Here is a 56,904-nt window from a genome sequence, read left to right on the forward strand (position 1 = left end):
CCGGTCCGACACGACCGTGATGCGTCGAGCCTTGCCAAGCGTATCGCTGGCACATCTTACGCCATTCAGCCATTTCCGGGATTCCTTTTGCTCCAGCGGCCGCCTGGCGTGGTGCAATTCATTTTGCTTGTCGCGGTTCCACAGGGCAAAATCAGCAAGCCCCCACAAGTTCACCGCTCATGGCATCAACCACCAGCACGGGATGGAGCAGGACCCCACCCAGAAAGCCGCCACGGCCAACTGGGCCAAAGCCCGCCTGACGGACCTTCGGCCCGCCCAGCACAATCTCGCTGGTGTCTTGGATGGCCAAAATATCGCGCCCCGCGACACGCCCTGCGGTTCTCTCCGCCGCAGCCGCACTCAAGGCGGCCACAGTCAATGCCGGATTACGCAAAAACCGACCAAAGCCTACCTCGCCTCGTCGCTGGCCGCATGGCAATTCCAGGATACAGGAACCCGGATGGGCAACCAGCGCCGCATGACACCAGGCCCCCTTTTTTCCAGCCGAAAATCGCCGAACCCGCCAACTGAAAACCGCCTCACTTCAATGTCCCTGATGCCCATACAAACATCCCGAGCAAATCAGCGGTCAGTGAATCAGCTCTTCAACGCTAACTCAATACGCTCAGAGATGTGTGCATTGGATCGCGGCCACGCTGGGGATTCTGCTGGCCATTGAGGTGACGCGCGCCCTGGGGCTGGACAGTTATGTGGTTCTGCAGAAATCGCCGAAATTGTATCTGTGCGATGCGCTGGCGCAGGAGATCAGTTCCATTACCCCAGCCGAAGCGCAAAAACTGTTGCTGGACCGGCGGGCATTGCCGCTGCTCGCGGGTAATCGCATTTTGCTGGTGGATGATGTGGTGGTCAGCGGTGGCAGCCTCAACGGGGCTTTGGCGCTGCTGCGTAAGGCGGAGGCGGAGATTGTGGGTGTCAGCACGGTACTGACCGGGGCGCATGAATGGAAAACAAAGCTGGGGCGTGATGTGGCTTTGGTGCTTGGGTTGGCTCATATTCCACAATTCCGTCCGGTGGATGGCGTTTGACGGCCGATTCCCGACACCTAATGATCAGCTTTTGGCCGTGCTGCCGCGCAGTCTGATCTCCGGTGAAAGGGCCATGATTAAAAGCCCGGCTAGTGTTAGAAGCAGGCAGAACCCAAAGCCGAAGCGGTAACCTGAGATGACCGTATGCCCACTGCCATTCAGGGCGGCGCCCGCCAGCGTCGCGCCAAAGGCACCGCCCATGGCGCGCAACAGCAGCAACATGCCGGTGGCGATTCCCAGTTCCTGGGGTTGCGCCAGGCTTTGCGCGGCAATCAGCGTGGTTGGGTTGAGGATACCAAGCCCGAATCCGAGCAAAGCGGAGACCGGCACCGGGCTCCAGAGCGGTAAGACGGCCATGACAAGAAAGCTGGAGCTGGAAAGAATTAGCCCACCGATGAGAACGGGCCGTACCCAGCCGGTCCGCCTGGTGGTTTGCCCAGCCGCATACGCGCCCAATGCCCCGCTAAGCAAATAAGGCACTAGATGCACACCGGCGCTGGCAGGCGATTCGTGGAAAAATCGCTGCAGTAGCAAAGGCAGCATGAAGATGGAGGCGAACATGGCCGCGGTATTCAGCCACGCCACGGCGATGATGGTACGCAGTCGCTTGAGCAACCCGCCCGGCAGCAAGGGGGCGGCGGTCAGGCGTTGTTGTGTGCGGAACAGCCAGAATCCGCCCAAGGCCAGAAGCACCAAGGAGGCTTCTGGCCAGGAGAGCCAGGGCACATTCACTCCGCCCAGGCTTAGCGCGACCAGCATCATCAGGCTGCTGCCCATCAGTAGCAGGGCGCCGGTGAGGTCCAGCTTGCCGCGTTGCCCGGCAATGGGCAGGCCGCGCAGGCCGCGCAGGCATAGAACCAAAGCCGCCGCGCCCAGCGGCAGATTCGCCCAGAAAATAACGCGCCAGGAGTAATGCTGCGCCAGATAGCCGCCCACTACCGGCCCGGCGCCGGAGGCCAGGGCCCACATCGAGGCGAACCAAGCTTGGTAACGCCCGCGCTCGCGCGGCGGCACCACATCCGCCACGGCAGATTGCGAAACAGCCAAGAGCGCGCCGCCGCCCAGCCCTTGCAGGGCCCGCCCCAGCAGCAGCACCCCCACGCTCTGTGCCATGGCGCAGACAATGCTGGCCAGCAAAAACCCCAGCAGGCAAGGCACCAGCACCTTGACCCGCCCAAACTGGTCCGAAAGTTTGCCATAAATTGGCGTTGTGGCCGTTGAGGCGAGGAGATAGGCGGAAACCACCCAGGAAAGATGGGCCGCCCCATGTAGCGTTTCCGCCATTTGCGGAATCGCGGGTAGAACCACGGTCTGGTCTATGGCAGCCAGTAGAACGCATAACAGCACGCCATGCACCACCCTCAACCGCTCGGCATGGCTATAGCCGGATGCGGCGGCTTCCCCTTCCATGGATGCTCGTCCCTTTCAGCAATTGTGCTGATCCTTTTGACTATGGCAGTTACAGCCTGCAAGAGGCACCACATATGCCCTGCATTGCAGGTTAGAAGATAAGGACGAACAGATGCCGCTTTCCGCCGCCGGGTCTCGCCGGCTTGTTCATATGCGTGACGTTCAACTGCGCGGTTATGTGCGTGACGACGGGCAAATCGAAATCGAAGCGCGGATGACCGACGTAAAGAGCTATAGTATGGGCAATTTGGACCGTACCATGATCGCGGCCGGAGAGCCGCTGCACGATATGTGGATTCGGATGACCCTGACTCCCGCCGACTTGGAGATTACCGCCTGCGAGGCGCGTATGGATGCCACACCCTATAATATGTGCCCGCAGACGGCTCCCAAAATGGAACGTCTTGTGGGATTAAAAGTCGGCAAAGGATTTCTTCGCGCTGCCGGGCAGCGTGTTGGTGGGACGGAAGGCTGCACCCATTTGCGGGAATTGCTGCAACCCATGGCCACAACGGCCTATCAGACGCAATATAGCCTTAAAAATCATGCGCTTGATGGCCAACCCCGCAAGGACAATCATGGCTTGGCACCAGGGCTTCTGAATAGCTGCCACTCTTACGCCGAGACCAGCCCTGTTGTGGCCCGGTTGACGGCGGAGGAAGAAAACTTTGTATCAAACTGACACAAGCTGCGGCAGCTTTGTCACGATTGGCGGCGAAGCCAACTTATGGCCTTGCTGCGGCGGAAACCCTATGTTACTGCCCCGCCGAGCCTCGCAAGAGGCAATATATTTCAGAGCACGGCAACGAAGGCGGGATAAACTTTGGTCGATATAACGGACAAGGGAGTCAATGGCCTCGCCGCGCGCTACGCTGCGGCGCTTTATGCACTGGCCGCTGAGCGGGGTACGCTGGACGAGACCGTTGAGCAGATGGAGGCGTTGGTACGCCTGATCAAGGACAGCCCGGCTGTTGCAGGGTTGCTGTCCAATCCGCTGACTGACACCTCAAAGGTTGGCCCTGCGCTTGACCAGGCCTTGACGTCCCAGGGCGTTGCCGAGCTGGTTCGTCATTTTGTGGGAGTGGTTGCGGCCAATCGCCGCCTGCCCAGTCTGCCGATGCTGGCGGAAGGGTTTCTGTCCTATGCGGCCGCCAAGCGCGGCGTGGTGGTGGCCAGTGTGGTTTCCGCCCATTCGCTGTCGGATGTGCAGCGCAGCCAGCTTCATGCGCGGCTCGCTGAATCCGGCTATAGTAATGTCAAACTTGTCGAGAAGGTGGACCCGTCCCTGCTGGGCGGCCTCAAACTTCAAATTGGCGACAAGCTTTATGATACAAGTCTTACGTCTCGCCTTAACCGGCTGAATTATTCTCTCAAGGGAGCTGCCTGATATGGAGATCCGTCCCGCCGAAATCTCTGAGATTCTGAAGCGTCAGATCGCGGATTTCGACACTGAAGCCAATGTGGCCGAAACCGGCCAGGTCCTCTCCGTCGGGGACGGCATTGCGCGCGTGTTCGGTCTTGCCAATGTTCAGGCTGGTGAGCTGGTGAGCTTCCCCAATGCTGGGCTCAAGGGCATGGCGCTGAACCTCGAGACAGACAATGTTGGCGTCGTGATCTTCGGCGACGACAAAGGGGTGCGCGAGGGTGACGTTGTTACCCGCACCGGCGAGATCGTCGACGTGCCAGTAGGCAAGGGTTTGCTGGGCCGAGTGGTTGACGCGCTGGGCAACCCGATCGACGGTAAGGGGCCGGTGATGTATGCCGAGCGCCGCCTAGTTGAAACCAAGGCGCCGGGCATCATTCCCCGCAAATCCGTGCATGAGCCGATGCAGACCGGCATCAAGGCGATTGACGTGCTGGTACCCGTCGGGCGCGGCCAGCGCGAGTTGATCATCGGTGACCGCCAGACCGGCAAGACCGCGCTGATCGTCGACACCATCATCAACCAGAAGGCGGTTAACGCCACGGGGGATGAGAGCAAGAAGCTTTACTGCATCTATGTCGCTGTCGGGCAGAAGCGCTCCACCGTGGCGCAGTTGGTGCGTACGCTCGAAGAATACGGCGTGATGGAATACTCCATCGTCGTTGCCGCTACCGCGTCGGACCCGGCGCCCATGCAGTATCTGGCCCCTTACACCGGCTGCACCATGGGCGAGTATTTCCGCGATAACGGCATGCACGCCCTGATCGGCTATGACGATCTTTCCAAGCAGGCAGTGGCTTACCGTCAGATGTCCCTGCTGCTGCGCCGCCCGCCGGGACGTGAAGCTTATCCTGGTGACGTGTTCTACCTGCACTCCCGTTTGCTGGAGCGGGCGGCTAAGATGTCCGACGAAAGGGGCGCTGGTTCACTGACCGCTCTGCCGGTGATTGAGACCCAGGCTGGTGACGTCGCCGCTTATATTCCGACCAACGTGATCTCTATTACTGATGGTCAGATCTTCCTGGAGACGGAGCTGTTCTTCAAGGGAATCCGTCCCGCCATTAACGTGGGTCTCTCCGTGTCCCGCGTTGGCTCTGCCGCGCAGATCAAGGCGATGAAGCAGGTGGCTGGCAAGATTAAGCTGGACCTCGCGCAGTACCGCGAAATGGCGGCCTTCGCGCAGTTCTCGTCCGATCTCGATCCCGCGACCCAGAAGCTTCTGGCCCGTGGCGCGCGCTTGACCGAGCTGCTGAAGCAGCCGCAGTTCAAACCGCTCTCCGTGTCTGAGCAGGTTGTGTCCGTGTTTGCCGGTACGCGCGGCTATCTGGACAGCATCCCGGTTGAGAAGGTTGGTAATTTCGAGACGATGCTGATCTCCGAGTTGAAGCAGAACGGCGCGGATATCATGAAGGCGATCGAGACCGATCAGCAGATTAAGCCGGAGACCGAGAAGGCGCTCATCGCGTTTATCGAGAACTTGCTGCGGACCTTCGGGTAAGCCCATGCCTTCGCTGAAAATCCTGCGCAACCGGATCAATAGCGTTAAATCAACGCAGAAGATCACGAGCGCCATGAAGATGGTGGCGGCGGCCAAGCTCCGCCGGGCGCAGGCGCAAGCGGAGGCGTCCCGCCCTTATGCCGTGCGCATGGCGGAGATGCTGTCGGCACTTGCGGCCTCCGAGGCTGGCAACCCGAACGGCCACAAGCTGCTGGTCGGGAATGGCAAAAGCCAGACCCATTTGCTGGTGGCTGTAACCGCTGACCGCGGCCTGGCTGGCGCTTTCAACGCCAATATCGCTAAGCAGGTGCGCCAGAAAGCCGCTGCCTTGCAGGCAGAAGGCAAGTCCGTGAAGATCTTTGCGCTGGGCCGCAAGGGAAATGACGCGCTGCGCCGCGATATGGGCAGCCAGATCGTTGGTGCCAAGAACTTCGTCGGCAAAAAGGTCGTGACTTTTGCCGATGCCGAGGAGGTGGCCCAGGAAGTCATTCGTGGCTTCAGGGCTGGCGAGTATGATGTGGTGACGTTGGTGTTCAACCGCTTCCATAGCGTTATGACCCAGAAGCCCTTCGAACAGCCCTTGATTCCAGCCGCCGCGCCAACTGCGAATGACAACAAGGTCGAGCATAATTACGAGGTGGAGCCGGATGACGGCACGCTGCTGGACCGGTTGCTGCCGCGCAATCTCGCAGTGCAGATCTATGCCGCGCTGCTGGAAAACGCCGCCGGTTTTTATGCCGCGCAGATGACCGCGATGGACAGCGCCACCCGCAATGCTGGCCAGATGATCAAGAGGCTGACGCTCGATTATAACCGGGCTCGCCAGGCGAACATCACCAAAGAGCTGATCGAAATCATTTCCGGCGCGGAAGCCGTTTGAGGACAGAGAGATGACAAGCAACAACACCGGCCGAGTGACCCAGATCAATGGCGCCGTTGTCGACGTGGAGTTCGACGGCGCGCTGCCCTTCATCCAGAACGCGCTGGAGACCAAGGTGGGCGAGCGACGCCTTGTGCTGGAAGTGGCACAGGAAATCGGCGAACGCACTGTGCGCTGCATTGCCATGGACACCACCGATGGCATGGTGCGCGGCCAATCCGTGACTGATACCGGCACTGCGATATCCGTGCCGGTCGGCCCGGGCGTGCTGGGCCGTATCCTGAACGTGATCGGCGAGCCGATCGATGAGCGCGGCGAGATCCCCGGGTCTGATCGCATGCCTATCCACCGCGCCGCTCCCTCTTTCGAAGAGCAGGCAGGTTCCGCCGAGATCTTGGTGACAGGCATCAAGGTGGTGGATTTGTTGGCCCCATATCTGAAGGGCGGCAAGGTTGGCCTGTTCGGCGGTGCTGGCGTGGGCAAGACCGTGCTTATTCAGGAGCTGATCAACAACATCGCCAAGGGACATGGTGGCGTGTCCGTGTTCGCAGGCGTTGGCGAACGTACCCGTGAGGGTAATGACCTGTATCATGAAATGGTTGATGCGGGCGTCATCAAGCTGAACGAGAACGACACTGAAGGTTCCAAGGTGGCACTGGTCTATGGCCAGATGAACGAGCCGCCGGGTGCGCGTGCCCGTGTTGCTCTCTCCGGCGTGACGATGGCCGAGTATTTCCGTGACCAGGAGGGCCAGGACGTGCTGTTCTTCGTGGACAATATCTTCCGTTTCACCCAGGCTGGTGCCGAGATGTCCGCGCTGTTGGGGCGTATCCCCTCCGCCGTGGGCTATCAGCCTACACTGGCCACCGATATGGGCGCGCTGCAGGAGCGTATTACTTCCACCAAGAAGGGGTCCATCACTTCCGTGCAGGCCGTGTACGTGCCCGCGGACGATCTGACTGACCCGGCCCCGGCCGCGACCTTCGCGCATCTGGATGCGACCACGGTGCTCAACCGCGCCATTGCCGAGAAGGGCATCTACCCGGCCGTGGACCCGTTGGACTCCACTTCCCGTTCGCTCGACCCGCGTGTCGTGGGTGAGGAGCATTACCAGGTGGCGCGCGACGTACAGCGCATCCTACAGACTTACAAATCCCTGCAGGACATCATTGCCATTCTGGGCATGGACGAACTTTCCGACGACGATAAGCTGGTTGTGGCGCGTGCCCGTAAGATCGAGCGCTTCCTCTCCCAGCCGTTCCATGTGGCGGAAGTGTTCACCGGCACTCCGGGTGTGTTCGTGAAGGTTGAAGACACGATTCGCGCCTTCAAGGGCATCGTGGCTGGTGATTATGATCATCTGCCGGAAGCGGCCTTCTACATGGTCGGCACCATCGAAGAGGCGATCGCCAAGGCGGAAGCTCTGGCGGCGAAGGCCTGATCCATGCCCGTGGCCCTGGAAATCGTCAGCCCGGAGCGGCTGCTTCTGTCCCGCGACGTCGATATGGTCGTCGTCCCAGGGACGGATGGCGATCTCGGCATTCTGCCGGGCCATGCCATGCTCGTGACCAGCCTGCGTGGCGGGCTGGTGGATATTTATGAAGGCAATAGAGTTACGGACCGGTTCTTCGTGACCGGCGGCTTTGCCGAAGTAACCGAGTCGCGTTGTTCTGTTCTGGCGGATGAGATCATCCGTCAGGCGGATATCGATGTGTCGGAGGCTCAGGCGAAACTGCTTGAGGCAAAAGCAGCCTTCGATGCGGCGGATGTGCATGATGCGGATGCTTATCGTGAAGCGTCTGACAAACTGATCTCTGCGCAGGCGATGGTGGATAGCGCCACCGTCTGAAAAAAGTTGGCTCCCAAGAAACTGGGTTGGGCGCCTCCTTATCGGGAGGCGCCCTTTTTTATTTGATCAACATCCTGAAACCGACGATCACAAGGATCAGTCCCAGACATGTTTTCAGAAACAGCTCCGGTGCGCGGCGGGCGGCGAGGCTGCCGACGATGATGCCGGGAATGGACCCGATGAGCAGCTCTCCAAGCAAGGAGAAATCCGTATTGCCCAGGAACCAGTGCCCCCCCCCTGCCAGCAGTGTCAGTGGCACGGCATGCGCGATATCGGAACCAACGATCCGTACCATCGGCAGACGCGGGTAGAGAATAATGAGCGCAATCGTACCCAATGCGCCTGCTCCAACGGATGACAGCGTCACAAGCAGGCCCAAGACAAACCCGGTCAGAACGGTCAGGCGAAAAGAGTGGCGCTCGCCGAAATCTGGATAACGGTGGGAGATAGTTTTTAAGATCTGATCCTTGAGCAGCAGGGAGATAGCGCTGATCAGCAGCGCGATACCAAGGGTCAAGGAGATTGTATCGGTTACGATTTTGCTGGCGGCGCCAAAATAGGCAATTCCGGCCATGCTGAGGAGTGTCGCCGGGATGGACCCCATGGCCAGTCGGGCAACGATCTTCCAATCTACGGTTTTGCCGCTGCTATGGATGGCGGTGCCCACTGTTTTGGTGGCGGCGGCGAATAATAGGTCCGTGCCGACAGCGGTGCTGGGGTGGAAGCCAAACAGCAGCACCAGGAGCGGTGTCATCAGGGAGCCCCCGCCCACACCTGTCAGCCCAACCAGAAGCCCCACCAGGGCGCCGGAGATGATATAGGCGGGTTCAAACCCCAAATTTCCTATTGAAAACATAGGTTATATTCACATAACCCCAATCATCAGGCAATGAAATTTATGAGGCAAGAAAATTTATTCTAAGCCGGTGTGCCTGGCCATCAACGCGGCAAAAGTTCAATCTACTCAAGCGCGTGGATGTGCCCTGCGCCAGACATCCATAAGCTGGCTGGTTTCGACGTCGGTATAACGCTGGGTAGTAGAAAGGCTGGCATGGCCTAGCAGTTCTTGAATAGAGCGCAGATCCGCGCCGCCTGCTAGCAAATGCGTGGCAAAGCTGTGGCGCAGCGCGTGGGGGGTAGCGTGTTCCGGCAGGCCACTTTGACGGCGGAAATCGCGGAGATGTTTCTGTACGACGCTGGCATTCAAGCGGCCGCCGCGTACACCGGTGAACAGCGGCTTCTCGCGCCCGGGATTCGGATGCAGTTTCAACCAGGCGGAGATGGCGGCGCGTACGGCGGGCAAAAGCGGCACGATCCGCTGCTTATTTCCTTTTCCGGTCACACGCAGGGCATCGTCCGCAGCGGGGATATGCCCGACATTCAACGCCAGTGCCTCGGCGATTCGCAGGCCGGCGCCATAGAGCAGCGCCATCAGAGCCGTGTCACGAGCTTGCTCCAAGGCGGTGTCGGTCGCCTCGCCAATATCGTGCGTGACGGTCAGCGCGTCATTAGGCGTGAGGGCCTTGGGGAGGGGGCGTTTGGGGCGCGGGCGGGCGATTAGGGAAAGTTGTGTGCCATCAACACCATGGCGTTGGTGCAGGTAACGGAAAAACGTCCGCAGGGCAGAGAGTTTGCGCGCGCGGGTGGCGTTTATGTCGCCACCCGCGGCGGCGCGGGCTAGAAAAGCGCGGAAGTCAGCGGCGCGTAATGTCCCGAGTCTATTAACGCTGGGCGTTTCGCCGGTATGCTCGGCACAGAAAGAAAAAAAAGCCTGCACATCGCGGGCATAAGTCTCGACAGTCATTGCCCCGGCCCGGCGTTCAGCGCCGAGCCAGGAACAAAATTCAAGCAGCAGCGTGTCAGACAATGCTCTGGCCGGTCGAGGCCCAGTCCTTCAGGAAGGCGGACAGGCCCTTGTCGGTCAGCGGGTGGCCATAAAGCTGCTTAATGACGGAGGGCGGAATGGTGGCAACGTCCGCACCCATCTTCGCGGCCTCGATCAGATGGACTGGGTTGCGGATGGAGGCGACAAGCACCTCGGTCTTCAGGTTGGGATAGTTGTTATAGATCGTCACGATATCGGCGATCAGATCCATGCCGTTCTGCCCGATATCATCCAGGCGGCCAACGAAGGGGGAGATGAAGGTGGCGCCGGCCTTGGCGGCCAGCAGCGCCTGAGCAGGGGAGAAGCAAAGGGTCACATTGACCATCGTGCCTTCCTGGGAGAGCGCGTAGCAGGCTTTCAGGCCATCCTGGGTCAGGGGCACTTTGATCGCCACGTTTGGGGCGATTTTCTTCAGCACTTCGGCCTCGTCCAGCATCTGCTTATATTCGGTGGCGGCAACCTCGGCGCTTACCGGGCCGGAGACGACCTCGCAGATCTCGGCAATCACGTCGAGGATCTTGCGGCCGGATTTGGCAATGAGGGAGGGGTTGGTGGTAACGCCGTCCAACAGGCCTGTGGTGGCGAGCTCCCGGATCTCGGAGATTTCAGCAGTATCGACAAAGAATTTCATAGGTGGCTTTCCGGTGAACAGGGTCTTTGGTTAAGAGCATACAGCATGGAGCCAGCCCCCCGGACAACCCGACTCAGCATTTTGCTCCCCTATAAATTCGACATGGCCTTTACCTATGAGGCCGAGGCGCCGTTGGTGCCGGGTACGCTGGTGCGCGTGCCGCTGGGGCGCCGCACGGTTGTTGGGGCTGTGTGGGATGATCCGCCAGACCAGACCGTGAAAACACGCCCGGTGATGGAGGTGCTGGCTTTCCCACCTTTACCAGAGAGTTTGCGGAAGTTCATTGACTGGGTTGGGCATTATACGCTGGCCCCGCGCGGGGATGTGCTGGCATTGACGCTGAAGGAGAAGCTGCTGGAAACGCCCCTAAAACGGGCGAAGACCTTTGTTTTTGGCGGGGCCGATCCGATGCGGCCTGGCCCGTCTCTTTCAGTGATTCAGGAAAAAGCGGCGTCTTCCTTGCGCGAGTCGGTGGGGGCAGAGACATTTTCCGTCACATTGCTGGATGGTGTGACGGGGTCCGGCAAGACGGAGGTCTATCTGGAAGCCGTGGCGGAAGCGTTGCGGCGAAAGCGGCAGGTTCTGGTGCTGCTGCCGGAAATCGCGCTGTCCGTGCAAATGCTGGCGCGATTCGAGGCACGATTCGGAGTCCGGCCCGCCGTTTGGCATTCGGAGCTGACACCCGCACAGCGGCGAGAGACCTTCCGCGCCGTGGCGCAAGGCCGGGCGGATGTGGTGGTGGGCGCGCGCTCGGCGCTGTTTCTGCCCTTTGCTGATCTTGGTCTCATCGTTGTGGATGAAGAGCATGAAACGTCCTTCAAGCAAGAGGACGGCGTGATGTATAACGCAAGGGATATGGCGGTGGTACGCGCTAAGCTCTGTGCCGCGCCCGTGCTGCTAGTGAGTGCCACGCCCAGCCTTGAAACCGCTGAAAATGCCGCTCAGGGGCGTTATCGCAAGCTGGATCTGCCCACCCGGCATGGCGGAGCGGCTTTGCCGCGCATGGAGGCGCTGGATATGCGGGATGCGCCGCCTGAGAGTGGCAAATTCCTGTCGCCTTTACTGGTAGTCGCGATGCGGCAGACTTTGGCGCGCGGGGAGCAGGCAATGCTGTTCCTCAACCGGCGGGGCTATGCGCCGCTGACCCTCTGCCGCACGTGTGGGCACCGGCTTTCCTGCCCCAACTGTTCGGCCTGGCTGGTGGAGCACCGCGCCTCGCCCCGGCTTTCCTGCCATCATTGCGGCTATTCCATGCAGCGCCCGCTGAAATGCCCGTTCTGCGAAGCGGAGGGAAGCTTTGTGCCGATCGGCCCCGGTGTGGAGCGCATCGCGGAGGAGGTGGCGGAACTATTCCCCGAAACCGAGACGCTGGTTATGGCCTCGGACGTAATTGAAGGCCCGGCCCAGGCGGCGGAGGCCGCCGCAAAAATTTCGGCGAGGGAAGTTGGCATCATCATCGGGACACAGATGGTGGCAAAAGGCTGGCATTTTCCGCATCTCACGCTGGTTGGGGTGGTGGATGCCGATCTTGGCCTCGCCGGCGGGGATCTACGGGCTGGTGAGCATACGGTGCAGATGCTGCATCAGGTGGCCGGACGCGCCGGGAGGGCGGAAGCGCCAGGGCGGGTGCTGCTGCAAAGCTACGAGCCGGAGCATCCAGTTATCCAGGCGCTTCTTTCGGGGGATTTGCCTGCATTTTTGGAGCAGGAGGCGGCCATTCGCCGCCCCGGCCACTGGCCGCCTTTCGGGCGATTGGCGGCGCTGATTGTGAGCGCAGTGGATGAACGCCTGGCCGACCAGATTGCCCGCGCCCTGGCCCGCGCCGCGCCGCGTATTCAGGGCGTGGAGGTTTTGGGTCCGGCGCCAGCACCCATCGCGCTGCTGCGGGGGCGGCACAGGCGGCGCTTATTGTTGAAAACCCGGCGGGACATTGCCGTGCAACCCTTGCTGCGTGCCTGGCTAGCGCAGGTGGCGGTGCCCCGCCAAGTGAAGCTGGATGTGGATGTGGACCCGATTTCATTCATGTAAGTTAAAAAATGTTCATTATTATAAGGGTTCAAACCAGGGGTTCAGCGGCTAATTCGGATTCACCGGACATGATCAACCGTGGAGACGCTGTCCTTGATCGATCACGCGCGGGCTTTGGGAAGCTGGATTTATCACGCCATTCCTGACTGGGTGACAGGCACGGTTTTGCTGACCGGGGCGGCGTTGGTCGCAGCTTCTCTTTGTAATTGGGTGATTGGCGCTCTTTCACGGCGGGCGGCGCGTTATGGCGATGTAGCCGCAAAGCTGGCGGCTCGCTGCAAAGGGCCCATCTGCGCCCTGCTGGTTCTGGCAGCGGTCAGCGCTGTACTGCCGGTCGCGCCTTTGCCGGGTAGCTTTGCGTATCTGATTGGACATGGGCTGGCGGCCACCCTGGTGCTGGTACTGGGCTGGAGCGCGATGAACGCGGTTGACCTGTTCGCGGATATTTATGTGTCGCGCATCCGTTTTGAAGATGACAGTAATAATCTGCAGGCGCGCAAACACGTCACGCAGATCAATATTCTTCGCACTGCGATGCGCACGCTGCTGTTGGTCATGACCATCGCCTTGGCGCTGATGACCAGCAGTTCCGTGCGCCAATATGGCGTCAGCCTGTTTGCCTCGGCCGGTGCGGCGGGATTGATTGTTGGCTTGGCGGCGCGGCCACTGTTGAGCAACCTGCTGGCAGGCATCCAGATTGCACTCACTCAGCCAATCCGGTTGGAGGATTCAGTGGTTGTGCAGGGGGAGTGGGGGTGGATTGAGCGGATCGGCAGCACCTATGTCGTCATCCGTATCTGGGATTTGCGACGGATGATTGTGCCGCTCTCTTATTTCATCGAGCAGCCTTTTCAGAACTGGACCCATTCCTCGGCTGATCTGCTGGGCACGGTTATGCTGTATGTGGATTACAACGTGCCGGTCGCGAAAGTGCGCGAAAAGCTGCGTGAGGTCGTGGCGGGGAATCCGAAATGGGACGGCAAGGTGGCGGGTGTGCAGGTGACGGACTTACCCAATGCCAGCGTGGAATTGCGCCTGCTGATGAGTGCCCGTAATGCCGGGGTGCTGTGGGATTTGCGCTGCGACGTGCGTGAGGCGATGATCACTTGGCTGGCGCGGGAGTACCCTGATTCCTTGTCTAGGCGGCGGCTGGAGATGGTGGCGTCTTAGTCGTTCGTCGGATAGGCGCGCATTAACCGCTTCTGGTGCTGCCAGAGTGCCAGAAGCTTGAGCGGGCCGATCGGCTTTAAACCGGTTTTGCGGAACGCCGCGCCGATGCGGAAAGATTCGCCATAATGAAAGAACTGGTCCTTGTAGGCGCGGGACAGCGTCATTTCCGGGTCCCAGATATGGGTTGCCTCGGACCCTGAGCCGTTAAATTCGATAATCTTGAAATCCCGCCCTTCACGCAGCGCGTCCAGGTCCCGGTAGCGCAGGTCGATACGGGAGAAGTACACGCCCGGCATGGCCTGCATGATCTCGTCGATCCGCGCGCTAAGGGCCGGGGTAACAACAGAAAGGCCATCCTTGAAAGTTGAGCCACGGCAATGGTTGCCGACGAAAACCAGCTCTACCCGCTCACCAAGGCTGGGTATTTTGGCGGCTTTGGGGCCGAGTTTGGGGAGCAGCAGATGAGAGATGGCGTTCAGCCGGTCATCGGCGGCGATCAGCTCTTTCACATTCCAGCGGCCATCTCCCACCACCACGGGCGGGTATTTCAGCGTGACGGAGGTGATGCGGCCGGTCTTCTCGCCAGGGTGACGGATGTAGAAAATACCGGCTTCACCCTCATAAGAGATAAGGGCTTGCAACTGCAGCTCAGCTCCGCGCGGGAAGCCGCTCAGATAAGCGGCAAGCTGGGCTTCATCCCGCACCACTCGCACGCCGACGCCATTGCAACTCATGTCCGGTTTGGCTACCACGGGAAAGTTCAGCCCGGCGCGCTGCATCGCCGCCAGAGCACGACCCAGATCATCCCCATCCACATGCCCAGAAACGCTGAGGCCGATATAATCCGCCACCCAGGCGCGCGCCGCCGGACCGGCCAGGCCGAGGATCGCGTTTTTAGACTCGCCGCAAATGCCGCCCGCATTGATCCGTGGATTGGCCAGAGAGGGCAGGGTTATGCTGCGATAGCGGATGGCATTGTAAGTCCAGAACGCCACGACAGGGGCGTAAAATAGCCAGTCCGGCCAGAATTCAAAGAAGGAAACAGGGCTCTTCTGGGCGGGCCGCTTGAGTTTACCAATGGTCCCGGCCAGGGATGTGCCGCTCATTTCGATGTCCTCTTGTTGTAGAGTTTCGTCGCCAGGCGGCCAACGAGGATGATAATGACCAGGAATACCGCAAGCCCAGCCCAGCGCCAAATTCCGAGATAATGCGCCATCAGCACGCCCAGGCGAAGGCTGATGAAAAACAGCCCCGTGGTCCAGATCAGCGTGGCGAGAATGGCCGCCAGAGCGAAATGCAGGAAAGGTGCGTGCAGAAAGCCGAGCGTGGTGTAGGTCGGCAGGCGCAGCCCCGGTACAAAGCGACTGACCAGAACCAGCGGGATGACTTTTCCCCTGACCCAGCCATGCCCGATATCACGCCGTTGTTGGGGCACTAGCTTTTTGGCCCAGCTATGGGTGGCTGAAAGCCTGCCGAGCCCGTACAGGCCAAGATCGCCCAGCACAATTCCAGCGTAAAGCGAACATAAGGCCAGCGGCAAGGAGAGCGCACCGGAGGCAACCTGCATGGCTGCAAGCAGGGTCGCCGCATCTTCCAGGATGAATGTGCCGGAGATGATGGCCGCTGCCTGAAGGGACTTGGCCCCTAGTGTGGCAGCCGCGATGGCGGTGAAGAAGCTAGAGAGCGGCATGTTGGCGCCCCATACCCCCGATCCGGGCTGAGGCCAACCTTATGCACATCACGCTTTGCGGATCAGGTGCCTTCCGATGTGTCGAGCATCGCCAGATGGTCGGCATCCATCCGCAGAACATCGCACTGACGGCCGTGCGCGTTCATCGCATGACAGGTGTCGTGCGCGCCGTCATGGGTCAGTCCGGTGAGCTGAGCCAGCCAGAGATCCTTGCCGTGGCGATGCACATGCTCAATCTGAGCAATGCCGCGTCCGTGCAGCCGGCGAGCCTTCAGCGCCGCATAGCGGGCGTTGGTTTTGTAATAATACAACCCAAGCTGGGCCACCCATTGCTTGCCTGCGGCTTGCTCATGCCGGGGAGAGTCGGGTAGGGCGGTGACATGCTCAGGCGTACGGCTGGCAACTGTTTCCACCTCCGGCCGGGCTGGCATGATATCCGGGCTGGCCGGGTGGTTGGCGGCCTCCACCATGGCGTGGGTCATGGGTACATGGCCGCCGAATCCATGGTCCAGCATCGCGGTCATTTGCGTGTAGGCAGTGCCCCAGCTTGGCTCATGCAGAACCACGCCGATCAATTCCCGGCCGTGGCGGTTGGCGGTGGTGATGAGGTTGTGCCGGGCGAGATTGGTATAGCCAGTCTTCATGCCGGTAGCTCCGGCATAGCTCTTGAGCATACCATTATTACTAAAGATTGTCCGGCCACGGAACTGGAAGGAAGTGACCTCAAAAAAATCCTGGAACTGCGGATAGTCGCACAAGATGTTACGGGTCAGCATGGAAAGGTCGCGCGCGGTGGTAACCTGGTACGGGCTGGGTAGGCCGGAAGGGTTGGTGAAACGCGTCCGGCCCATGCCGAGGACATGGGCGCGCTCGTTCATCATGTGGGCAAAACGGGTCAGGGAGCCGTGGCCGAGATATTGCCCGAGCGCCGTCGCGGCGTCGTTCGCGGACATGGTGGTCATCGCCAGGATGGCATCCCGCACGGTGATGTTCTCACCCGGGCGCAGCCCCAATTTCACCGGCTCAACCGAGGCCGCCTGCGAGGAGATAGGAATCCTTGTGTCCAGCGTCATCTGATGGGTAACGAGCGCTTGAAAAGCAAGGTCCAACGTCATCAGCTTGGTCAGAGACGCCGGATAGCGCGAGACGTCTTCGTCATGGGCGGAAATGATTTTGCCGGTGCGGGCATCAACCAGGATTGAGCTGATGCCGGGCGACGTGGGACCAGACGCGGCATGGTGGTAACGGTGCTCGTTGGCGGAGGCAGGCAAAGGTACGAGCGCCCCAGCCACGTACATTCCGGCAATGGCCAACATGGCCAAGCGACCTTTGCTCCTCACCTGCATGCCTCGTCTTCCCAGTTTGACTCTTGATTGTTGTAATCGCCAAAAGTACGGCCTGTCCAGGGATAAACGCAAAACTTAACGAGGAAAGACTTAAAAACTGAAAGGCTTATCCCCATTGCTTCAGGGATGCACGGGGGGGCTGACGCGCGGAGCCGTGCAAAGGGGCGATTCCGGCACTTAAAAGCTTTTTGTGCGACGCACAAAAATAGCTTGACGTTGCACTCTCAGTTTGACTAAAAGGAAATTGCTGCGCTGCGGAAAAACACCGCGTGCTCGACGGTTGGAGCTGTGCAGTGATCGTCACCATTACGGGAGCCAAACCCAGATGAGCGCCACCAAAGCCAAAACCGCCGCCGCCGAAACTGCGGCCTCCACCATTGAAAACGCGACCGATGCGTCCGTGAAGTCCTTTGAAAAGTCCCTGTCCGCCGTGCGCGAAGGGATCGAGAAGGCGACCAAGGGCATGGAAACTTCCCAGGCCAAGATTAAAGAAGGTGTTGAGAAAGCCATGAAGACCTCTGAAGAGTTTCTGGCTTTCAGCCAGGGCAACATGGAAGCCTTCGTGAAGGCGTCCCAGATTTATGCTGCCGGGTTCCAGGACATTTCCAAGAATGTCGCTGCCTCTTCCAAGGCTTCCATTGAGGACTCTGTCGCGTTCGGCAAGTCCCTGATGGGCGTGAAGTCGGTGAAGGAAGCATTCGACCTGCAGACCGGCTATGCCAAGGCGTCCATCGAGAAGGCCGTGGCCGAGAGTAACAAATTCGCCGATGCGTCCGTGAAGCTGGCTGAAGAAGCCATCGCGCCGCTGACCGCCCGCATCACCATGGCTGTCGAGACCTTCGGCAAGGCCCGCTAAGGGGTTCTAATTCCGCGGTCTCTTTTGAGACCCATATACGAAAAGGTCGGCTCCTGGTGGGGCCGGCCTTTTTTAATGTCTGGGTTATGTTTGGAAAGCCTCTGTTTTCCAGATCATGTTTTTAATGATTTCAGAGAAAACGCTCTTTCATCGCAGGGCTTGCTTTCGATATGCTTTGCTACAAGTTTGAGTCAAAATACCGCTTCCCTTGGGGTGGGCCGGCTGTTCCTATTAGGGCGGCGGTGTTTGCTGAAGGTGTTCGATAGAGATGAGTGAGAACGACAAACATAAGGGGTCAGAGGGGCCGAATGCTGGCGTGGTGGCAAAACCGCGCCCCAAAACGCGGAAGCCCACGATGTATAAAGTCCTTATGCTTAACGATGATTACACGCCGATGGAGTTCGTCGTGCATGTTCTGGAACGGTTTTTCCAGAAATCACGCGAGCAGGCGACGCAGATTATGCTGCATGTCCATCGGCGCGGCGTTGGGGTGTGTGGGGTTTATACCTACGAGGTGGCAGAAACCAAGGTAACCCAGGTGATGGACCTCGCACGGCAGAATCAGCACCCGCTACAATGCACGATTGAGAAAGAATGAGATTTTATTTTACGATCCAAGACCCATCTAAACTGTTAGACCTTGACGACATGCTGATGGGCAAGGTCGTAAATATGCCAGCCGGGCAGGCAGATACAATGTCCGGATTTAAGAGCGCCGGGTTTCGGCGTGAAGGAACGGTTTGAATCCATGCTGTCTCGCAACCTAGAACAGACTCTCCACCGGGCCCTGTCCTTGGCCGCTGACCGGAAACACGAATACGCGACGCTGGAGCATTTGCTGCTTGGGCTCGTGGAGGATCCGGATGCGCTGACGGTGCTGCGGGCCTGCGGCGTGGATATCGAGAAGATCAAGAAAGATCTGACCGAGTTTTTGGATAAGGATCTGGCCGGACTGGCAACCGACCGCGGTGGGGACCCCAAGCCAACCGCCGGGTTCCAGCGTGTGGTGCAGCGCGCGGCGATCCATGTGCAATCTTCCGGACGGGATGAGGTGACCGGCGCCAATGTGCTGGTGGCCCTGTTCTCCGAACGGGAGAGCCATGCCGTGTATTTCCTGCAGTTGCAGGACATGACGCGGCTAGATGCGGTGAACTTCATCTCTCACGGCATCGCCAAGAGCCCCGGCAAGTCCGCTCCACGTCCGCCCACGGGCTCGGCCGAGCAAAATGAACCGAATGAGCGTGAGGAGAAAGGCAGCGCCAAGCGTGGGCAGGATGCGCTCTCTACCTATTGCATCAACCTCAATAAGAGGGCGAAGGAAGGCAAGATTGATCCGCTGATTGGGCGTGAGCACGAGATTGAGCGGACGATTCAGATTCTCTGCCGCCGTACCAAGAACAACCCGCTTTATGTAGGCGACCCTGGCGTGGGCAAGACCGCCATTGCGGAGGGTCTGGCCAAGCGCATCATCGACGGCGACGTGCCGGAGGTGCTGCTGAACGCCACCATCTTCGCGTTGGATATGGGGGCGCTGCTGGCCGGTACCCGCTACCGGGGCGATTTCGAAGAGCGGCTGAAGGCGGTGGTGACGGAGATGGAGGCCAATCCCGGCGCCATTCTGTTCATCGACGAAATCCATACTGTGATCGGCGCTGGAGCGACCTCGGGGGGGGCGATGGATGCTTCCAACCTGCTCAAACCCGCTCTGGCTCAGGGTACGTTGCGCTGCATCGGCTCCACGACCTATAAGGAATTCCGAAACTACTTCGAGAAGGACCGTGCTCTGGTCCGGCGCTTCCAGAAAATCGACGTAAACGAACCCTCCATCGAGGATGCGGTGAAGATCCTGCGCGGACTGAAGGTCTCTTATGAGAAGCACCACAAGGTGCGCTACACAGATGATGCCATCCGTGCCGCCGTGGAGCTTTCGGCCAAGTACATCAACGACCGTAAGCTGCCGGATAAGGCGATCGACGTGATCGACGAGGCGGGCGCGGCGCGGATGCTGCTGCCGGAGAATAAGCGTCGCAAGACCGTGACCCTCAAGGATGTTGAGGATATGGTGTCCAAGATCGCCCGCATCCCGCCCAAGTCGGTCTCGACGGACGACAAGGAGGTGCTGCGCCATCTGGAACGTGACCTGAAGGCGATGGTGTTTGGGCAGAATGCCGCCATTGAGGCGCTTTCCGCCGCCATGAAGCTCTCCCGCGCTGGCCTGCGCGATCCTGAAAAGCCGATTGGCAACTATCTGTTCTCCGGTCCGACCGGTGTCGGCAAGACCGAGGTGGCGCGGCAGTTGGCCTCGACTCTTGGCATTGAGCTGACGCGGTTCGATATGTCCGAGTATATGGAGCGCCATTCCGTGTCGCGGCTCATCGGTGCGCCGCCGGGCTATGTCGGGTTCGACCAGGGAGGTATGTTGACGGACGCGATCGACCAACACCCCCATTGCGTGCTGCTGCTGGACGAGATCGAGAAGGCGCACCCGGATCTGTTCAACATCCTGTTGCAGATCATGGATCACGGAAAGTTGACCGACCATAACGGCAAGCAGGTGGATTTCCGTAACGTCATCCTGATTATGACCACCAATGCCGGGGCGGCGGACATGCAGAAGCCGGGCATCGGCTTTGGCAAGCAGACTCGGGTGGGTGAGGATGAGGAAGCGGTGAAGAAACTCTTCACGCCGGAATTCCGCAACCGTCTGGATGCGATTATCCCCTTCGCGGCGCTGACGCCTGAGATTGTCGGCCGCGTGGTGGAGAAGTTCGTGATGCAGCTGGAAGCACAGCTCGCGGACCGCAACGTGACCATAGAGCTCTCTTCCGCCGCAAAGGAGTTCTTGGCGGAGCGTGGCTATGAGCCGCTTTATGGCGCGCGGCCGTTGGGCCGGGTGATTCAGGAGCAGATCAAGAAGCCGCTGGCCGAGGAACTGCTGTTCGGCAAGCTGGTGAAGGGTGGCGCCGTGAAAGTAAGCGTGAAGGACGGCAAGCTGGCTTTCGATGTTTCCGAGGCGCCAGCCCTGGCGCTGCCCAAGCCGGAAGCCGAAGGCGATGGCGGTGACGAGAAAGCCCCGGAAGAAGTTCACTAAACAGTAAACGGCGCCTGAGAGGGCGCCGTTTTTTGTGCCATTACGAGACACGGTCTTGGCTTATCTGTCTTGCGCCTGGGCTGGGGGTGGTTTACCTCGCGGCTGCAACCATAGGAGCTGTCCATGACCGCCATTGCCGACATTGTCGCTCGTGAAATTCTTGATAGCCGTGGCAATCCGACCGTTGAGGTGGATGTGCTGTTGGAATCCGGCGCTTTTGGCCGGGCCGCTGTGCCCTCCGGCGCGTCCACCGGCGCGCATGAAGCTGTGGAACTGCGCGATGGCGATAAATCCCGCTATGGCGGCAAGGGCGTGCTTCAGGCCGTGCAAGCCGTTGAGGGCGAGATCTTGGACGCGATCGGCGGGCTGGATGCCGAGGACCAGATTGGCATTGACAACATCCTGATTGACCTGGACGGCACACCGAATAAGGCCCGCCTCGGCGCCAATGCGATTCTGGGTGTGTCCATGGCGCTGGCCAAGGCGGCAGCTGTTGATAACGGCCTGCCGCTCTATCGCTATATCGGCGGCGTGTCCGCCCGCACCCTGCCGGTGCCGATGATGAATATCGTGAATGGCGGTCAGCATGCCGACAACCCGATTGATATTCAGGAATTCATGATCCAACCGGTTGGCGCGTCCTCCATTGCCGAGGCCGTACGTATCGGTTCTGAAGTGTTCCACACGCTTAAGAAGCTGTTGGCCGAGGGCGGCCACAACACCAATGTTGGCGATGAAGGCGGCTTTGCCCCGAACCTAAACTCCGCTGATGAGGCGCTAGGCTTCATTGCCAAGGCCTGCGAAAAGGCTGGTTACAAGCCGGGCGAGGACATCACTTTCGCGCTTGATTGCGCATCCACTGAGTTCTTCAAAGACGGCGTCTATGACTTGGCCGGTGAAGGCAAGAAGTTCGATGCCGGGCAGATGATCGACTATCTGGCTGATCTTTGCGCGCGTTACCCTATCGCGTCCATCGAGGATGGCTGCGCCGAGGATGACTGGGCCGGCTGGAAGATGCTGACCGAGCGTCTGGGCGATAAGGTGCAGCTCGTGGGCGATGATTTGTTCGTCACCAACCCGGTGCGTCTGCGCCGTGGCATTGAGGCGGGCACGGGCAACTCCATCCTGGTGAAGGTGAACCAAATCGGCACCCTGACCGAGACGTTGGAAGCGGTCGAGATCGCCCAACGTGCCGGTTATACCGCCGTGATATCCCATCGTTCCGGCGAGACCGAGGATTCCACCATTGCGGACCTCGCGGTGGCGACGAATTGCGGCCAGATCAAGACTGGCTCCCTGGCGCGCTCCGACCGTACGGCGAAGTACAACCAGTTGATCCGCATTGAGGCGGAACTGGGCGGCACGGGCCGCTATTACGGTCCGATGATGCGCCGCGTTTAAGGGCGGGCGCTCTTTCAAGGATAGGGGGCTTTTTTAGGAAAGCCTCCATCAGGTACCCCCATCATGTCACGCCTAACCGCCAATAGCCTGTTACTTCTGGCAGCTGCTCTGTGGGGCGGCGGGTTTGTCGCGCAGGCAGAGGCCGGGGGGTATATGAATGCGGGCTGGTATACGGGGCTGCGTTTTATTCTAGCATTTCTGGCGGTGTTGCCCCTGGGGCTGGCGGAAGCACGGCGTAGCTCTTTCCGTTTAAGCGGGGTGGGTGGCATGGCGCTGTTGGCGCTGGTTTTCGCAATCTCGACCTTGCTGCAGCAGTGGGCCTTGTCTTTCACCAGCGTTACCCATGCCGGGTTTCTCACCGGACTGTATGTGATTTTTGTGCCGGTGCTGGAGGTGCTTTTTTTCCGTCGCACGCCGCACCCTCTGGTCTGGTTTGCCGCTTTGCTGGCGCTGGCGGGCACTTGGTTCCTGGGCGATGGATTTGACCATATCGGCCTTGGGGACTGGCTGGTTATTCTCTCAGCTTTGGGTTTCGCGGTGCAAATTCTGTTGATGCAGCATGTCGCGCGGGGCAGTGCTAGGCCGGTGGCGGCAGCGCTCAGCCAGTCTGCGGCCTGTGTGTTTATGGGCTGTGGTGTTGGAGCATTCGGAGGGTTGCCGTCCTGGGAGGGCATCTCGGGCTGTATGCCGCAACTTTTTTATGGCGGCGTGATTTCCGGCGGGATCGGGTTTTTGCTGCAAGCCGTCTGCCAACGCCATACCGGTGCCACGGACACGGCAGTGATGTTGATGGCGGAGTCGCTTTTTGCAGCCATATTCGCAGCGATTTTATTGCATGAGCGGCTGAGTGGCACAGGCTGGCTGGGCTGTGGTTTGCTGTTCACCGCGTTGGTGCTGGCTCAAATCGGCCCGGTGCTGATCTCGCGTCGCGCTTTGGCTTAAGTTCCCGTCTGGCCGGACAATAAAGCGCCCGTTACAATCCTTTTATGGCCGATCTGACCCTTTGTGCCTGTGGCTCCGGCCTCAAGCGTTTGCGTTGTTGCGAGCTGGAACTCATAACCCTGAGCCTCATTGAGGCAATGGCTTGTTGGCCCAGGCTGATGCGGCGCTGGTGGCGGGGGGTGTGGCCAGGGCGGAAACATTACTGCATCAGATATTGGAGCTCGCGCCAGGGCGGGAGGAGGCGCTGTGCTTGCTCTACCGGCTCTGCCGTCAGCAGAACCGCATGCAGGCTGTTGAGGCGTTGGTCCGCCGTGTGTGGCGCTGAATCCGAATCACTTCTGGGCACTTCTGGGCAACAAACGAGCTGATCTTGCTGTTGCTCGGCAAAGGCGCGCTGGCGGAGGCAGAGCTTCATGCCCGCAACGCTGTGCGAATCGCACCGCAAAATGCGCAGGCGCATAATCTGATGGGGCTGGTGCTGAACGAGGCTAACCATCCCCAGATCGGTGAATATCATTACCGGTGGGTACTGGAACCGGCCGACGGAGAGGAGCCGATTACCCTTGCCAATCTGGCCTGGAGCCTAAAAGCCCCAAGGACGGATTGATGAGGTCCGGGAGTTATATGCGCGCTCCATGGCGCTGAAGCCGGATGTGGTGCAGACCCGGCTGGGCTGCGTCAGGATGGAGGTGGTCGACCGAAAATTTCCCCGTGCCTTGGCGCTGCTGGATAAGACAGAGCGGCTGTTTCCGGGCAATCCCTCCATCCACCTGAACCGCGCCACCGTGCTTTCCCGCATGAAGCGCGATGAAGAGGCCTTGGCCTTGCTCAACGCCGGAAATGCGCCCTGGGCCGTCAGAACTGTCAGAGAAAGGCCGGTTGCTGGACGAGATGGGCCGGCTTTTGCTTGTTTCGAAGCTGGCAAACACGCGGTTCTGGCATTAGGCGGACGGCCATATATGGAGGATGTGGCGTCGGACATGGCGGCGCGTCTGAAAGGGTTTTTACCCCCCCCCCGGCGGTTGGCCACGCTGCCCACGGCACCGTTGCGGGCGGACATGCCTCAGCCAGTGTTTATTTTTGGGTTTCCGCGTTCCGGCAGCAAGCTGATCGAGCAGCCGCTCACCGTGCATCCGCGCATCGCGGCGGGGGATGAACCACTCTCCATCGGTGACATTACCCAGATTATACCGGGTTTACTGGCCAGCCTGCTTTCCTATCCGGAGGCGCTGGCGGAGATATGGATGGGCGACCAGCGCGATGGGCTGGAGGAACTGCGCGACTATTACCTCAACCGCGCTCGCAAGGCCGGACTGTTTCAGAAAGGCGCGGCGTTCTTCACCGACAAAATGCCGCTTAACGAGACACATTTGGGGCTGATCGCGCTGCTCTTTCGGCAATTGCCGGTGATTCATATGCTTCGGCATCCGCTGGATGTGGCGCTCTCGATTTATGCGAACCACCTGAGGCATGATTATTTCTGTGCTTCGGCGCTGGAGAGCATTGCCCGTCATTATGTGCTGAAGGCTGATCTGATGGCGCATTACCGCCAAGTACTCTCGCTGTGCTACCTGCCCGTGCGTTATGAAGAGATGGTGGCCAGCCAGGAGAGCGAGGTGCGTAAAATCCTTGACTTCATAGGCATTGAGTTTGACTCGCGCTGTCTCTCTTTCGAACGGAACACGCGCTATGTGCGTACGGCCTCTTATGCGCAGGTGACTGAGAAGCTTTATGACCGCTCGAGTTATCGCTACCGGACTTATCTCAAACATTTGACCGCGGCGTTGAATGTGCTGTGCCCGGTGATCGAACGGCTGGGGTATAAGATTAACGCGCCGGAACCGGCTAATTCAGGAGACGCCGTATGCTAAAGACGAATTTTTCCTATGCTGTTCTGCTGACGCTCGCGGGGGCGATTCCATTCCTGTTCTGCGGTGGGCTGGTTCTACTTTATCCGGTCGATTCACCCCTCGCCATTCAGGCGTTGATTGCCTACGGGGCGGTGATTTTGTCTTTTGTTGGTGCGGTCCATTGGGGGTTTGTGCTGAGCCGTCCTGAATCCTCCGACACGGCAGGGACAGATAAGAGGAGTCTTGGGCTGGGAGTCCTGCCAGCGCTTGTTGGCTGGGTGGCGTTGCTGGTGCAACTGCGCTTTCACTTGCCCGCCCTGGCCCTGCTCTTCCTGCTGGCCGGGTTTTTACTCACGGTCATCGCAGAGACGGTAGGGCACGGGCGGGGGGTGGTGCCATCCAGCTATCTCATCCTGCGTTGGAGCATCTCAGTGATTGTGATGCTGGTGCTGCTGGCAGTGCTGGTGGCGTTGCTGGCCGGTATGCGGACCGGTTAAGCCGGGTCAGGCCTTGGGTTCGGCCGTAAAACCGGCATCCTCGATGGCTTTGGCGTAAGCTTTGGCATCTGCTACGCCGCCAATGCTCACGAGCTTAGTTTCAAGGTCGGCCTCAACCTTTGCGGCGGGGTCGAGGTGGTGAATGGCCTCGGTGATTGAGCGGACGCAGCCGCCGCAATCCATGTCAGGCACGGTAAAGCACAGGTCGGTGGTAAGGGGCATGTCGGGTCTCCTGATGATTAAGTTCGGCATAAGGGTTCCGATCATGGCAATGTCAAGGCTTGACCCTCCCATGATAGGAACCCCATATCCTGCGTTATGGATCAGATAATCTCGCCCGCGAAAGATGTTGAACTCGCCATTGGCGGCATGACTTGTGCCAGCTGTGTGGCACGCGTTGAAAAAGTGCTCAAACGTGTGCCCGGCGTGCAGGATGTGTCGGTGAATCTCGCCACGGAGCGTGCGCATGTCTCCGTTGTGGGGGGCGTGCAGCTTGCTGCTTTGGAAGAGGCTGTGGCGAAGGCGGGCTATACTACAGGCCTGGCCGAAGTTCCGCAGCCGGACCATGCTAGGCGGGAGTTGCTGGAGCTTCTGGCCGCCTTTATTCTAGCCGCGCCCGTGGTGCTGGATATGGTCTCGCCTGTTCCCGGTTGGGTGCAGCTTATCTGTGCCACGCTGGTGCAGTTCTGGTTGGGAGCACGGTTTTACCGGGCGGGGGCCCTGGCGGCAAGGGCGGGGGCTGGCAATATGGATCTGCTGGTGGCGTTGGGAACGTCGGCGGCTTACGGGCTTTCGGTCTGGGATATATTCGCGGGCGGGCCGCTTTATTTTGAAAGCGCGGTGGCGGTGATCGCGCTGGTCCGGCTGGGTAAATATCTGGAAGGCCGAGCCAAGCGGGATGCCGCCAAGGCGATTTCTGGCTTGCAGAAGCTGCGGCCCGAACAAGCGCATCTGGCCACGGGCGGGGATGTGCCGGTGGCGCGCTTGCAGCCGGGAGATGAAATCCTTATCCGCCCTGGCGAGCGTGTGCCGGTGGATGGCGAGGTGCTGGACGGTGAGGGCAGCGTGGATGAAAGCCCCGTGACGGGTGAGGCGCTGCCGCAGCCGCGCGGTGCTGGCGCAAAATTGCTGGCGGGTACGTTGAATCTGGACGCCGTCCTGCGCCTGCTTGTGACAGCCGCCCCCGGCGAGAGTTTTCTGGACCGTATGGCGCGGTTGATCGACCAGGCGCAATCCGCCAAGCCGCGCGTGCAAAGGCTGGCGGACAAGGTTTCCGCTTGGTTCGTGCCGGTGGTGCTGGTGCTGGCGGCGCTGACCTTCGTGGGCTGGCTGCTACATGGGGCGGTGATGGCCCATGCGCTCATCAGAGCGGTGTCTGTGCTGGTGATTGCCTGTCCTTGCGCTTTGGGGCTGGCCACACCCGCGGCAATCATGGCCGGAACGGGCGCCGCAGCGAAGGCGGGGATTTTGTTCCGTGATGCTGACGCGCTGGAGGCAGCGGCGAAGATCGATATTCTGGCCTTCGATAAAACTGGTACGCTGACTACCGGCACGCCGCAACTGGCTGAAGTGAAGAGGCTGGGACATCTGGACGAGGCGCGCTTGCGTGCCGTTGCCGCCGCGATGGCTGCGCAGGACACGCACCCCCTGGCGCTTCCCCTGCGGCAAGAGGGGGTAAAACCTGCGAAAAATTTCAAAAATCTGCCCGGTAAAGGCGTGCAAGGTGAGGTGGACGGGCAACTGTATCTGTTTGGCTCGGCCCGGTTGGTGCCTGCGGCCCCACCGCAGCAGGATGAAAAAAGCTGGTCTTATCTTGCTAGCGCCGATGGCACGCCCCTGGGTGCGTTTGGCTTTACCGACACCATTCGCCCCAGCGCGGCAAAAGCGGTGGAGCGGCTGCGCGTGGCGGGTATTAAAACTCTGCTGCTGACGGGCGACCGCCAGGAGGCCGGGAATGCCCTGGCCAGCCAGCTTGGCATTGCTCGCGTGGAATCGCAGGCCACGCCGGAGCAGAAGCGTGACATTATTGAGAATTTGCGGCGCGCGGGGCAGCGCGTGGCCATGCTTGGCGATGGAATCAACGACGCCGCGGCCCTGGCCGCCGCCGATGCGGGCATGGCGATGGGGCAGGGGGCGGATGTGGCGATTGAGGCCGCGCCGATCTCGCTTTTGCGCGCGGACCCGCTTCTGGCCCCGGCGGCTTTGGATCTTGCCCGCCGCACCTGGGTCATTTTGAAGCAAGGGCTGTTCTGGGCGTTGATTTATAACGCTTTGGGCATCCCGGCGGCCGCGTTCGGGTTGCTCAGTCCGGCGCTGGCGGGGGGCGCAATGGCGGCATCTTCGCTGTGTGTGCTTGGCAATGCTTTGCGTCTGCGCCATTGGAGAGCGATATGACATTGGTAACGATCGCCCAAGCTTCAGCCATGACCGGTGTCTCCGCGAAGATGATCCGGCATTATGAGAGCATTGGTCTCATCAAGGCGCCTTTGCGTACCGAAAACCGCTATCGCCATTACAGCGAGGCGGAACTGCATGAGTTGGGCTTTATCCGCCGGTCGCGGGATTTGGGGTTTTCCTTTGAGGATATCCGCCAGCTTCTCTCACTTTGGCGGGATAAAGGGCGCAGTTCCGCCGAGGTGAAGGCGATCGCGCTACGCCATATCGAGGAACTAGACCAAAAAGCCGCCGCGCTGGGGGCAATGAGTCGCACGTTAAAGCACCTCGCGGCCACCTGCCATGGTGATGACCGGCCCGACTGCCCGATTCTCGACGCACTGGACCACCCAAAAAAGGCGGATTCCTTTAGCGATCCTTGACTTTAAGCTGCTCATTGTCGATACGGAGCGCATTGAAATGGGCGCTCTCCGCGCTCAGCGCTTTGCTGCGCCCCCGATCACGAGAGACGTAATTTTTGTCCGATACGAACGAAGACGACCAAGCCGCCGCCCCGGAGCAGACGCCGCAAGCGCTTGATGCCGATTCCGCACAGGCTGAAACGCCTGATTTTGCCTCGTTGGGGTTGTCTGAGCCTCTTCTGAAGGCCTTGGCGGAAAAGGGCTATTCCAAGCCGACCCCCATCCAGGCCCAGGCGATTCCCGTGGTGCTGATGGGGCAGGATGTGCTGGGCGTGGCCCAGACAGGTACGGGTAAAACCGCCAGCTTTACCTTGCCGATGCTCGATATACTTGCAGGCTCCCGCGCCCGCGCGCGCATGCCGCGCTCCTTGATCTTGGAGCCGACGCGGGAGCTTGCTTTGCAGGTGGCGGAAAATTTTGTTCAGTACGGAAAAAATCTGAAGCTCAATCACGCGCTGTTGATTGGCGGCGAGAGCATGGCTGAGCAGAAAGAGGCACTGACCAAAGGCGTGGACGTACTGATCGCCACACCGGGCCGGTTGATTGATCTGTTCGAGCGTGGCGGCCTGCTGCTGCGCGATGTGCGGGTGCTAGTGATCGATGAAGCTGACCGTATGCTGGATATGGGCTTTATCCCGGATATTGAGCGTATCGTCACGATGCTGCCGACCAACCGGCAGACTTTGTTTTTCTCCGCCACCATGGCGCCGGAGATTCGCCGCCTAGCGGATGCCTTCCTGAATACGCCGAAGGAAATTACGGTCTCGCGTCCGGCATCGGTGGCGACTACGATCGTCGCCAGTCTGGCGCTGGTGAATGTGCACGATAAGCGCGAGGCGTTGCGTCGCCTGCTGCGCGCGGAAAACGTGCAAAACGCCATCGTTTTCTGCAATCGCAAGCGGGATGTGGATATTCTCTACAAATCGCTGACCAAGCATGGCTTTGATGCTGGTGCGCTGCATGGCGATCTGCCGCAGAGCGTGCGCTTTGCTACCCTGGAGAAGTTCAAGGCGGGCGAGATCCGGATTTTGGTCTGCTCGGATGTCGCGGCGCGCGGGATCGATATTGGCGGGCTTAGCCATGTGTTCAATTTCGACGTGCCGCACCATGCGGAGGATTATGTCCATCGTATCGGCCGCACCGGCCGCGCCGGCCGAGAGGGCCATGCCTATATGCTGGCGGTTCCTGACGACAGACTGGCTGTTGAAGCTGTAGAGAAACTGGTCGGCACCGCGATTCCGCGTATCGTGATTGATGGCCTCGACCCGGTTGAATGGTCTGAGGATGATGGCCGCAAGCGTGGCCGTGGGACCAAGAAAGACAGTAAGGACAAGGATAAGGCCCGAAAAGGCAAGGATAAGGACCGTAAGGTCGAAGCCAAGCCTGAACACGAGAAAGAGCGTAAGCCCGAACGCCGTGAGCGCGAGAGAGACCGCGACCAAGGGCCGTCGGTTTTGGGCTTTGGCGAGAATGTGCCGGCCTTCATGCTCATCCGCCGCCGAGATGCTGCGCCGGTCACGGCCGAGGACGAGCCGGAAGATAACGGTTCAGGTATCGCCGCCTAATTTGTAAAAAATTGTGGCGCCGTCTTTTCCATAAAGGCGGTGACAGTCAGATCATGTCCCATTGCATCCATTTCGGTCTATGCGGCGGTTGCGCCAGCGATGACCGCAACCAGCCCGACAAACGCGCCTTGCTAGTTAATGCCTTGGCGCGTGCGGGCTATTTGAATGAAGAGGTGGAGCCGCTGGTGCAAGTGCCTCTGCAGACGCGGCGCCGTGTGGATTTGGCCGCCAGCCGAAAGGGGGCGGAAATTGCTCTTGGGCTGCACAAAGCGCGTTCGTCCGACGTGGTGGACATGCGGGAATGCGCGCTGCTGCGGCCGGTTTTTTTACCTTTGCTGCCGCCTCTGCGGGTTTTGCTGCGCAGCTTACAAGCTTTCCGGCGTGAGGTGTCTTTGGTCATTAACTGGCTCGATAACGGGCCGGATATTCTGATCCGCACCGATGCCGTGCTGACTCAGTCTGACCGCACGCGCCTGATTGCGTTCGCCAAGGAGCATGGCGCACCGCGCATCTCCGTGGCGGAGCCGAAGCAAATGCCCGAGCCGGTGATTTTGCTGGCAAACCCGGTATTGCGGTTTGCTGGCATTGAAATAACCCCCCCCCCCGGTGGGTTTTTGCAGGCCAGCCCGGAAGGTGAGGCGGCGATTATTGCCGCGATGCTGGCCGGGTTGCCCAAACTGCGGAATAAAAGCCGGATTATCGAACTGTATGCCGGCTGTGGCACGTTGAGCTTTGCTTTGGCCCAACATGCCCGGGTTGAAGCCTATGAGGGGGATGAACCTGCCGTTCTGGCCGCTGACAAGGCTGCTCGTGCCGCGGGCTTGGCAGGACGTGTGACAATCACCCGCCGCGACCTGAACCGCCGCCCGTTATTGACTCAGGATTTCCGTGGCTCCGATGCCGTGGTGTTGGATCCGCCTTATGCTGGCGCCGCCGCGCAGATGAAATTTCTGGCCGGGGCTGGGGTGGGGCGGATTATTTATGCGAGCTGCAACCCAGATGCCCTGGCCTATGATGCCAGTGTATTGCGCCAGGCTGGGTATAAGCTACTGGCCGCTACGCCGATCGATCAGTTCCCGTTCTCGGAAAATGTTGAGAGCGTATTGGTGTTTGATGGCAAGAGAAAATAGCCTTCCTGTTTCGTGATCGTGAAAAAGTCTGATAAAAGGTTGAAATAGAGGGTTTTCATACCAGTTCGGGTGTTTGTGCTTTTTAAAAGCCAAGTCCCTAAAACTGAATGCCGCATATTTCCATAACCGCCAAGGAGATCTGAAGGGCTATGAACTCACATTTATCTGCTTTGATGGCATCAGGTGCATTTCATGCCGTCGTTAGTTTTTTCCTGAATATTCTTTATGCGATCGTCATCCTTCTGGTGGCACGATTCATAGCCAGCGCAACGCATCGCCAGATTTCATCGGTTTCCAAGCGGAATCCGAAATTTGACGATACGCTATTCAGGTTTTTAGGAAATATCGCCAAATATCTTATTCTTGCCATTGCGGTTATCTTTGTTTTGAACCGCTTTGGAATTCAGACAACCTCTCTGGTCGCTTTGATTGGTGCAGCTGGCCTGGCGATTGGCTTGGCCTTGCAAGGCACGTTGAGCAATCTGGCGGCGGGTATGATGCTGATTTTCTTCCGCCCGTTCCGTGTCGGCAATTATGTTGAAGCCGCCTCGCAGGCCGGCACGGTGGAAGAAATCTCCTTGTTTTACACAGAGATGAAAACCTATGACGGTTTGAAGCTGATTGTGCCGAACAAGGATATCTGGGCTTCACCTATTAAGAATTATTCTGCTAATACGCAGCGTCTGGTCGACCTGACCATTGGCGTTTCCTATGGCAGCGACCTTAAGAAGGCCGCAGAAGTGCTGCATAAAGTTGCCGCGCAGGATAAGCGGGTGCTGGCTGAGCCAGGGCCGTTTATTAAAGTCAAGGAACTGGGCGACAGCTCCGTGAATTTTGCTTTCCGCGTTTGGGTCGCGAGTTCCGACTGGTGGGTGACGAAGTGCGAAATGAACGAGAAGATCAAACTCGCTTTGGATGAGGCTGGTGTGGAAATTCCATTCCCGACCCGCACGTTAAACTTCTCCAATCCGCTTGAATTCGTGGGTAAGCAGAACTCGTAAACTAAAACAGGGCTGAGCCGGGTAGGCTCAGCCTTGTCTCCAGGGCAGCCCCTCGGCCTTCCAGCCAGCGACCGTGCCGCGATGGCCGCGCGCATCGACGGGGCCTTCAAATCCGTCCTTCACATTATAAACATGCTTGAACCCCGCTTCTTTGGCGGCAACGGCGGCTGCCATGCTGCGCCCGCCGGAGCGGCATAGAAAATAGACATGCGCGGCATGTACCACATGCGCGGCGCTCAGATGATCCGTGAAGTTCGGCGTGGGGTGCATGGAGGGAAAAACCTGCCACTCGATTAGAATTGGGTGTTTTCCGGCCTCTGACAAATCTGGGAGGCCTACGAATTTCCATTCCGCACTGGTCCGCACATCGCAGAGAACGGCATCGGGGTTGCTCATCAACGCTTCCCAGACCTGTCGCGGTGACACATCTTCGATCATAATACCCTCCAGGCATTAGCCTTTTGGCCTGAGCATAGCGAGGACGATGACAGATGGAAACAGTGGCGGACGGGTTGATCGGGGCAATTGGCAACACACCCCTTATCAGGCTCAAGCGGGCATCGGCTGCCACGGGCTGCGAAATTCTGGGCAAGGCTGAGTTCTGCTCCCCAGGTGGGTCGGTGAAGGACCGTGCGGGGTTGGCGATTATCCGTGACGCGGAAGCACGCAGGTTGCTCAAGCCTGGCGGTACCATTGTGGAGGGTACGGCGGGCAATACCGGCATTGGCATTACGCTTGTGGCGAATGCGCTTGGTTATAAGAGTATTATCGTGATGCCGGAGACCCAGAGCCGGGAGAAAATCGATTTTCTGCGGATGATCGGCGCGGATCTGCGGCTGGTTCCAGCCAAGCCGTTCAGGGACCCGGGCAATTATGTGCATGTCTCCCGCCGTTTGGCTGAGGAGTTGGGGGCGGTGTGGGCCAATCAGTTCGACAATCTCGCTAACCGTGAAGGTCACCGCACCTCCACCGGTCCCGAAATCTGGGCGCAGACAGGAGGCAAGGTGGATGCCTTTACCTGCGCCTGCGGCACGGGTGGGACGTTGGCGGGCGTGTCTTTCGCGCTGAAGGAGCGTAAGCCTGGCGTGAAGATTGTGCTGGCGGACCCGGAGGGCAGCGGGCTTTATGGCTGGGTTAAAAGCGGCGATTTGAGCGTGAGCGGGTCCTCTATCACCGAGGGTATTGGCCAGTCACGCGTTCCCGCGAACCTGGAGGGGGCGCCGATTGAGGATGCGGTACGGATTCCTGACCCGGAGGCGTTGGAGCAGATTTATGATCTGATGATCCATGAAGGACTGTCTATCGGCGGTTCGGCGGGGGTGAATGTGGCGGCGGCGATTCGCGTCGCGAAAGAGATGGGACCAGGCCACACCATTGTAACCATGCTGTGTGACAGTGGCGCGCGCTACCAGAGCAAGCTGTTCAACCCTGACTTCCTACGCTCCAAGAACTTGCCGGTGCCGCCATGGATGTGAGTGATGCCGCAGCGCTGGATGCGGCCGAGCTGCTGGAGGTTTTCCGCACTGGTGAACTGACGCCCTTACAGGCCTTGCAGGGAGTGACCGAACGTATTGCCCGCCGTAACGGAGAAATCAACGCGTTTGCCATTATGAATCCCGGCGCGCTGGATGCTGCGCGGGAAAGCGCTGAACGCTGGAAGTCCGGGGCGGCGCGCCCGCTGGAGGGTGTGCCGGTGACGGTGAAGGATCTGATCGATGTGGCGGGGTTGCCTACACGGCGCGGCAGCAAAACCACAGCCCCAGCTCCGGCGGTGCAGGATGCGCCTTTAGTGTCCGCCTTGCGGGCGGCGGGCGCTGTGATCATTGGCAAGACCACCACCACGGAGTTTGGATGGAAGTCGCCGGGGGATAACCCGTTGCACGGCATTACACGTAATCCTTGGAACGTGGCGCACACGCCGGGTGGCTCATCCTCCGGGGCGGCGGCTGCGGCGGCCGCATTCTTTGGTCCTCTGCATGTGGGCACGGATGGCGGCGGCTCAATCCGTATTCCCGCCGCCTGGAGCGGCGTGGTGGGGCTGAAACCAACCTTCGGGCGGGTGCCGCAATGGCCTCTTGGTGCGTTTGGGCCGATGGCGGCGGCGGGGCCTATTGGGCGCTCGGTCAGGGATGTGGCGCTGATGTTGTCCGCGATGGCAGGCTACAATCAACGGGACCCGTTTTCCCTGCCGGAGGCAACGCGCGATTTTACCGCAGGACTTGAGGAAGGGGTGAAAAGGCTGCGTGTCGGCGTGCTGCGCCGCCCGGGGTTCGATGCACCGGCGGATGCGGCGTCCTGGGCGGCTGTTGAGTCGGCAAGCGCGATATTGGCGGAGCAGGGCGCTGACATTGCGGAGATTGCTCCTGATCTTCCAGATATTTCCAAAATCTTCGTAACATTTTGGGGGGCGGCGCTGGCAAAAGCCGTGTGTGCCGTTCCGGCGGGTCAGCGCGTGCTGATGGAGTCTGGATTATTGGCCCTCGCGGATCGGTTCCAGGAAGCCACTGCGCTGGAACTGTTGGAGGTCGAAGCCGAGCGGGTGCGGGCGGCGTATAAAATGGCTGAATTGGACGTGGATCTAATTCTTTGCCCCTCTGTACCGCACAGCGCCCCCTTGGCCGATGCGGCTGTGCCAGACCCGGAGGCGGCCCTGACGCAGGATTGGGCGCCTTGGACGACATTGTTCAGCCTGACCCGCCAGCCCGCGATCACCGTGCCGATGGGCGTGGATGATGCGGGGCTGCCCACAGCCTTGCAAATCGCCGCGCCGATTTACCGGGATGATCTTGTACTGCGTGCCGCGCGGGCCGTGGAGCGCGGTCTGGGTTGAAAGATTCGCAGGCGGTTTCGTGGGAAAATTGAAACCGCCTGCAAAGGATAAGTTTTTTGAGGGCTGGTTAACCAAATCATAAGTCGAATCACTGATGCTTTATGGAAATGCCGCAGCTTTTCTGATTCGGGGCATTACGCGGCACACGCCGCAAGTCGGACAAAATGTTTGATGGTGGGTTTCCATGGCATTCGTAGTCAAGCCGCTGCAAAGTTTCACAGCTGAGGCGCAGGCGCAGGACAGTCAGAAATTATATCTGTATCAGATCGACCCGCTTCTGGTTGATGAAGAAGACGGGTTTAATCTGCGATATTACGACGATCCAAAAGTCATTTCACATATCGATGCGTTTTGTGATTCTTATATGCAGGGCCGGTATGTGCCGCCAATGGTGGTGCGCGCGCTGGAGGATGGGCGGATTGTGGTGATTGAAGGCCATTGCCGCCGCCGTGGCTTGCGCATGGCAATTGCGCGTGGGGCGCGGATTCCGTTGGTGAGCGTTATTCCCTTCCGTGGCAATGATGCGGAACGTGTGGAGGTGATGCTACGGTCCGCCCAGGGGTTGAAGCTGGAAACGCTGGACATTGCGCGCGGCTATCAACGCTTGCGTGAGATGGGGTTCAGCGTGGCAGAAATTGCCAAGTCACAAAGCAAGACCACGGCGCGGGTTGAGCAGTTGCTGCTGCTGGCTGAGGCAGACCCGCAAGTGCATGCGCTGGTGCGCGGCAACCATGTTTCGCCGGATGCGGCCATTGAGGCGCTGCAGGCGCATGGTGAAATCGCGGCGGAAATGCTTGGCAAAAAACTTGACGAAGCCCGGCAGGACGGCTTTGTCCGCCTGACCAAAACCACGCCGCGCAAACCCCGCCTCCCACGCCGGACAGTTGAAAAAGTTTTTGCAGGGGTGGAGGCCGCAATGGCGGAACTATCGCCAGAATTGAGCAAGCGGGCGAAGGCCTTGCAGAAGTTGCCGGAGGATGAGCGCGCAACACGCATGGTGGAAGTCAGCGCGCAAATGCTGGTGAGCATGGCGCAGGCGGGTAAGGAAATTGAGCGCATGAAAGCTCGGCAGGCGCGCAGGCTGGCCAAGCTGGAAGCGGCACTTACTCCGCTCCCTCTTTCGTGACCTTCACCCGGTCAATCCGCCGCCCATCCATTGCCATAACCTCGAACTTCCAGCCGCCGAAAAGAATCGCATCGCCCTTTGCGGCCGGGCGGAGGAGCAAGGCCAGAATCAGCCCGCCAAGCGTGTGATAACCACCCGCACGGGGCAGGTCCGGCAGATGCAGCCGGGCCTGGGTTTCGTCGATCGGCGTCAGCCCGTCCAGTTCATAGGCGGAGTCCGGCAGCGGCTCGATATAAGAGGACGGCCCGGAATCTTCCGCATCGCCCACAATGGCTTCCAGCACATCGGCGGCGGTCACCACGCCTTCAAAGCTGCCATATTCGTCAAACACCAAAGCCATGCCCAGCGAATCCGCTTTTAACCGCTCCAGCGCATCCAAGGCCGAAACGGAGTCGGGAATCGCCATGGGCTGGCGTAGCACGGTAGAGATGATAGGGCCTTCCTGCTTGGCCAGCAGCCGGTCCAGCACATCCTTGGCCAGAATGATGCCGGCGACATTGTCCACCGACCCGTCGCACACTACAAATCGGGAATGCGCCGCAGCGCGGAGCTGGGCTATGATATCTTCCCGTGCCGCGGACCGGTCGATCCACGCAATTTCCGTCCGGGGGGTCATGATGGCGCGCACCGGCTTGTCCGCTAGGCGCAGAACACGTTCGATAATATCGCGTTCCTCGGTCTCCAGCACGCCGGTTTCAGCACCTTCCACCAGCAATGCCTTCAACTCTTCTTCCGAAACGCCGCGCCGGTCCTCCGAGGTAGGGCCAAACAGGCGCAGCACGAGGTCCGTGGTTTTGCGCAGCGCCCAGATGGCCGGGGCGGCGGTTTTGGCCAGCACAGAGATTGGCCCGGCAACCAGAACCGCCAAGCGCTCCGGGTGGCGCAGAGCCAGCTGTTTGGGCACCAACTCGCCAAACACCAGCGTGAGATAAGTAATAACAATGACGGTGATAATCACGCCCAAGGGTCCAGCATAAGGGGCAAGAAGCGGGATTTTCCTCAGCGGCCCTTGCAGCCGTTCGCCAAGCTGGTCGCCGCCGAACACGCCAGTCAGAATGCCAATCAAGGTGATGCCGAACTGGGTGGTGGGCAGGAAGCTTTCCGGGTCGTCAGCCAACATGCGCGCTCGGGTGGCGCCACGTATGGCCTGGCGCTCCATAAGCGTGAGCATGGCCCGGCGTGACGACACAAGCGCCAGCTCCGCCAAGGCGAAGGCGCCGTTCAGAAGAACTAGGAGGGCAAGAACAGTAAGCTGAAATATGAGAGGCATGTGCTGCTTTTAGCTTGGTTTTTCAGTTCGCGCGATTGTTACAGCGTCTGTACCACACGGTTGAAATGGTAACTGAAGCTGTCCCTGCAGTGCCCTCAAAACTATAAGAATTTTAGTCTTTCTTTCCTACATCTGGTTACAATATTAAAATTTCTTTGCCTTAGTTGGGACACATTCGCGCCCATAGCCCGCCGTACTGATTTGCGATTTCCACTCCTGATCCGGGCTTCATCCCGGAAGCAGCTTGGACATCTCATATGACGTATCAGTCGCAAATCCGCCGCCAAGAGGCGCAGATCTCCACCCGTAAGGCCCGTCGTGGCTGGGCCAGCCTAAGCTCATGGGGCTCGGCCCTTGGAGTTGGTGTGGTAGCGTTTGGCTTGTGGGCCGTGGCCAACCGGCCGGCAACGAATATTCCACCTTACACCGGTGAGATTGGCGGTTTCGCCTTTTCGCCTTTTCACAAAGGTGAAAGTCCGCAGACCGGTGTTTATCCCTCCGTGGGTCAGATCAAGTCAGACCTGAAGCTGGCGGCCAAATATACTCACAATATCCGGACCTACACGGTTGAAGGCGATCTGGGGCAGATCCCGGCGCTGGCGCAGGGTATGGGGTTGAATGTGACACTCGGCGCTTGGCTGGACACACATCTGAATGCCAATGCCAAGGAACTGGCGAAGGTAGTGAAGGTGGCCAACGCCAACCCTGACGTGAAGCACGTGATGGTGGGTAACGAGGTTATTCTGCGTGGTGACCTCACCGTGCCGCAACTCGTGAACGATATTCACCAGGTGGAAAAGCAGGTGCACGTGCCGGTTTCCACCGCCGAACCTTGGCATGTCTGGCTCAAGCATCCTGAACTTGCGAATGCGGTCGATTTCATAACCGTGCATCTGCTGCCCTACTGGGAAGGCGTACCGGAGAAGATTGCCGTGCAGGACGCCATGCACCGTTTTCAGGAAGTGCATGAGCGTTTCCCGAACAAGAAAATCGTGATCGGTGAGATCGGCTGGCCGTCAGACGGTATCGATATCGGCGCGGCGCGTGCCAGCACCATCAATCAGGCCCGTTTCCTGCGTGACTTTTTTAATCTCGCGCAGAAGGAACACCTGAACTACTTCGTGATGGAAGCGTTCGACCAACCCTGGAAGACTAGCTTTGAGGGCCGTGCCGCTGGTTATTGGGGTATGTTCAGCCTGGGCCGTCATGCGAAATGGTCGCTGACCGGTCCGGTGTGGAACCACCCGGAATGGAAGTGGTACGCGCTGGGTGCCGCGTTGATGAGCTTGCTGGCCACCATGGCGCTGCTGTCCCGCCGCCCGGATATCCGTTTGCCCGGCAAACTGCTCTTTGCCGTGCTGGTGGAAGGTTTCACCACCGCGCTGGCGATGCTGCTAATGAATATGAGCCAGACCTATCTCTCCTACAGCGCCGCTGCGGTGTGGGGCGGGTTGGCGCTGGGGCAGGGGATGCTGCTGTTCTTGCTGATCGCGGACAGCTTTGACTTGGTCGAGACCATCTTCGGCCGTGTGGTGAGGCGTCATTACGAGCCGATCCCGGCGCCAGCGGGTACATATCTGCCCAAGGTCTCGCTCCATCTGCCTATCTGCAACGAGCCGCCGCACATGGTGAAGCAGACGCTCGATAGCTTGGCAGCGCTTGATTACGACCGGTTCGAGGTGCTGGTGATCGACAACAACACCATGGACCCCGCCGTGTGGGAGCCGGTGGCCGAGCATTGCGCACGCCTTGGGCCTAAATTCCGCTTCTTCACCCTTGGCAAGTACAAGGGCTATAAGGCGGGGGCCTTGAACTTCGCCCTGCGCGAGACAGCACCGGATGCCGAGGTGATCGGCGTGATCGACGCCGACTATCTGGTCGAGCCCGACTGGCTGCGCTCCATGGCGCCAGCCTTCGCGGACCCGGCGGTGGGCTTCACCCAGTCCCCGCAGGATTACCGGGATAATGATGGTTCGTTGTTCAAGCGCATGATGTTCTGGGAATATGCAGGTTTCTTCCATGCCGGCATGGTCACCCGTAATGAGCGTAACGCCATCATCCAGCACGGCACCATGACGCTGATCCGTAAGGAAGCGCTGCTGAACGAGAATGGCTGGGCCGAATGGTGCATCACCGAGGATTCTCAGTTGGGCCTGCGGCTGTTCCGCGCCGGGTATGAGGCGGTGTACTCCAAGAAGAGCTTTGGCAAGGGCGTGATGCCGGACGATTATAGCGCCTTCCGCAAGCAGCGTTACCGCTGGGCTTATGGCGCCATGCGGATTGTGCGGGCCAATGCCGGGGCGCTGTTCAACCCCTTTAATAAGGAGCTGACGGTGGGCCAGCGCTGGCACTTCGTCACCGGCTGGCTGCCGTGGTTTGGCGATGCGTTGGGGCTAGTGTTCCTGGCCATGGCGCTGGGCTGGTCGATGGGGCTGATTTTTAATCCGGTGCGGTTTGAATTCCCAATAGTGCTCTTCATGTTGCCATCCATCGGGTTGTTCTTCTTCAAGATCGTGCAGATCCTGGCTCTTTATAAGAACCGCGTCCCCTGCGGCTTCATGGACCGGATTGGCGCGGCGGTGGCCGGGCTGGCGCTCTCTCACACCATCGGCAAGGCCGTATGGAAGGGGCTATTCACCAACCAGTTGCCCTTTGTGCGGACCCCGAAGATGGAGAATGCCCCGGCCCTAGTGCAAGGTTTGGTGATGGCCCGCGAGGAGTTGATTATCCTCGCACTCACCTGGGCGGCGGCGCTGGCGGTTGGGTTTGGCCATCATTGGGCAACACCTGAAACCAAGCTCTGGGTGGCGGTGATGTTCACGCAATCCATGCCGTATCTTGCCTCGGTGGGTGTCTCCATCCTGGCGGCCATGCCTGCCAAGGCGCCTAAGGCGGTGGCTGCCCCGGCGATGCAAAAGGCTCCCTCCGTGGTATTTCATCCGGCTGCGGGCGACTAACCGGCCTGACTTCAAAAAGCCCCTTCCGGTTTCAAGCGGGAGGGGCTTTTTTATTGAGATTACTGCATTGCGTCATAAGCCTTGCGCAGACATAGGACAGCAGCGTAAGGAGATCCTGCTTCCCGTCATGGCGCGAACCAGACATGGCGGAGCGTGCTTTGTGGGGCGGGAACCCCCCTTACGGGCTTATTTGCACCGTCCTTTTCCAGTTTCGCGCATGGGATTGCTGACATTAACCGCCTTGGGGGCTTCCCTTGGCGGCGGAGATGTTTGTTGTGAGTAATTTGACGTTTGATTCTTTTGGTCTGGCCTCCCCGATTTTGGGTGCCCTGAAAGCGGCGGGTTTTGTGAAGCCCACCCCCATTCAGGAGAAGGCCATTCCGCACGCGCTGGAGGGTAAGGATGTTCTGGGCATTGCCCAGACCGGCACAGGCAAGACTGCGGCCTTCGCGCTGCCCATGCTCCAGGCTTTCGCGACCGAGAAGTTGCATAACCGCCGTTTTTCCACCCGCGCCCTGGTGCTGGCCCCGACGCGTGAGCTGGCCGTGCAGATCGAGCAGGAGATCAAGAAATTCGGCGCTGGGCTTGGCCTGCGTACCGTGCTGGTGGTGGGTGGCGTGGGCCGCTTTGGCCAGGTGCAGCGCATGGCGCGCGGTGCGGACATTGTGGTGGGCTGCCCGGGCCGCGTGGTGGATTTGATGAACACCCGCGAGTTGATTATCGACCAGTGCCAGTTCTTTGTGCTGGACGAGGCGGACCGTATGCTGGATCTTGGCTTTATGCCCGATATCCGCAAGGTGGTTGCCGTTTTGCCGGGTCGCCGCCAGTCGGCTCTGTTCTCGGCCACCATGCCGTCGGAAATCGCGAAGCTCGCCAACAGCCTGCTGCGTGAGCCAGTGCGGGTGGAGATTGCCTCCGTGTCCTCCACCCCGGCGAAGATTGACCAGAGCGTCTATTTCGCCGATGGCCCGGAGAAGCGGAACCTGTTGGTGAAGTTGTTGCACCAGAAGGAGTTTGCAAAGACCGTCGTGTTCACGCGCACCAAACGCGGTGCTGACCGTGTGGCGATGATGCTGAGCAATTCCAAGATTCCCGCTGCGGCGATGCACGGCAATCTCAGCCAGAATCAGCGCCAGCGTGCTCTGGAGGCGTTTAAGTCCGGTGAGGTCCGTGCCCTGGTGGCGACCGATATCGCGGCGCGCGGCATCGACGTGAATGGCGTCTCGCATGTTATCAATTTCGAGCTGCCGAACGAGCCGGAGAGCTATGTGCACCGCATTGGCCGGACCGCGCGTAATGGTGCTGACGGCGTGGCCGTGGCGTTCTGTGACGCGACGGAGCTACCTTACCTGAACCAGATCGAGAAGCTGACCGGCATCAAGATGAAGGTGGCGGGCGGTGAGCGGCCGAAGCAGGCGATGCCGGTGCGTAAGCCCCAGCGCCACCCGGATATGCAGGTGCGCAAAATCAAGCCGCGCCGGCCGCAATATCAGGAGAAGCGCAAGGTTGCGTAAGGTTTGAAAATATTTATAGACGTTTTGGAAGCCGCCTTTTCAAAAAGGCGGTTTCTTTTTGCAGCTTTTTTAAAAAGCAGCACCAAAAACCTTTGATTTGTTTTGGTCGCGGGAGCACGAAAATGGGTGAGACAAAGCAGCCGGTCATCGGCATCATTGGCGGTTCGGGCCTGTATAATATTGATGGTCTGAAGAACACCGAATGGGTGAAGGTCGAAACCCCCTGGGGCGATCCGTCGGACGAGCTTTTGACCGGCGAGTATGAAGGGCAGAAAGTTGTGTTTCTTCCCCGGCACGGGCGCGGGCATAAAACCTCCCCCACGGCACTAAATTACCGCGCGAACATCGACGCGCTGAAGCGTCTAGGTGTGACTGATATTCTGTCTCTCTCCGCTGTTGGGTCATTGAAGGAGGAGCTGCCGCCTGGTCACTTCGTGATTGTGGACCAGTTTATCGACCGTTCTTTTGCCCGTGAAAAAAGCTTCTTCGGCCCGGGATGCGTCGCGCATGTCTCGATGGCGCATCCGGTCTGCGTCCGCTTGGGGGATGCTCTGGAGGAGAGCCTGAAGACGCTGGAGCTGCCTCATACGCGCGGCGGCACCTATCTCGTGATGGAAGGCCCGCAATTCTCCACTCTGGCGGAAAGCAATCTGTACCGTTCCTGGGGCTGCTCCGTGATCGGCATGACCAATATGCCGGAAGCCAAGCTCGCCCGGGAAGCCGAGATCGACTACGCCACCGTCGCCATGGTGACGGATTATGATTGCTGGCACGAGGACCATGACGCCGTGACGGTGGATCAGGTGGTGAAAGTGCTGCTTGGTAATGCCGACAAGGCTCGTAATCTGGTGAAGGAGGTGCTGCCGCGCCTTTCCGCGCCCCGCCCGGCCTGCGCCCATGGCTGTGACACGTCGCTGACCTACGCGTTGATTACTTCGCCGGAAGCCCGTGACCCGGCTGTTCTAGCCAAGCTGGACGCGGTGGCGGGCCGGGTGCTGAACGCCAGCTGAGCCAATGTGCCGTGTTTGCGAAGACGGCGGTGGGCTCTCCCGCCGTCAGCTTTGCCAGGGGCTGCTGGCAGCTCCCTTAGTGATGGGTGCTGTTCATAAAGACGGGTTGGTGGAGCCGATTCTACGCCTGCAACCGCAAGCTGGCCCGCGCCGCGTGGCTGTGACGCTGGATGCGTGTCCCGGCCATTTTGACCCGCGAATCGCAAATTTTCTGGTGGACCGCAAAATTCCGGCCACCATTTTCATCACCGCGGTCTGGATGCGGATGAACCCTGAAGGCTTGGCCTTCTTTCTCAAGCATCCGGACGTGTTCACGTTGGAAAATCACGGCGCCCGCCATTTACCGCCCGTGCTTGGCGCGCAGCGCATTTATGGGCTGGAAGTCGCCGGAAGCTGGTCAGCTATCGAAGCTGAGATTGCTGGCGGGGCCGCGGCTATTTACGAAGTCACCGGCCGTCATCCGGCTTGGTACCGGGGCGCTGCGGGGCTCTATACTCCTTCTGTGGTGCCTAGAATCGAGGCGATGGGCGTGCGTGTGGCGGGCTATTCCCTCAATTCCGATGCCGGGGCCTCACTCCCCGCCGCGCTCGTGGAGGCCCGTATCAAGGCGGCGCGGGATGGCGATGTGATGGAGGGCCATATCAATCAGCCCAAGCGTGCCAGCGGGGCAGGAATCGCCGCCGGGCTGGCGGCCTTGAAGGGGGCGGGGGTGCAGTTTGCCAAGCTGGATGATGCCGCGTGAGCGGCGTGAGATGCCCGTAACGTATTGGAGGCTATGACTTTTTTGCATTGCGCACGAGTCGCGGCGGGTGAAAATGCTGCCAGACTTCGCGGATATAGTAAAAAAACCAGATTTTCCCCGGGTTTTTCGCGGTTCTCGGAAAAGGGCGCTTTTCTTTACAAGGCCACTTGCAGGGACGCCTGCAAACGTTTAGGAACCGCCCCACATTCGCAGGTTTCGCTGTCATAGCTCAGGGGTAGAGCACTTCATTGGTAATGAAGAGGTCCTGGGTTCAATTCCCAGTGACAGCACCAGCGAGCTTGCAATGGGAGGCCTAATCCTTTAGGCACCTCAAAACCAAGCGCCCAGGTAGCTCAGTTGGTAGAGCATGCGACTGAAAATCGCAGTGTCGGTGGTTCGATTCCGCCCCTGGGCACCATCGCCCTCCTTTTTTTAACTCAAAGCTCAGAAATCAACCCATCAGGCCTTCCATGTTTAGAAGTGTACTGAATGTTGCTTGGCGAGCAAAAAAACTTTCACAACACTGTGTATGCCGCTGGTAATTTCCACAGGCCAAGGCTAGACATTTTTCATTCAATCTTGGTGTTCTGGCAGAGTCTCTTGGATTGAACAGAGAAATCCTCGGTCGCGGATTGTCCGGCACGGCCGAGCAACAGGAAAAGGCTATTATAATGTCGAAAGCTTTTATTGCCGAAGTTATTCAGGACGCCGCCGAAATTACTGGCGTTTCCGCCAACCGTACGGCGACCATCCTGATCGAAGCGATCGTCAAAGAAATGAAGAAGAACGGCAAGTTCACCCTGCCGTCTTTCGGTACCTTCACTGTGCGTAAGACCAAGGCGCGTAAGGGCGTGAACCCCCGCACCGGCGAGGAAATCAAGGTGAAGGCCGGCAAGACCGTACGCTTCAAGGCCTCCCCATCGCTGAAGAAGATGGTCTGATTTTCCTGACTTTCAGCTTATAAAAAGCCTGGACTTGGTCCAGGCTTTTTTGTGCCCAGCTCAAGGAGATCCGCGATGAAAGACGCTGCCTGCACCACTGGGACGAGATTGCCCCTTATGGTGTTGCCAAGGCCGACCGGCGGTTGAATCCCGGCAAAGGCGGTGATTTCAAGCGCGTCATGGTTAAGGTGGGTACGGTGGCCGCCCGGCATGAGCATCCGTTTGAGCAGTTTTTTATGGTTGCTGAAGGGCAGAGCGTGCTGCTCTGTGCCGAAGGGGAGATTGAGTTGCGCCCGGGCGTGGTGATCCATTTCCAGCCCCACGTTTGGCAAGAGCACGGTTCGATGCCGATACCGTGCTCTATGAGGTCAACTTCCGGGAATAACGCGCCGTCGGTTGGATCAAATGTCCAGTTCGGTGACTTTTCCGGCGTTTTCCTGAATGAACTGAAAACGCAGTTCCGGGCGCTTGCCCATCAGACTGTCCACGAGGTTCGAGGTTTCCGCGCGCATTTCAGGCGGAGCGGAGATTCGCAGAAGCGTGCGTTTGGCCGGGTCCATCGTGGTTTCCTTCAGCACGGCGGGTGGCATTTCACCAAGGCCTTTAAAGCGGCTGATCTCCACTTTCGCCCCGGCCTTGAAGCTCTTTAAAACCTTGTCGCGGGCGGAATCGTCCATCGCGTAGATGCTTTTGGCTCCTTGCGTCAGCCGATAAAGCGGTGGCTGCGCCAGATAAACATGCCCATGCCGCATCAGTTCCGGCAGTTCGCGGTAGAAGAAGGTCATCAGTAGCGAGGCGATATGCGCGCCGTCCACGTCTGCGTCGGTCATGATGATGATGCGCTCATAACGCAGATTGGCGCGGTTGAAATTGGCCCCTGTACCGCAGCCCAGCGCCTCGATCAGATCCTTCAATTCCTGATTCTGCCGCAGCTTTTCGCCGGAAGCGGAGGCCACGTTCAAAATTTTACCCTTGAGCGGCAGAATCGCTTGGCTGTTGCGGTTGCGGGCCTGCTTGGCGGAGCCGCCGGCCGAATCGCCCTCCACCAGAAAAATCTCGGTGCCTTCCGCGTTTTCCGTGGCGCAATCGGCCAGCTTGCCAGGCAAGCGCAGGCGGCGCGTGGCGGATTTGCGGGGTGTATCCTTCAGCTCCTTGCGACGGATGCGTTCTTCCGCCCGATCCACCACATAAGCCAGCAGATTATCCGCGTTGGCTGGATCACCCGCCAGAAAATGGTCGAACCGGTCCCGCAGCGAGGTTTCCGTCAAGCGGTTGGCTTCTTGCGTGGTCAGCTTGTCCTTGGTCTGGCCTTGGAATTGCGGCTCGCGGATGAATAAGGAAAGTTTGGCCCGCAGCCCGCCCAGAACGTCGTCCGCGATGATGGAGGCGCCACGCTTATTGCCGCGTGTCTCCGCCCAGGCGCGCAAGCCTTTCAGAAGGGCGCTGCGCATACCTGATTCATGCGTGCCGCCCAAAGGTGTGGGGACGGTGTTGCAATAGGTGTCGATGGTGCTTTCACCCTGTTCTACCCAGGCTAGCGCCCATTCCAGTTTGCCTTGCTCCTGGCCTTTAACAGGAGCGAATTTTGCTTCCCCCGCCCAGATCTCCGGCAACACCATTCCCGCTTCGCCCAGTTCAGCGGCCAGCGAATCGGCTAGGCCGCCAGGAAAATGCAGCTCCGCCTCAGCGGGTATGTCCGAATCGGTTTTCAGCAGCGCGGGGTCGCAATTCCAGCGAATTTTCACGCCCCGGAACAAATAGGCCTTTGAACGGCAAAGCTTGAACAGTCTTGCGGGCGAGAATTTCAACGGCCCGAAAATCTCCGTATCGGGCACAAAGCTGAGAGAGGTGCCGCGCCGGTTGGGCGCACCGCCAACCTCCTCCAGCTTGGTCTGTGGCAGTCCGCGCGCATAGTTCTGGCGGTAGAGTTTACGGTCCTTCGCCACTTCGACGATGAGGCTGGAGGACAACGCATTCACCACCGAGGACCCAACGCCATGCAACCCGCCGGACGTGGCATAGGCTTTGCCGGAGAACTTCCCGCCGGAATGGAGCGTGGTGAGAATCACCTCCAGCGCTGATTTGTTTTTGAATTTCGGATGCGGGTCCACGGGAATACCGCGCCCGTTATCGCGGATGGTCAGTTGGTTCCCAGCGCTCAGGCTCACTTCGATGGAGGAGGCATGGCCTGCGACCGCCTCATCCATCGAGTTATCCAAAATCTCGGCGGCCAGATGGTGTAGAGCATTTTCATCCGTACCGCCAATATACATGCCAGGACGCCGGCGGACGGGCTCAAGTCCCTCCAGAACCTCAATATCCTTGGCACCGTAGCTGTCCTTGGCGGGCACGCTCTCGAACAAATCACTCAAAGACGCCGACTCCTACACTGCAACCGGACACGTTGGTTGCCACGCCCTGCGGGGCACAGGCAAGGGGGGCGCGTTATTCACCCAGCTTGTGCAGGTCGAAGGAGCGTATGCCAGGCTTGTCGTGGAACTTCATCCAATCCGTGTGTCTCAGCGTGTTGCGGGTGTCGTAATAGCCTGTGCGCCAGTGTTCTTTCATGGATATCCGGCTGAACTCATAATCTTTCGCGTCGCCCTCATAGGCTTTCTGCTGGTAGATGAGCTGCATGATGTTGATTTCAGGCAAAGTGCGCAGTTCCTCCCTGGCGGCGCGCTGCTCCTCGCTCAGCTCAGCTTCCGGCACTTTTGCCAGAGCCTCGCGCAAAGCCTGCTTCAATTGGTGAGTTTGCAGAAAATGGTCCGTGGTGGTGCGGGTACGGGAGGAATATTGAATGTCTTTTTGCCGGGACAGAACCTCCGGCATGTCGCGCGGCACTGAGCCATGGGCGGAGAACAGGTCTACCTGGAAGGCCAGCAGATTCCGCGATCCGATATTATCCAGGAAATATTGCAGCGGCGTGTTAGAGACGAGCCCGCCATCCCAATAATGATGCCGTCCGATGCGGACCATCGGCAGGCCCGGCGGCAACGCGCCGGAGGCCATGATATGTTCCGGCTCCATCTCATGTGTCGTGTTGTCAAAATAGATAAAGTTTGCGCTTTCGACATTCACCGCGCCCACCGCCAGCCGCACCGGTCCCTCATTGATCAGCTTGAAATCAGCCAGCTTTTGCAATGTCTGATGCAAGGGGGAGGTGTCGTACATGGCAGTGGCGAAGCGCGCTCCGCGCGGCGCCATGAACCCGGAAAGCGGCACGGGCCGGAAGAAGCCAGGCTGGCCAAAGACCATCCCGTGCATGGCCGAAAAACCATTGCGCAGTTTACGGGCGTTATCGCCTTCAAACCAGCTCGTATAAGGATCGCGGGCGGTGATATCCAGCCAGAATTTTTCCAGCTTCTCGACCCTGTGTTCAGGCTTGTTGCCGGCGATGATGGCTGAGTTGACGGCGCCGATGGAAACACCCGCCACCCAGTCCGGTTCCAGCCCCGCCTCATGCAAAGCCTGATACACACCGGCCTGATAAGCCCCCAAAGCCCCGCCACCTTGCAGAACCAAGCCGATCACATCACAGCCCTTGGGGCGTTCGATCGGGGTTATGGGCTGCAGCGGGCGACGGTGTGGACGTTTCGGGTCGGAGAGTACATCCATGCGACGGTTGTCCTTCGCGGCTGTGGGTGGCGCCAGAATGGCCGATACTGCCTGTATATAGGTATCGACTTCACGCCATCCTGGCTGTTCCTGTCAAACCAGCCTTGCGGAAGGATTGGTGAAATCCTTCCGTTTTGTCATCTCAGCGCAGATGCTCTGCGAAGAACGCCAGAGATCGCAGAGAGGCCAGCTCCCAATCTTTCTGGCTGTAGCTGGGCCGCGCCTCGCAGCCAAAGCCATGCTGTGCGCCGTCATAGACATAAACGTCCACATCCGGCCGCACGGCTTTAATTGCCTCAACATCGCTCATCGGGATGCCGTGATCCTCGGTGCCGAAATGCAGTTGAACCGGGCAGTTGGGTTTGGCATCCTTGGTCTGTACAATCTGCCCGCCATACCAGCAACTCGCGGCTTTAAAGAGCTTGGTCTGGGTTGCGGCTTCCCACGCCAGGGAGCCGCCCCAGCAATAGCCGATAATGCCGACCGACTTGCCTGGGCCGAAAGCTGTGACGGTGGCTTCAATATCCAGCAGCGGCTTGCCCGCCGGAATTTTCGCCCGTGCTTCCAGCCCGGCTTTGATATCCGTTTCCGTGTAACCAAGTTCGATCCCAGACGCGGCGCGGTCGAACAAGGCGGGTGCCAGTACCCGGTAGCCGTGCCCGGCCAAGCGTTCTGCGACATTGCGGATATGCTGGTTGACACCAAAAATTTCCTGCACGACCACAAGGCCGCGCGGGGCATTTACGTTGCCAGCCTCAAAGGCCTGGAATTTATGCCCATCGGCGGCGGTGAGTGTCATCATGGACTTTGGGGTCTCCTGTTGTAATCAGCGTTGCGCATAGGGCGCGAAATCCTGCGCCAGTCTCTCATAAATGTCGCGCTTGAAGGCCACGGCAAGATCTGGCAGGTCTGCCAGCTTAACCCAGCGCCATTCCTCGAACTCTGGGTGGTCATCGGCATCAAGCTGGATGTCGGCATCTTCCCCGGTGAAACGCAGGGCGAACCATTTTTGACGCTGGCCGCGATATTTGCCCTTCCAGGCCACGCCAATCAGATGCGGCGGCAGATCATAAAGCAGCCATTCCGGGTGTTCGGTGAGAATTTCGGCTTTGTCCGTGCCAATTTCTTCTTTTAGCTCGCGCAGCACGGCCAGACGGATATTCTCCCCATCATCGACACCGCCCTGCGGCAGCTGCCAAGCATCGGGAAAGCCCTTCCGTTTACCAACAAACACCAGCCCTTCGGGCGAAAACAACACCGCGCCGACGTTCAGCCGGTAGGGCAGGGGGGGGGTGTCAACCATGTCACTCTCCTCAATCAATAAGACCGGCGCAGATGCTCCGCACCGGTCTTATCGCAGGGCGGAGCTAGCAGGGCTAGTTGGAGGCTGTTTCCGTCACGGGGTGCATGTCCGCGATTAGCTTCAGTGCCATCTGGAGCTGGAAGTCGGTCGAAGGCTTGGACGGATCGAATTTGGGCCAGCCAACGGGCGGTTTATGCGCAATGGTAGCGGCTACGGGCGGCAGCGGCGGCGCGGGCGGCAGTGGCGGTGCTTTCTCTTTGGTTGGGTTGGTGAAGGCATTGAGCAGATCCGTCTCACGTAGCTGCGAGAAGCTGTCCTGCGGCGTCGCGGTGTCGGAGACAATAACATTAGGCGTCACGCCGTAATCCTGGATCGACTTGCCGGAAGGCGTGAAATACAGCGCCGTGGTCAGACGCAGCGCCCCTTCATTGTCAATGGGGATAATGGTCTGAACTGAGCCCTTGCCGAAGGTCCGGGTGCCCAGTACCAGGGCGCGGTGGTTTTGTTGTAGGGCGGCGGTTACAATTTCCGCCGCCGAGGCCGTTCCCGCATTGGTCAGCACCACCATCGGCGCGCCACGCAGAATATCAGTGCCCTGGGCGTACCAGACCTGATCATCCTCCGAATGGCGGCCATGAGTGGAGACGATTTCGCCGCTGGTTAGGAAATCATCGCCCACCGCCACGGCTTGGTCCAGCAGGCCGCCCGGATTGTCGCGGAGGTCCAGGATATATCCATGGATTGGCCCGTGAGCCTGCTTCTGGAGGGATTTTACAGCCGCCCGGATATGGTCGGACGCGTTCTCATCAAAGCTGTCCAGCCGGATATAGCCGATCGGCCCATCGCTGCTGGTAAGCAATTTGCTCTTCACGTCGTCGATCTTGATGATCTGCCGGGTCAGAGTCACATGCACGGGAGCGTTAACGCCGTTGCGCTTCAGCGTAAGCGTGATCTTGGTCCCTGGCGCACCGCGCATCCGGCTCACAGCTTGGTCAAGCGTCAGCCCGCTCGTGGAATGGCCGTCTATCTCAACGATAATATCACCCGGCTTGATCCCGGCCTTCGCGGCGGGGGTGTCGTCGATCGGGGTAATAACTTTCAGCAATCCGCTGGCCTGCGTGACCTCCAGCCCCAGCCCACCAAACTGGCCGGAAGTTTGCACCTGCATGTCAGAATATTGCTGTTTATTCATCCAGCTTGAATGCGGGTCCAGTCCGGACAGCATCCCGTTGGCGGCATTATAGATCAGCTTGCTGGTAGGCGGGTCGATCACATAATTCTGCTTGATCTGCGAGACGATGTCCCCAAACAGCGAAAGCTGCTGATAGGTGCTGTCGCTGGGGGCAGACTCGCCAAAGGCACGCGATAAAGGTTGCGCGATAGAGCCGACAGCCAGTCCCACAACAAAAATTCCGCCGAGCATCAAACCGCTGCGCAAACGCATTCGCATTTTCCTCTTAACTGCCGGGCGCATTGCCCTGGTCTTATTAGATAGCATCCTGGCCGCTTTATCCAGAGTGCCCCGCCGCCAGCCATGACGTTGGGTTAATTGGAGTCCCGTTGCGGCGCAATTCCACATACAGACGCGGCTGGTGTGCCGGGTGAGTGGGGTCGAACGTCTGCATGCTGCCCACTGGCTGGCCATGCACAACATGCTGGCCCTGTGCGACGTCCAGATGGCTCATGCCCGCTAGCACAGTCGCAAGGCCGCCGCCGCAATCAGTGATGATGACATTACCGTAGCCGGTGAGCGGTCCGGCATACATGACGGTACCCGCGCAGGGGCTGATGACGCGTGCTCCGGGGGCGGCGGCATACGAGATACCGGTGGCCGGCCCCGCCAGTGTTTTCGCTCCATAAGCCTGCACCACGTGCCCCGCGACGGGCGCGCCCGCCCCGCCAGCGGGAAGGTTGACCGGCGTGGCATGGGGCGGTGCTTTGGGCACCAGTCGCGCGATGGCCGCATTCAGGCTGGTCAGCTCATGCCGGGCTTTAGCGGCGGCGGCGGCTTCGGCCACTTGCTTGTCGGCGTCCGCCTGCTCATCCTGCTGGGCTTGTGTGATGGCGGCGGAGAGCTTTGCTTCAGCAGCCTGCTGGGCTGCCACGGCGGCATCCAGCCGCATCCGCGTGGTTTGGGCCTGCGTGATGGAGGCTGCCAGCGAAGCTGTCTCGGTCTTTACCGTCGCGGCCTGGGCCGCCACTTCCGCCGCCATGCCTTGCAGAATCGCCACGCCCCGCACGGCATCCTGCGGCGGCAGCGGTGCGGCAAGCAGCGTGGTAGCGGGCGCGGAGGAAAGGCGCTGCATCACCGGCAGCAGCTTTTTCAGAGCCGCTTCAGCTTCGCTCAACCGCGCGGCGGCTTGGTCCTGTTGCGCCAATAGCAAGGCAAGTTGGGTGGCGTCCTGCGAAGTCTGATCCTCCAGCCCGCGCAAGGCGGCGGCGGCTTGAACCTGCTGCTGAGCCAATATGGCGGCCTTGGCGGCGATGGCGGCACGGTGAGCCGCCGCTGCTGCCGCCGCCTGCTGGTGCGCCTTAATGGCCGCCTGGGCAGCGTCCCGCTTGGCCCTCAGGCTAGCTTCACTTTCCTTATGCCTTGTATCCTTGGCCGTAGCGTTGTCCGCCGGGCTAAGCCACAAGGCGGCCAGCGCCGCGATTTGCAAGAGCCGTACGGGCTTCACCTCAATCGAACAGTGGCTTGCCGGTCATTGCCGCGGGCTGTGGCAGGCCCATCAGCTTTAGCAAGGTCGGTGCGATGTCCGCCAGAATCCCATCATGCAGCTTCATGTCCGCCGGTCCGCCAGCCACCAGAACCGGTACGGGGTTGGTGGTGTGCGCGGTGTGCGGTCCGCCTGTTTCCGGATCTTTCATCATCTCGCAATTACCATGGTCGGCGGTGACGAGAATGACGCCGCCTTGGGCATGAACCGCTTCCCAGATCTTGCCCAGCCCGGTATCCACCGTCTCCACCGCTTTGATGGCGGCGGGCAGCGAGCCGGTATGGCCTACCATGTCCGGGTTGGCGAAGTTGAGGATGATCATGTCGTAGGTGCCGGTATTGATCGCCGCGACAGCCCTCTCGGTCAGTTCCGGGGCGGACATTTCCGGCTGCAGATCATAGGTTGCCACTTTGGGGGAGGGCACCATGATCCGGTCCTCACCCTCGAACGGCGTTTCGATGCCGCCATTGAAGAAATACGTGACGTGCGGGTATTTTTCCGTTTCCGCCATGCGGAGTTGCTTCAGCCCATTGGCCGAAACCACGCCACCGAGCAGATCATCCATGCGCTGCGGTTGGAAGATGGTTTGCATGAAGGGGGCCAGCGCGTCGGAATAGGCGGTCATGCCCACGGCGCCCACCAGTTTCGGCTGCCGGGATTTGAAACCATCGAAAGCCGGGTCCACCAAAGCTGTCAGGATCTCACGCACGCGGTCCGCGCGGAAGTTGGTGCAGATTACACCGTCGCCGTCCTTCATGCCCGCATAGTCGCCAATGACGGCGGGCTTGGTAAATTCATCCGTCACGCCCGAATCGTAGCTGGCCTGGATGGCGTCCGCCGCGTTCGGGAAGGCTTCGCCTTTGGCGTCCACCAGCAACTCGTAAGCCTGCTGAACACGCTCCCAGCGATTGTCGCGATCCATAGCGTAATAGCGGCCAACCAGGGTGCCAAGCTTCGCAGTGGCGCCGAGATCCGCCAGATATTTCTTCATATAACTAAGCCCGGCCTGGGGCGGCGTGTCGCGTCCGTCCATCCAGCCGTGAGCGACCACGGGAATTCCCGCCTCGTGCATAATCTTTGCCAACGCCACCGCTTGGTCTTGATGGGAATGCACGCCACCCGGCGAAACCAGCCCCAGCAGATGAGCAGTCCCGTCAGACTTTTTCAACGCGGCAATAAAGCCCCGCAGGGTCTCGTTCCGCGCCAGGGAGCCGTCCTCAATTGCGGTATCGATGCGCGGTAGGTCCTGCATCACCGTCCGTCCGGCGCCGATATTCAGATGCCCGACCTCGGAATTACCCATCTGCCCCGCCGGCAGCCCGACTACCCGGCCCGACGTGGTCAGAAAAGCACGCGGGGACGAGCCCCAGAGTTTGTCGAAATTCGGGGTGTTCGCCTGCGCCACGGCGTTATCGTCCTTCGACTCATTCCAGCCGAAGCCATCAAGAATCACGAGCATCACGGGTCTTTGGGGCATCTTGGTCCTTAACTCAGCGGCGTTTCTGGTCAGGATTTTATAGAAAAACGGCCCGTTTGACCATGGCGGTTGCTTACGGCCGCCCGGCTCGGTGGTACGGGTGCCCTGCCAATATGCTCTGCGCCCGGTAAATCTGCTCCGCGAGCATTGAGCGCACCAGCATGTGCGGCCACGTTAATGTGCCGAGCGAGAGTTTTGCGCCTGCCCGCGCCAGAACGGGCGCGTCCAGTCCCTCAGCCCCGCCGATAACGAAGGCCTGCTTCCGGCCCCGCTCCAGCCAACCGGCCAGCAGCTTCGCCAGCCCAGGCGAATCCGGTGTGGCGCCGTCGATATCTAGAGCGATCAGAAATTCATCCGTCTTTAACGCAGCTAAAATCGCTTCGCCCTCACGGCGCTTGATTTCAAGGGCGCTTCCCTGCCCGTCCGCGAACTCCGTGAGAGTCAAAACCGGGCGGATGCGCTTGGCGTAGCGAGCGAACAACTCCATCTCCGGCGACTTGGCGGGTGCCTTGCCGATGGCCAGCAGGCGCAAGGTTACGCGTCCGCCTCGTCCAGTTCTGCGCTCCACATCTTCTCAAGCCCGTAGAGCGTGCGCGATTCCGGCTTGAACAGATGCACGATAATATCACCAGCATCGATCAGCACCCAATCGGTGCCGGTGGCGCCTTCGGTCAGTGGTTTCTTGAACCCAGCCTCGCGCAGCTTCTCGTGTAGATGCGTCGCCATGGCGGCAATCTGCCGGTCCGCGAGGCCCGTGGCGATAATCATGCGGTCTGCGAAGCTGGCGCGCCCGGCAAGGTCCAGCGTCACGATATCTTCCGCCTTATCATCTTCAAGCGTGGCGATGATCACGGCCTGCAGCTGGTCCAGAAACTCAGGCTGCGGCTTGGGCGCGGCTGCTTTGCCTTTCGGCCCGGCGATGGCGGCTTTCTTGCGCGGCGTACCAGGCATGGCGGCAACGGCATCGGCGGCCGGTTTGGCGGTGATCTTGCGCGGGGCGGTGGTCTTGGCGCCCCGGGATGCCGGGGGGCGGGTGGGCGAGCGCGTTATGGCCTTGTTCCTTCTAAAATTTTGCGGCGCAATTCGGTGGCGGAGGCTGCATTCTCCCGCACAGGCAAAAGAATCCAGGCAGGCGCCCCCTTTGAAGGCAGACATAGCCCAGACCGCGCCGGAAGGCGAACTTTTTGGTGACGCTTTGCCGCTTGCCCGGCCAGCGCGCGGCGGGTGGCGCCGGGCCGGGGGACAACCAACATTGGCATGGCGTGCATAATCTCCTGCCAGCGTCCCCAGCGCGGAAACTGGATGAGATTATCCGCCCCCATCAGCCAGACAAACCGCACGCGCGGAAAGCGGCGTTTGAGTTCACTCAAGGTGTCGTACGTGTAGCGCGTGCCCAGCCGTGCCTCGATATCCGTGGCGATAATCCGGCGTCCATCGGAGATCCGTTGGGCGCTGGCCAGCCTTGTTGCAAACGGGGCCATTCCCGCGGCGGGCTTAAGTGGGTTGCCGGGCGACACCAGCAGCCAGAGCTGGTCCAGCCCCAGATGCCTGATCGCCTGCCGAGCCACATGCAGATGCCCCTCATGCGCCGGATTGAATGATCCGCCGAGCAGCCCGATTTTCAGACAATGGCGGTGGCCGTATGCCGGAAGCGTCAGGGCCGCACCTGGCCGTTGCCGCGCACAACATAGCGGAAGGTAGTCAGTTGCTCCGGCCCCACAGGCCCGCGCGCGTGTATATGCCCGGTGGCAATGCCGATCTCAGCGCCAAAGCCGAACTCCCCGCCGTCGCAGAACTGGGTGGAGGTATTCCACATTGTCACCGAAGCCCGGCTGCGGGCGAGATAGGTTTCCGCAACCTGCTCGTCCTGGGTGATGATCGCCTCGGTATGTTCGCTGCCATGCGCCGTCACATGCGCCAGCGCGGCGTCTGGCCCGTCCACCACAGCGATGTTGAGTACCGCATCCAGCCATTCCGTATCGAAGTCTTTTGCTTCAGCAGCGGGCAGCGCCGGGCAAATCTCTCTAGCCCGTTCATCCGCTTTGAAGGTGCAGCCCAGCGTGGCGAGGTCCTGCACTAGAATTGGCAGCAGGGCAGGGGCGATGGCGGCGTCGATCAGCAATGTCTCGGTGGAGCCGCATACGCCGGTGCGGCGCATTTTGGCGTTAGCCAACACCTTGCGCGCCATATCCGGGTCGGCGGCGGCGTGGATGTAAGTGTGGTTGAGCCCCTCAGCATGGGCGAGCACGGGCACCCGGGCTTCACGCTGCACCAACTCCACCAGCGTCTTACCGCCACGGGGGATAATGAGGTCGATCTGCCCCACCGCCCCCAGCATCGCGGCCACAAAGCGTCGGTCCGTGCTGGGCGGCACTTGCACGGTATCTTCAGGCAGCCCGGCGGCTTTCAGTCCAGTCGCCAAGGCCTTCCGGATTGCCTGGGCGGAGTGAAAGCTTTCTGAGCCGCCGCGTAGAATGATGGCATTGCTGGATTTGATGGCGATGGCTGACGCATCAGCCCCCACATTCGGGCGGCTTTCATAAATCATGCCCAGCACACCGATAGGCTGCGCCACGCGGGCGATTCGCAGGCCGTTGGGGCGTGTCCATTCCGCCAGCGTGCGGGCTATGGGGTCGGGTAGTCCTGCCACATCCTCAAGCCCCTTCGCCATGGCCTCCAGCCGCACCTCGTTCAGCAGCAGCCGGTCACCAAATGCCGAGCTGCCGTTGAAATTCGTCATGTCCTGCGCATTCGCGGCCAAAATCGCCGGAGCAGCGGCGCGCAGGGCGGCGGCGGTTTCGCGCAGCGCGGCATCCCGCTCCGACCCTGGCAGTTTGGCCAGCGCGGCGGCGGCGGCGCGGGCCTTCTGGCCCATCTCTTCCATGACGGTGGAAAACTCGTTGGATTCGGCATTCATGCGGTGCATGCTTGCCTAGTCCTGGCGGGAAGATCAACAGCGCGTTACAGTACGGCCAGCATGCCTGACCTCTTCGATTCGCTGATGCCCGGGGTTGCGCTCCCGCCCGGCCCCGTATTGCGCTCTGCGCGCCTAGCTCTGCGCCCGCTTCATGGCGAAGACGTGGCTGCCTTTCACCGGTTGATCAATGACTGGGACATTTGCCGGCGCGTGCCGGATGCGCCGTTTCCCTACCCGGAATCCCAGGCGCAAGATTGGATCGATGCCGCCGCCGCGGGCCGTGAGGCGGGCCGGGCCGAGCAATTCGCCATTGTTGAAACGCTGAGCGGCACGCTGGTGGGGTGCGCGGGGCTGACCTTCTCCAAAGACCGTAAGGACGCGGAGCTGGGGTACTGGATCGGCCGCCAGTATTGGCGCCAGGGCTACGCGCTGGAAGCC

General features: G+C 59.9%; 54 protein-coding genes and 2 tRNA genes (1 of these 56 only partly in view). 34 read left to right on the top strand and 22 right to left on the bottom strand.

Features of this window, described 5'->3' with window-relative positions; translation table 11 throughout:
- Positions 1-151: 151 nt before the first annotated feature.
- Positions 152-379 carry a hypothetical protein gene (locus tag BUB54_RS10740; protein WP_073211587.1) on the bottom strand — a complete coding sequence of 76 codons (228 nt, stop codon included), beginning with the start codon at positions 377-379 and terminating at the stop codon, positions 152-154.
- A gap of 256 nt (positions 380-635) precedes the next feature.
- Here BUB54_RS10740 and BUB54_RS10745 point away from each other — a divergent pair, with 256 nt between their 5' ends.
- Positions 636-1,046: a phosphoribosyltransferase family protein gene (locus BUB54_RS10745; protein ID WP_052948389.1), complete on the top strand. Its 411-nt coding sequence runs from the start codon at positions 636-638 to the stop codon at positions 1,044-1,046.
- A gap of 24 nt (positions 1,047-1,070) precedes the next feature.
- Here BUB54_RS10745 and BUB54_RS10750 read toward each other — a convergent pair whose 3' ends face one another.
- A complete protein-coding gene (locus tag BUB54_RS10750) occupies positions 1,071-2,456 on the bottom strand; it encodes an MFS transporter (protein WP_048879297.1) in 1,386 nt (461 codons plus the stop codon).
- Positions 2,457-2,568: 112 nt separating this feature from the next.
- On the opposite strand from BUB54_RS10750, the gene BUB54_RS10755 reads away from it, so the two are divergent.
- From BUB54_RS10755 to atpC, 6 genes are all read left to right on the top strand, one after another.
- Complete coding sequence (locus BUB54_RS10755) at positions 2,569-3,138, top strand: DUF2889 domain-containing protein (protein WP_048879296.1); 570 nt, start codon at positions 2,569-2,571, stop codon at positions 3,136-3,138.
- 141 nt (positions 3,139-3,279) lie between these two features.
- A complete protein-coding gene (gene atpH / locus BUB54_RS10760) occupies positions 3,280-3,843 on the top strand; it encodes an ATP synthase F1 subunit delta (RefSeq protein WP_048879295.1) in 564 nt (187 codons plus the stop codon).
- A 1-nt stretch (position 3,844) separates the two neighbouring features.
- The gene (gene atpA, locus BUB54_RS10765; RefSeq protein ID WP_048879294.1) at positions 3,845-5,377 is read left to right on the top strand and encodes a F0F1 ATP synthase subunit alpha; all 1,533 of its coding nucleotides are present in this window, start codon (positions 3,845-3,847) and stop codon (positions 5,375-5,377) included.
- Positions 5,378-5,381: 4 nt separating this feature from the next.
- Positions 5,382-6,257, top strand: coding sequence for a F0F1 ATP synthase subunit gamma (locus BUB54_RS10770; protein ID WP_048879293.1), 876 nt, complete (start codon positions 5,382-5,384; stop codon positions 6,255-6,257).
- Positions 6,258-6,267: 10 nt separating this feature from the next.
- Complete coding sequence (atpD, locus tag BUB54_RS10775; RefSeq protein ID WP_048879292.1) at positions 6,268-7,698, top strand: F0F1 ATP synthase subunit beta; 1,431 nt, start codon at positions 6,268-6,270, stop codon at positions 7,696-7,698.
- Between the two features lie 3 nt (positions 7,699-7,701).
- Positions 7,702-8,106: an ATP synthase F1 subunit epsilon gene (gene atpC / locus BUB54_RS10780; RefSeq protein ID WP_048879291.1), complete on the top strand. Its 405-nt coding sequence runs from the start codon at positions 7,702-7,704 to the stop codon at positions 8,104-8,106.
- A 58-nt stretch (positions 8,107-8,164) separates the two neighbouring features.
- Here the strand turns inward: atpC and BUB54_RS10785 are convergent, their stop codons facing one another.
- The 3 genes from BUB54_RS10785 to fsa form a co-directional block, all read right to left on the bottom strand.
- Entirely contained in the window at positions 8,165-8,962 is a 798-nt protein-coding gene (locus BUB54_RS10785; protein WP_048879290.1) for a sulfite exporter TauE/SafE family protein, read from the bottom strand.
- 108 nt (positions 8,963-9,070) lie between these two features.
- Entirely contained in the window at positions 9,071-9,973 is a 903-nt protein-coding gene (locus tag BUB54_RS10790; protein ID WP_048879289.1) for a tyrosine recombinase XerC, read from the bottom strand.
- Complete coding sequence (gene fsa, locus BUB54_RS10795; protein ID WP_048879288.1) at positions 9,966-10,622, bottom strand: fructose-6-phosphate aldolase; 657 nt, start codon at positions 10,620-10,622, stop codon at positions 9,966-9,968. The genes BUB54_RS10790 and fsa overlap by 8 nt, the downstream gene beginning before the upstream one ends.
- A gap of 45 nt (positions 10,623-10,667) precedes the next feature.
- Here fsa and BUB54_RS10800 point away from each other — a divergent pair, with 45 nt between their 5' ends.
- Together BUB54_RS10800 and BUB54_RS10805 are read left to right on the top strand one after the other, a co-directional pair.
- Positions 10,668-12,650, top strand: coding sequence for a primosomal protein N' (locus tag BUB54_RS10800; RefSeq protein WP_048879287.1), 1,983 nt, complete (start codon positions 10,668-10,670; stop codon positions 12,648-12,650).
- A 78-nt stretch (positions 12,651-12,728) separates the two neighbouring features.
- A complete protein-coding gene (locus tag BUB54_RS10805) occupies positions 12,729-13,820 on the top strand; it encodes a mechanosensitive ion channel family protein (RefSeq protein WP_241869392.1) in 1,092 nt (363 codons plus the stop codon).
- On the opposite strand, the gene BUB54_RS10810 is transcribed toward BUB54_RS10805, so the two are convergent.
- From BUB54_RS10810 to BUB54_RS10820, 3 genes are all read right to left on the bottom strand, one after another.
- Positions 13,817-14,926 carry a D-alanine--D-alanine ligase gene (locus BUB54_RS10810; RefSeq protein ID WP_048879285.1) on the bottom strand — a complete coding sequence of 370 codons (1,110 nt, stop codon included), beginning with the start codon at positions 14,924-14,926 and terminating at the stop codon, positions 13,817-13,819. The genes BUB54_RS10805 and BUB54_RS10810 overlap by 4 nt on opposite strands.
- Positions 14,923-15,510 (bottom strand): DedA family protein, encoded by a 588-nt coding sequence (locus BUB54_RS10815; protein WP_048879284.1) that lies wholly within the window; start codon positions 15,508-15,510, stop codon positions 14,923-14,925. Before BUB54_RS10815 ends, BUB54_RS10810 begins: the two co-directional genes overlap by 4 nt.
- A 62-nt stretch (positions 15,511-15,572) precedes the next feature.
- Positions 15,573-16,826 carry a D-alanyl-D-alanine carboxypeptidase family protein gene (locus BUB54_RS10820; RefSeq protein WP_052948387.1) on the bottom strand — a complete coding sequence of 418 codons (1,254 nt, stop codon included), beginning with the start codon at positions 16,824-16,826 and terminating at the stop codon, positions 15,573-15,575.
- Positions 16,827-17,181: 355 nt separating this feature from the next.
- Here BUB54_RS10820 and BUB54_RS10825 point away from each other — a divergent pair, with 355 nt between their 5' ends.
- The 9 genes from BUB54_RS10825 (at position 17,182) to BUB54_RS10855 (ending at position 25,493) form a co-directional block, all read left to right on the top strand.
- Entirely contained in the window at positions 17,182-17,712 is a 531-nt protein-coding gene (locus BUB54_RS10825) for a phasin family protein (protein WP_048879283.1), read from the top strand.
- A 268-nt stretch (positions 17,713-17,980) separates the two neighbouring features.
- Positions 17,981-18,310 (top strand): ATP-dependent Clp protease adapter ClpS, encoded by a 330-nt coding sequence (clpS, locus tag BUB54_RS10830; RefSeq protein ID WP_048879282.1) that lies wholly within the window; start codon positions 17,981-17,983, stop codon positions 18,308-18,310.
- A gap of 150 nt (positions 18,311-18,460) precedes the next feature.
- A complete protein-coding gene (clpA, locus tag BUB54_RS10835; RefSeq protein ID WP_048879281.1) occupies positions 18,461-20,803 on the top strand; it encodes an ATP-dependent Clp protease ATP-binding subunit ClpA in 2,343 nt (780 codons plus the stop codon).
- 123 nt (positions 20,804-20,926) lie between these two features.
- A complete protein-coding gene (eno, locus tag BUB54_RS10840; protein WP_048879280.1) occupies positions 20,927-22,204 on the top strand; it encodes a phosphopyruvate hydratase in 1,278 nt (425 codons plus the stop codon).
- Between the two features lie 63 nt (positions 22,205-22,267).
- Positions 22,268-23,146: a DMT family transporter gene (locus BUB54_RS10845; RefSeq protein ID WP_048879279.1), complete on the top strand. Its 879-nt coding sequence runs from the start codon at positions 22,268-22,270 to the stop codon at positions 23,144-23,146.
- A gap of 145 nt (positions 23,147-23,291) precedes the next feature.
- Positions 23,292-23,471, top strand: coding sequence for a hypothetical protein (locus tag BUB54_RS21150; protein WP_148359212.1), 180 nt, complete (start codon positions 23,292-23,294; stop codon positions 23,469-23,471).
- 45 nt (positions 23,472-23,516) lie between these two features.
- Positions 23,517-23,753 carry a hypothetical protein gene (locus BUB54_RS21155; protein ID WP_048879277.1) on the top strand — a complete coding sequence of 79 codons (237 nt, stop codon included), beginning with the start codon at positions 23,517-23,519 and terminating at the stop codon, positions 23,751-23,753.
- A 28-nt stretch (positions 23,754-23,781) separates the two neighbouring features.
- Entirely contained in the window at positions 23,782-25,017 is a 1,236-nt protein-coding gene (locus tag BUB54_RS10850; protein ID WP_217652485.1) for a sulfotransferase family protein, read from the top strand.
- Positions 25,011-25,493 carry a DUF3429 domain-containing protein gene (locus BUB54_RS10855; RefSeq protein WP_048879942.1) on the top strand — a complete coding sequence of 161 codons (483 nt, stop codon included), beginning with the start codon at positions 25,011-25,013 and terminating at the stop codon, positions 25,491-25,493. The genes BUB54_RS10850 and BUB54_RS10855 overlap by 7 nt, the downstream gene beginning before the upstream one ends.
- A gap of 6 nt (positions 25,494-25,499) precedes the next feature.
- Here the strand turns inward: BUB54_RS10855 and BUB54_RS10860 are convergent, their stop codons facing one another.
- Complete coding sequence (locus BUB54_RS10860; RefSeq protein WP_048879941.1) at positions 25,500-25,715, bottom strand: heavy-metal-associated domain-containing protein; 216 nt, start codon at positions 25,713-25,715, stop codon at positions 25,500-25,502.
- Positions 25,716-25,811: 96 nt separating this feature from the next.
- Here BUB54_RS10860 and BUB54_RS10865 point away from each other — a divergent pair, with 96 nt between their 5' ends.
- The 5 genes from BUB54_RS10865 to BUB54_RS10885 all read left to right on the top strand — a co-directional run bounded on the left by BUB54_RS10865 (position 25,812) and on the right by BUB54_RS10885 (position 32,044).
- Positions 25,812-27,887, top strand: a complete 2,076-nt coding sequence (locus tag BUB54_RS10865; RefSeq protein ID WP_048879940.1) for a heavy metal translocating P-type ATPase — start codon at positions 25,812-25,814, stop codon at positions 27,885-27,887.
- The gene (gene cueR / locus BUB54_RS10870; protein ID WP_048879939.1) at positions 27,884-28,309 is read left to right on the top strand and encodes a Cu(I)-responsive transcriptional regulator; all 426 of its coding nucleotides are present in this window, start codon (positions 27,884-27,886) and stop codon (positions 28,307-28,309) included. Before BUB54_RS10865 ends, cueR begins: the two co-directional genes overlap by 4 nt.
- Before the next feature lie 95 nt (positions 28,310-28,404).
- Positions 28,405-29,913, top strand: a complete 1,509-nt coding sequence (locus BUB54_RS10875; RefSeq protein WP_048879938.1) for a DEAD/DEAH box helicase — start codon at positions 28,405-28,407, stop codon at positions 29,911-29,913.
- Positions 29,914-29,966: 53 nt separating this feature from the next.
- Positions 29,967-31,043, top strand: coding sequence for a class I SAM-dependent RNA methyltransferase (locus tag BUB54_RS10880; RefSeq protein ID WP_073211590.1), 1,077 nt, complete (start codon positions 29,967-29,969; stop codon positions 31,041-31,043).
- A 149-nt stretch (positions 31,044-31,192) separates the two neighbouring features.
- Positions 31,193-32,044: a mechanosensitive ion channel family protein gene (locus BUB54_RS10885; protein WP_052948398.1), complete on the top strand. Its 852-nt coding sequence runs from the start codon at positions 31,193-31,195 to the stop codon at positions 32,042-32,044.
- Positions 32,045-32,071: 27 nt separating this feature from the next.
- Here BUB54_RS10885 and BUB54_RS10890 read toward each other — a convergent pair whose 3' ends face one another.
- A complete protein-coding gene (locus BUB54_RS10890; protein ID WP_048879449.1) occupies positions 32,072-32,482 on the bottom strand; it encodes a rhodanese-like domain-containing protein in 411 nt (136 codons plus the stop codon).
- Positions 32,483-32,535: 53 nt separating this feature from the next.
- Between BUB54_RS10890 and BUB54_RS10895 the strand changes: the two genes are divergently transcribed.
- From BUB54_RS10895 to BUB54_RS10905, 3 genes are all read left to right on the top strand, one after another.
- On the top strand, positions 32,536-33,519 hold the full coding sequence (locus BUB54_RS10895; RefSeq protein ID WP_048879450.1) for a cysteine synthase A: 984 nt from the start codon (positions 32,536-32,538) through the stop codon (positions 33,517-33,519).
- A complete protein-coding gene (locus BUB54_RS10900; protein ID WP_048879451.1) occupies positions 33,510-34,874 on the top strand; it encodes an amidase family protein in 1,365 nt (454 codons plus the stop codon). The genes BUB54_RS10895 and BUB54_RS10900 overlap by 10 nt, the downstream gene beginning before the upstream one ends.
- 184 nt (positions 34,875-35,058) lie before the next feature.
- Positions 35,059-36,000 (top strand): ParB/RepB/Spo0J family partition protein, encoded by a 942-nt coding sequence (locus BUB54_RS10905; protein ID WP_048879452.1) that lies wholly within the window; start codon positions 35,059-35,061, stop codon positions 35,998-36,000.
- Here the strand turns inward: BUB54_RS10905 and BUB54_RS10910 are convergent.
- Positions 35,978-37,270, bottom strand: a complete 1,293-nt coding sequence (locus BUB54_RS10910; protein WP_048879453.1) for a hemolysin family protein — start codon at positions 37,268-37,270, stop codon at positions 35,978-35,980. The genes BUB54_RS10905 and BUB54_RS10910 overlap by 23 nt on opposite strands.
- A gap of 257 nt (positions 37,271-37,527) precedes the next feature.
- Between BUB54_RS10910 and BUB54_RS10915 the strand changes: the two genes are divergently transcribed.
- From BUB54_RS10915 to BUB54_RS10945, 7 genes are all read left to right on the top strand, one after another.
- A complete protein-coding gene (locus BUB54_RS10915; RefSeq protein WP_048879454.1) occupies positions 37,528-40,227 on the top strand; it encodes a glycosyltransferase in 2,700 nt (899 codons plus the stop codon).
- Positions 40,228-40,502: 275 nt separating this feature from the next.
- Complete coding sequence (locus tag BUB54_RS10920) at positions 40,503-41,741, top strand: DEAD/DEAH box helicase (RefSeq protein ID WP_244890769.1); 1,239 nt, start codon at positions 40,503-40,505, stop codon at positions 41,739-41,741.
- Between the two features lie 122 nt (positions 41,742-41,863).
- Positions 41,864-42,751: an S-methyl-5'-thioadenosine phosphorylase gene (locus BUB54_RS10925; protein WP_048879456.1), complete on the top strand. Its 888-nt coding sequence runs from the start codon at positions 41,864-41,866 to the stop codon at positions 42,749-42,751.
- Positions 42,752-42,833: 82 nt separating this feature from the next.
- On the top strand, positions 42,834-43,493 hold the full coding sequence (locus tag BUB54_RS10930) for a polysaccharide deacetylase family protein (protein WP_052948399.1): 660 nt from the start codon (positions 42,834-42,836) through the stop codon (positions 43,491-43,493).
- Between the two features lie 218 nt (positions 43,494-43,711).
- A tRNA-Thr gene (locus BUB54_RS10935) sits at positions 43,712-43,786 on the top strand.
- Positions 43,787-43,835: 49 nt separating this feature from the next.
- A tRNA-Phe gene (locus BUB54_RS10940) sits at positions 43,836-43,911 on the top strand.
- A 253-nt stretch (positions 43,912-44,164) separates the two neighbouring features.
- Positions 44,165-44,434: an HU family DNA-binding protein gene (locus BUB54_RS10945; RefSeq protein ID WP_048879457.1), complete on the top strand. Its 270-nt coding sequence runs from the start codon at positions 44,165-44,167 to the stop codon at positions 44,432-44,434.
- Positions 44,435-44,835: 401 nt separating this feature from the next.
- On the opposite strand, the gene parE is transcribed toward BUB54_RS10945, so the two are convergent.
- The 11 genes from parE to BUB54_RS11005 form a co-directional block, all read right to left on the bottom strand.
- Positions 44,836-46,806, bottom strand: coding sequence for a DNA topoisomerase IV subunit B (parE, locus tag BUB54_RS10955; RefSeq protein ID WP_048879459.1), 1,971 nt, complete (start codon positions 46,804-46,806; stop codon positions 44,836-44,838).
- A 73-nt stretch (positions 46,807-46,879) separates the two neighbouring features.
- Positions 46,880-48,052, bottom strand: a complete 1,173-nt coding sequence (locus tag BUB54_RS10960) for a patatin-like phospholipase family protein (RefSeq protein WP_048879460.1) — start codon at positions 48,050-48,052, stop codon at positions 46,880-46,882.
- Positions 48,053-48,194: 142 nt separating this feature from the next.
- Complete coding sequence (locus BUB54_RS10965; RefSeq protein WP_048879461.1) at positions 48,195-48,854, bottom strand: dienelactone hydrolase family protein; 660 nt, start codon at positions 48,852-48,854, stop codon at positions 48,195-48,197.
- A gap of 24 nt (positions 48,855-48,878) precedes the next feature.
- Positions 48,879-49,355 carry an RNA pyrophosphohydrolase gene (locus tag BUB54_RS10970; RefSeq protein ID WP_048879462.1) on the bottom strand — a complete coding sequence of 159 codons (477 nt, stop codon included), beginning with the start codon at positions 49,353-49,355 and terminating at the stop codon, positions 48,879-48,881.
- A gap of 73 nt (positions 49,356-49,428) precedes the next feature.
- The gene (locus BUB54_RS10975) at positions 49,429-50,799 is read right to left on the bottom strand and encodes a S41 family peptidase (protein ID WP_048879463.1); all 1,371 of its coding nucleotides are present in this window, start codon (positions 50,797-50,799) and stop codon (positions 49,429-49,431) included.
- A gap of 64 nt (positions 50,800-50,863) precedes the next feature.
- Positions 50,864-52,033, bottom strand: a complete 1,170-nt coding sequence (locus BUB54_RS10980) for a murein hydrolase activator EnvC family protein (protein WP_048879464.1) — start codon at positions 52,031-52,033, stop codon at positions 50,864-50,866.
- Position 52,034: 1 nt separating this feature from the next.
- Positions 52,035-53,549 carry a 2,3-bisphosphoglycerate-independent phosphoglycerate mutase gene (gene gpmI / locus BUB54_RS10985; RefSeq protein WP_048879465.1) on the bottom strand — a complete coding sequence of 505 codons (1,515 nt, stop codon included), beginning with the start codon at positions 53,547-53,549 and terminating at the stop codon, positions 52,035-52,037.
- Positions 53,550-53,622: 73 nt separating this feature from the next.
- On the bottom strand, positions 53,623-54,081 hold the full coding sequence (locus BUB54_RS10990) for a 23S rRNA (pseudouridine(1915)-N(3))-methyltransferase RlmH (protein ID WP_048879466.1): 459 nt from the start codon (positions 54,079-54,081) through the stop codon (positions 53,623-53,625).
- A gap of 2 nt (positions 54,082-54,083) precedes the next feature.
- Positions 54,084-54,500 carry a ribosome silencing factor gene (gene rsfS, locus BUB54_RS10995; protein ID WP_048879467.1) on the bottom strand — a complete coding sequence of 139 codons (417 nt, stop codon included), beginning with the start codon at positions 54,498-54,500 and terminating at the stop codon, positions 54,084-54,086.
- A 95-nt stretch (positions 54,501-54,595) separates the two neighbouring features.
- Positions 54,596-55,207 carry a nicotinate-nucleotide adenylyltransferase gene (locus BUB54_RS11000; RefSeq protein ID WP_048879468.1) on the bottom strand — a complete coding sequence of 204 codons (612 nt, stop codon included), beginning with the start codon at positions 55,205-55,207 and terminating at the stop codon, positions 54,596-54,598.
- Entirely contained in the window at positions 55,204-56,466 is a 1,263-nt protein-coding gene (locus BUB54_RS11005; RefSeq protein WP_373318321.1) for a glutamate-5-semialdehyde dehydrogenase, read from the bottom strand. The genes BUB54_RS11000 and BUB54_RS11005 overlap by 4 nt, the downstream gene beginning before the upstream one ends.
- A 60-nt stretch (positions 56,467-56,526) precedes the next feature.
- On the opposite strand from BUB54_RS11005, the gene mutT reads away from it, so the two are divergent.
- Positions 56,527-56,904, top strand: the 5' end (the start) of a protein-coding gene (gene mutT, locus BUB54_RS11010) for an 8-oxo-dGTP diphosphatase MutT (RefSeq protein WP_082075703.1). It continues 639 nt past the right edge of the window; 378 of the gene's 1,017 nt are visible here — the first part of the coding sequence; the start codon lies at positions 56,527-56,529; its stop codon lies beyond the right edge, outside the window.

It is taken from the genome of Acidocella aminolytica 101 = DSM 11237, assembly GCF_900129125.1.
Classification (GTDB): Bacteria; Pseudomonadota; Alphaproteobacteria; order Acetobacterales; family Acetobacteraceae; genus Acidocella; species Acidocella aminolytica.

What these genes read in the sequence shown, in the direction of transcription:
- BUB54_RS10925 (WP_048879456.1), top strand. Translation starts at nt 41,864, where the DNA reads ATGGGTGAGACAAAGCAGCCGGTCATCGGCATCATTGGCGGTTCGGGC.
- atpA (WP_048879294.1), top strand. Translation starts at nt 3,845, where the DNA reads ATGGAGATCCGTCCCGCCGAAATCTCTGAGATTCTGAAGCGTCAGATC.
- BUB54_RS10825 (WP_048879283.1), top strand. Translation starts at nt 17,182, where the DNA reads ATGAGCGCCACCAAAGCCAAAACCGCCGCCGCCGAAACTGCGGCCTCC.
- BUB54_RS10755 (WP_048879296.1), top strand. Translation starts at nt 2,569, where the DNA reads ATGCCGCTTTCCGCCGCCGGGTCTCGCCGGCTTGTTCATATGCGTGAC.
- BUB54_RS10975 (WP_048879463.1), bottom strand. Translation starts at nt 50,799, where the DNA reads ATGCGTTTGCGCAGCGGTTTGATGCTCGGCGGAATTTTTGTTGTGGGA.
- BUB54_RS10850 (WP_217652485.1), top strand. Translation starts at nt 23,782, where the DNA reads ATGGCGCTGAAGCCGGATGTGGTGCAGACCCGGCTGGGCTGCGTCAGG.
- BUB54_RS10910 (WP_048879453.1), bottom strand. Translation starts at nt 37,270, where the DNA reads ATGCCTCTCATATTTCAGCTTACTGTTCTTGCCCTCCTAGTTCTTCTG.
- BUB54_RS10905 (WP_048879452.1), top strand. Translation starts at nt 35,059, where the DNA reads ATGGCATTCGTAGTCAAGCCGCTGCAAAGTTTCACAGCTGAGGCGCAG.
- BUB54_RS10750 (WP_048879297.1), bottom strand. Translation starts at nt 2,456, where the DNA reads ATGGAAGGGGAAGCCGCCGCATCCGGCTATAGCCATGCCGAGCGGTTG.
- BUB54_RS10865 (WP_048879940.1), top strand. Translation starts at nt 25,812, where the DNA reads ATGGATCAGATAATCTCGCCCGCGAAAGATGTTGAACTCGCCATTGGC.
- eno (WP_048879280.1), top strand. Translation starts at nt 20,927, where the DNA reads ATGACCGCCATTGCCGACATTGTCGCTCGTGAAATTCTTGATAGCCGT.
- BUB54_RS10820 (WP_052948387.1), bottom strand. Translation starts at nt 16,826, where the DNA reads ATGTTGGCCATTGCCGGAATGTACGTGGCTGGGGCGCTCGTACCTTTG.
- BUB54_RS10815 (WP_048879284.1), bottom strand. Translation starts at nt 15,510, where the DNA reads ATGCCGCTCTCTAGCTTCTTCACCGCCATCGCGGCTGCCACACTAGGG.
- atpC (WP_048879291.1), top strand. Translation starts at nt 7,702, where the DNA reads ATGCCCGTGGCCCTGGAAATCGTCAGCCCGGAGCGGCTGCTTCTGTCC.
- BUB54_RS10770 (WP_048879293.1), top strand. Translation starts at nt 5,382, where the DNA reads ATGCCTTCGCTGAAAATCCTGCGCAACCGGATCAATAGCGTTAAATCA.
- BUB54_RS10800 (WP_048879287.1), top strand. Translation starts at nt 10,668, where the DNA reads ATGGAGCCAGCCCCCCGGACAACCCGACTCAGCATTTTGCTCCCCTAT.
- BUB54_RS10960 (WP_048879460.1), bottom strand. Translation starts at nt 48,052, where the DNA reads ATGGATGTACTCTCCGACCCGAAACGTCCACACCGTCGCCCGCTGCAG.
- clpA (WP_048879281.1), top strand. Translation starts at nt 18,461, where the DNA reads ATGCTGTCTCGCAACCTAGAACAGACTCTCCACCGGGCCCTGTCCTTG.
- BUB54_RS10890 (WP_048879449.1), bottom strand. Translation starts at nt 32,482, where the DNA reads ATGATCGAAGATGTGTCACCGCGACAGGTCTGGGAAGCGTTGATGAGC.
- cueR (WP_048879939.1), top strand. Translation starts at nt 27,884, where the DNA reads ATGACATTGGTAACGATCGCCCAAGCTTCAGCCATGACCGGTGTCTCC.
- BUB54_RS10855 (WP_048879942.1), top strand. Translation starts at nt 25,011, where the DNA reads ATGCTAAAGACGAATTTTTCCTATGCTGTTCTGCTGACGCTCGCGGGG.
- BUB54_RS10810 (WP_048879285.1), bottom strand. Translation starts at nt 14,926, where the DNA reads ATGAGCGGCACATCCCTGGCCGGGACCATTGGTAAACTCAAGCGGCCC.
- rsfS (WP_048879467.1), bottom strand. Translation starts at nt 54,500, where the DNA reads ATGCCTGGTACGCCGCGCAAGAAAGCCGCCATCGCCGGGCCGAAAGGC.
- BUB54_RS10785 (WP_048879290.1), bottom strand. Translation starts at nt 8,962, where the DNA reads ATGTTTTCAATAGGAAATTTGGGGTTTGAACCCGCCTATATCATCTCC.
- BUB54_RS10965 (WP_048879461.1), bottom strand. Translation starts at nt 48,854, where the DNA reads ATGATGACACTCACCGCCGCCGATGGGCATAAATTCCAGGCCTTTGAG.
- BUB54_RS10945 (WP_048879457.1), top strand. Translation starts at nt 44,165, where the DNA reads ATGTCGAAAGCTTTTATTGCCGAAGTTATTCAGGACGCCGCCGAAATT.
- BUB54_RS10845 (WP_048879279.1), top strand. Translation starts at nt 22,268, where the DNA reads ATGTCACGCCTAACCGCCAATAGCCTGTTACTTCTGGCAGCTGCTCTG.
- BUB54_RS10970 (WP_048879462.1), bottom strand. Translation starts at nt 49,355, where the DNA reads ATGGTTGACACCCCCCCCCTGCCCTACCGGCTGAACGTCGGCGCGGTG.
- BUB54_RS10880 (WP_073211590.1), top strand. Translation starts at nt 29,967, where the DNA reads ATGTCCCATTGCATCCATTTCGGTCTATGCGGCGGTTGCGCCAGCGAT.
- BUB54_RS10900 (WP_048879451.1), top strand. Translation starts at nt 33,510, where the DNA reads ATGGATGTGAGTGATGCCGCAGCGCTGGATGCGGCCGAGCTGCTGGAG.
- BUB54_RS10860 (WP_048879941.1), bottom strand. Translation starts at nt 25,715, where the DNA reads ATGCCCCTTACCACCGACCTGTGCTTTACCGTGCCTGACATGGATTGC.
- BUB54_RS10895 (WP_048879450.1), top strand. Translation starts at nt 32,536, where the DNA reads ATGGAAACAGTGGCGGACGGGTTGATCGGGGCAATTGGCAACACACCC.
- BUB54_RS11005 (WP_373318321.1), bottom strand. Translation starts at nt 56,466, where the DNA reads ATGAATGCCGAATCCAACGAGTTTTCCACCGTCATGGAAGAGATGGGC.
- BUB54_RS10930 (WP_052948399.1), top strand. Translation starts at nt 42,834, where the DNA reads ATGGGTGCTGTTCATAAAGACGGGTTGGTGGAGCCGATTCTACGCCTG.
- clpS (WP_048879282.1), top strand. Translation starts at nt 17,981, where the DNA reads ATGAGTGAGAACGACAAACATAAGGGGTCAGAGGGGCCGAATGCTGGC.
- fsa (WP_048879288.1), bottom strand. Translation starts at nt 10,622, where the DNA reads ATGAAATTCTTTGTCGATACTGCTGAAATCTCCGAGATCCGGGAGCTC.
- BUB54_RS10885 (WP_052948398.1), top strand. Translation starts at nt 31,193, where the DNA reads ATGAACTCACATTTATCTGCTTTGATGGCATCAGGTGCATTTCATGCC.
- BUB54_RS10915 (WP_048879454.1), top strand. Translation starts at nt 37,528, where the DNA reads ATGACGTATCAGTCGCAAATCCGCCGCCAAGAGGCGCAGATCTCCACC.
- gpmI (WP_048879465.1), bottom strand. Translation starts at nt 53,549, where the DNA reads ATGCCCCAAAGACCCGTGATGCTCGTGATTCTTGATGGCTTCGGCTGG.
- atpD (WP_048879292.1), top strand. Translation starts at nt 6,268, where the DNA reads ATGACAAGCAACAACACCGGCCGAGTGACCCAGATCAATGGCGCCGTT.